This window comes from Janibacter melonis (genome assembly GCF_003721155.3).
In the GTDB taxonomy this organism is placed as follows: Bacteria; Actinomycetota; Actinomycetes; order Actinomycetales; family Dermatophilaceae; genus Marihabitans; species Marihabitans melonis.
Genome location: NZ_CP044548.2, coordinates 2,590,847 through 2,645,191 on the forward strand (window position 1 = coordinate 2,590,847; position 54,345 = coordinate 2,645,191).

Below are 54,345 nucleotides of genomic sequence, written 5' to 3' on the forward strand. Positions count from 1 at the left end.
CCGCTCGTGACCCGTCTCGTCGCCGGGGTCGACTCCTCGACCCAGTCCACGAAGGTCGTCGTCTGCGACGCCGCGACCGGTGAGGTCGTGCGGCAGGGCCGCGCCGCCCACCCCGACGGCACCGAGGTCGACCCGATACGCTGGTGGGACGCGTGGTGCGAGGCGACCCGCGGCGGGCTGCTCGACGGCGTCGAGGCCATCGCCGTCGGCGGCCAGCAGCACGGCATGGTCGCGACCGACGAGTCCGGCGAGGTCGTGCGCGACGCCCTGCTGTGGAACGACACCCGCTCCGCGCCCCAGGCCCGCGCCCTCGTCGAGGAGCTCGGCGGCCCGCAGGCCTGGGTGGACAGCGCCGGGTCGGTGCCGACGGCGAGCTTCACCGTGACGAAGCTGCGGTGGCTGGCCGAGCACGAGCCCGAGCACGCCGCGCGCACCGCCCGGGTCGAGCTGCCGCACGACTGGCTCACCGGCCGGATGCTCGACGGCGGCGAGCCGGTCGCCCCCGCGGTCACCGACCGCGGCGAGGCCTCCGGCACCGGCTACTACTCGCCCGCGAGCGGCGAGTACCTGCCCGACCTCCTGCGTCGTTCGCTTGGCCACGTGCCCGAGCTGCCGCGCGTGCTCGGCCCGGGCGAGGCCGCGGGCCGCACCCCCGACGGCCTCCTCGTCGGCGCAGGCACCGGCGACAACATGGCCGCCGGCCTCGGTCTTGGCCTCGAGCCCGGCGACGTCGTCGTCTCGCTCGGCACGAGCGGCACGGTCTTCGCCCGGCACGACCGCGCCGTCGCCGACCCGAGCGGCGACATCGCCGGCTTCGCCGACGCCGAAGGCGGCTTCCTGCCCCTCGTGTGCACCCTCAACGCCGCCCGCGTCCTCGTCGCGACGGCACAGCTGCTCGGCGTCGACCTCGCCGAGCTGGCCGAGCTGGCCGGCCGGGCCGAGCCGGGGTCGGGCGGGCTGACGCTCCTGCCCTTCCTCGACGGCGAGCGCACCCCGAACCTCCCGACCGCCACCGGCACGCTCGGTGGTCTGGCCCGGGCGGCGATGACCCGCGAGGGCATGGCCCGGGCCGCGCACGAGGGGATGCTGTGCAACCTCGCCGAGGGGGTCGACCGCATCCGTGAGGCGGGCATCGAGGCGCGACGCGTGCTGCTCATCGGCGGTGCCTCGGCCTCACCGCTCGTCCCGCAGATCACCGCCGACCTCATCGGCCTGCCCGTCGTCGTCCCGGTGGCGGGGGAGTACGTCGCCCTCGGGGCTGCGCGTCAGGCCGCGTGGGTCCTCGACGGGGGAGAGGCGCCGCCGACGTGGTCGGTGCGTCACGACGTGACCCGCGAGCCGATTGGCGCTGCCGCGCAGGCGCACGCCGAGGTCCGCGCGCGCTACACCGAGCTGCTCCGCACGCGGCACCCCGAGCTCGGCGAGGTCGCGGCGGGGGCCCAGGCCCTCTAGCCGCCTCAGCGGCTCAGACGGCCCGCGGCTCAGATGTGTCGGCGGCTCAGACGGCCCGCGGCTCAGACGTACCGGCGGGCGATCGACCGGGCCTGCTCGACGTAGCCCCCGCCGAAGAGGACGGCGTGGAGCATCACCGGGTGCAGCTGGTGCAGCGGGACGCGCTCCTGCCACCCGTCGGCGAGAGGTGCCGCCTCGTCGTACGCCGCGACGATGCGCGCGACGTGCGGCCCGCGGAAGAGCATGAGCATCGCGAGGTCGCCCTCGCGGTGGCCGCCGTGGGCGGCGGGGTCGACGAGCACCCCGCCGGAGCGGGTCCACATGACGTTGCCCGCCCACAGGTCGCCGTGCAGGCGCGCGGGTGCGTCGTCGGTGTCGTGCTCGCCGGTCGCCAGCCGCGCGGCGACCGCCTCGAAGAGCGTCCGGTCGCCGTCGGTGTCGAAGGTGCCCTGGTTGCGACCGAGCCGGTACGTGTGGAGCACCCGCTGCTCGCCGTAGAACTCGCCCCACGTCGCGGTCTCCTGCAGCGGCAGGGGCAGCGGTCGGATCGACGGTCCGAGGAACCCGTGGGTCGTCCATCGGGCGGGCGGAGAGCCGAAGGCCGGCGCCCCGGCCGCGTGCGTCGCGGCGAGCGCAGCGCCGAAGGCGTCGGCCTGGAAGTTCGTCGGCGGCACCGGCGAGAGCCGCTCGAGGTCGAGGTGGCCGGTCTGCACGTCGTGCACGCGCACCACCCGCGCGCCGCCGCCCTCCTCGGCCTCCTCGAGCCAGAGCAGGCCGCTGGCCTCCCAGGCCGTGTAGCCGGCGGGCGCCTCGCCGGCGTCCTTGCGGAAGATCTCTGGGTCCTCGGTGCTCACCGGACCAGCCTACGAAGGGGGAGCGCGCCCCCGGTCAGCTGTCGTGCCGGTGGTAGAGCGAGGTCATCTTGCCGTCGGGGTCGATCCGGCCGAGGATCGCGTCGGTGATCTCGCCGAGCTGGGTCATCTGCTCCTCGGTGAGGGCGTCGACGACGTACTCGCGCACGGCGCGGACGTGACCGGGCGCGGCGGCCTCGACCGCGCGCACGCCGTCGTCGGTGAGCGAGGCGTTCGTCGCCCGGCCGTCGCTGGGGCAGCGGCTGCGCTCGACGAGCCCGCGGTCCTCGAGACGCTTCACGACGTGGCTGAGGCGGGGCAGGGTCGAGTTCGTCTGCGCGGCCAGCGCGGTCATCCGCAACGTGCGGTCGGTCGCCTCCGAGAGCATCGCGAGGACCTGGTACTCGAAGCTCGTCATCGCGCTCTCGCGGCGCATCTGCGCGTCGAGCGCGGCGGGGAGCAGCTCCATGACCGCCACCGTGCGGACCCACGTGGCCAGCTGCGGGGTGCTGAGCCAGGGAGTCGTCATGCGTGCAGTCTACGCAAAAGTTGTCTTGTCAACAAATGACGCGGGCGACGGGGCGGTCGCTCGTGGTCACCCTGCCGGCAGACGCGCGCCCCGCCCTCGACCCGAGCGGGGCGCACGTCGTGCCCGGTCAGCGCGCCGGCGTCAGGCGCGGCGGACGGTCAGGCGGGTCAGGCGGTCGGCGTGGTGCCGACCTCCTCGATCGGGTCCACGGCCGGCCGCGTGACGGCCGGTCCGTCGCTGCCGCCGGCGCCCGACCCGGTCGTGGTCTTGCCGTCGCCCGCGATCGCCGTGGCGACCGCGTCGGTGACGTCGGCGTGGAAGACGCTGGGGATGATGTAGCTGCGGTTGAGCTCCTCGTCGGTGACGACGCCGGCGATGGCGTCGGCCGCGCGGATGAGCATCTCGATCGTCACGTCCTCGGCGCCCGCGTCGAGCAGACCGCGGAAGACGCCCGGGAAGGCGAGGACGTTGTTGATCTGGTTCGGGTAGTCCGAGCGGCCCGAGGCGACGACCGCGGCGTACTGCGCGGCCTCGGCGGGGTCGATCTCCGGGTCGGGGTTGGCCAGCGCGAAGACGATCGGGTCGCTCGCCATGTGGTCGCGGATCCACTCGGCCTTGAGGATGCCCGGGGCGCTCACGCCGATGAAGACGTCGGCGCCCTCGAGGCCGGCGGTGAGGTCGCCGCGGACCCGACGCGGGTTGGTCCGCTGCGCGAGCTCGAGCTTGGCCGGCGGCAGCGAGTCGTCGTCGGCGGACAGGCAGCCCTCGCGGTCGTACATGACGACGTCCTTGGCGCCCGCGGCCATGAGCAGGGTGACGATGGCGCTGCCCGCGGCCCCCGCGCCGGAGACGACGAGACGAGCGGTGTCGAGCTCCTTGCCGAGGACGCGCAGGGCGTTGCGCAGCGCGGCGAGCACGACGATCGCGGTGCCGTGCTGGTCGTCGTGGAAGACGGGGATGTCGAGGCTCTCGCGCAGCCGACGCTCGATCTCGAAGCACTGCGGAGCGGCGATGTCCTCGAGGTTGATGCCGCCGAAGCCGGGGGCGATCATCTCGACGGCGCGCACGATCTCGTCGGGGTCCTGGCTGGCCAGGCAGATCGGCCAGGCGTCGATGTCGGCGAAGCGCTTGAAGAGCGCGGCCTTGCCCTCCATGACCGGCATCGCGGCCTCAGGGCCGATGTTGCCCAGGCCGAGCACGGCCGAGCCGTCGGTGACGACGGCGACCGTGTTGCCCTTGATGGTGAGGCGTCGCGCGTCCTCGGGCTGCTTGGCGATCGCCATGCTCACCCGGCCGACACCGGGGGTGTAGGCCATCGAGAGGTCGTCACGGGTGCGAAGGGGGACCTTCGACTTGACCTCGATCTTGCCGCCGAGGTGGAGCAGGAAGGTGCGGTCGGAGACCTTGTGGACCTTGACCCCTTCGACCTCCTCGACGGCGGCGACGAGCTGGTCGGTGTGCGAGGCGTCGATGCCGGAGCACGTGACGTCGACGACCAGGCGGTCGTGCCGGGAGTCCGCGACGTCGATCGCGGTGACGATGCCGCCCTGCTGTGCGATGACGGTGGCGACCTGGCCGACGACGGCGTGGTCGGGCGCAGTGTGCAGGCGGACGGTGATCGAGTACGACGAGGGAGTAGCGGCGGCCATGTGAGTAGGGTCTCACCACCGGGGGCTCGGGGCGTAGTCGGTCTCATGTCTCACGCGGTCTCGTGGCCCTGTCGAGCCGACGGCCGAGCCCCCACCTCGCTCACCGGTCGGGCCCCTCGCGCGCGTCGTGCCTCGTGCCACCTCGCTGACGCCGCGGCTGGGTGACGATGGGGCGGTGATCCCCCTCTCGGCCCAGCGCGTGCGGACGCGCCACTTCACGCCCGACGACGCCGACTTCGTCCTCGCCGTGCACCAGCACCCCGGGCTGCGCCGCTTCATCCCGCGCCAGGTCATCGAGGACGCCGACGCGGCCGAGGCCGTGCCCGCACGGATCGAGCGCTTCCGCAGGTACGACGCGGATCCCGTGCTCGGCGTGGTCCTCGTCGAGACGATGCCCGCCGACGACGCACCGGCCGTGCCGGTCGCCCTCATCATGCTGCAGCCCATCCCGGCCTCGACGGGCGTCGCCCTGCAGGACGTCGAGATCGGCTGGCGCGCCCATCCCGAGCACACCGGTCACGGCTACGTCGCCGAGGCCGCCCGTGCCGTGCTCGACCACGTCCTCGCCTCCGGGCTCCCGCGCGTCGTCGCCGTCACCGACCCCGCGAACTCCGCCTCCCAGGCCGTCTGCGAGCGCATCGGCATGACCCGCGTCGGCCTCAGCCGCGACTACTACGACGAGGAGACGATGCTCTTCGTCGCCGACCGCCCGGGTGGCTGACCACCCGAGTCGATGACGCCGTCTCCACTCGTATGTCCTGACCGCTAGACGGCGTCATAAGGGCTCATCGACCGTCTCAGGTAGCCCGGCCTCCGCGGGTCAGCGTCGGACCGGGCTCATCGCGGCAACCCCTGGGTGAGGCGGGGGAGCGCTCGCTCCACCGGCCCGGGTAGCCCGTCCTCGTCGAAGACGACGACGTCGACCGTCGTGGCCTTGCCCTTGGGCCGGGTCCACGTGCCGAGCGCGCGCCCGGCCTGGACGACGGTGGGGCGGAAGACGCCGTTCTTGCCCGGGACGACGTGCACGCGCTCCTGCTCGTCGGTCATCACCGGCGAGCGGTCGCCGTAGCCGAGCACGACCTCGTCGAAGCCGGGCAGCAGCAGGGGTGCTGCGGTCGCCCGCTTGCGCGAGCCGTACGTCTCGAGCACCTCGGGGTCGACCCAGTGCCTCACCCCGTCGACCTCGATCGACGTCAGCGTGGTCGGCGGGTCGGCGACGACGGGGGAGAGGTCGCGGCGCAGGAACTTGCTCCACCACATGAAGTCGGCCTCGGCCACCGGGCCGTGCCCGAGCACGTACCGCGTGAACCACCGGGTCACGGCCTCCTCGCGCGTCAACCGCTCCGTCGCCGGCAGCCAGTCCTCGCTGAGCACGAAGAGCTGCTCGACCGCTCGCCCCTCCGCGCGACGGGTCGGGCCCAGGCAGATGACCTGGCTCAGGGCGAGGTGCGCGATCTGGTGGTACCCCCGGCCGCTGTCGACCGGCACCCCGGCCCGGGTCCATGCCTCGAGCAGCTCGGACCGGCTGAGCCCCTCGGCCGGGATCGACTCGCGGGCCACCTGCTCGGAGCGCTGGATGACCTCGTCCGGCAGCCCCAGCTCGAGACGACGGCGCTGCGTCGAGCGCAGCGTCGGCTCGCCCATGACGTCGAGCATCCAGCCGAGGTCCTCGGCCGCCACGGCGAAGAGGGTGCCGCGCATCGGCCACGACCGCACGATCTCGCCCGCGTCGTACGTGTCGTAGACCTCCGCCAGCGACCGTCCGGTCGTCCGCAGCGCGATCGACATGGTCGACCCGGGGAAGTCCTGCGCCTGCGTGCACGCCAGGTGCCGCACCACCTCCGTCGGCGACCCCATCGGGTCGACGACCCGCTGCGAGAGCAGCCTCATCCGGGCGACGTCCTCCACCGTCCAGCGCGTCATGGCACGAACCTAGGCCTCGTCGGGCCCGCCGTCACGACCTCGGTCATGCGGACCCCTCCTGTCTCGTCGCACGTGCCGGTGGACGGCCCGTCGGGGCTCGCCGCTTCGCTCCGCACCTCAGGGGCCACGGCTGGTCGAGGCTCGTCGCCCCGCTTCCACACTTCCTAGCACCTCGGGACCACGGCACGCCTCTACGTCCGTCGTCTCGCGAGCTCGACGACGACACGGCTGCCCTCACGCAGCACCCGATGCTCGAAGCCCCGGTCGAGCATGCGGTGGTGCCTGCCGCACAGGGGGATGCCGTTCTTCAGGTCGGTGCTCCCGCCGAGCTTCCACGGGTGCGCGTGATGGATCTCGGTCCACGCGAAGGGGATGTCGCACCCTCGCGCCGCGCACGTGTCGTAGATGGTCGCGAGCGCCACGCGCTGCGTCGATGAGTAGAAGCGGGTCTGCCGGCCGAGGTCGATCGGGACGGAGTCTCCGTCGAGGACCGCGGGGACGATGCCGGCCTGGCACGCGACCCGGCGGACCTCGCCCGGGCGAGGGTGTCGCCGGTGTCGGTGGACCCGACGCGCAGTGTCTCCCCGACGAGGTCGCTGAGCCGGGTGGTGACGACGACGGTGGCCGCCGTCTTCTCGTGGAGGTGGTCGGTGGGCAGGTGCCCGAGGAGCACGGCGAGGTCCTGGCCCTGGCGCTGCTGGCGGGCGACCTGCCGGTCGCGCGGGCTGAGCCCGGGGTCGCACCACGCCGGGAGCGGCACGCCGGCCCCCGACGCGCTCGCCCCTGGGGCGCCGGCCCCTGACGGGCTCGCCCCTGACGCGCCCGCCCCTGAGAGGCCCGAGCCGGGCGACGTCTCGTCACCCGCCCCGGTGCTGCCGTCAGGACCTGCGGCGCCGCGTCGTCGCGGCGAGGACATCGCGTCGAGGATCTTCTTCAGCGTCTGCCCGGCGAGGGTGGGCACGGTGAACTGCCCGTGCATCGTCCCGTCGCCGTTGTCGCGGATCCAGAAGGAGGCGCGCTCCCACGCGAGGTCCTCGGCGCTGCGCACCTGGTGCTCCTCGTGGGCGTCGACGACCTCGACCGGCTGCCCGACCTGCTCGAGCACCCGCGCTGCGAGGCGGCGGAGGTCTCGCGGTCCGTGCCCCTGCGCGAGCGCGATGAGCTCGCGCTCGCACCCGAGGACCGTCTCCGGCGCCAGCCCGTCGGGCAGCGCGGACAGGCTGGTCTGGATGACCTCGACCTGCTCGCGCGACAGGTCTCCGGCGAGCTGGGCGCGCCCCGTGAGGCTCACCTCGGGCCCGCGCGGCTCAGCCCCGTCCACCCCTTCGCCCGCCACCCCTTCGCCCGCCGTGCCGACCCCTGGCGCCCCGACCCCCGGCGCCCCGACCCCCAGCTCCCCGGACCCCTTCGACACGCTCCCGCCCGACGTCACGGCGGCCAGACCGGCGCCCTCGGCCCGCTGGGCCTGCCGGTAGCCCGCCCGCGGGTCGCTACTCGTCACCTGGGCCAGCCACTGCCCCGTCGACCGCGCCCCGGTCCGCCCGGCGACGTCGATCGACGCGGCGACGGCCGCGCCCTTGTCGGTGAGCGCCTGCATCCGGTTGAGCAGACGGGTCAGCTCACGCATCACCTCGCCCATCTCTCGGGCGGTGACCCCCGGCGCCCGCCCGAGCGCGTCGAGGTCGGCCTCGAGCCGGTCGAGGCCGGCGTGCACCTCACCGCACACCCCACCCGGACGCGGACCGTCCGGAGAGGGGTGAAGGGCTGGTGCAAGAGCCATAGGTAGAACATACGTTCGACCACTGACAACGTTGCCGCCCTGACGAGAGCCGGCCGTCACCCCTTCGCTGCGACTCGCTACCGAGATATCGGGACACAGCTAGACATCGGGATACCGTCCGATCTCATGGACCCGATCACCAACCCGTACGCGCCCGGCGCCGGCCAGCGACCGCCCGAGCTGGCGGGTCGCGAGGAGCAGCTGCAGACCTTCGACGTCGTCCTCGCGCGGGTCGCCGCCGGCCGTCCCGACCGCAGCCTCGTCCTCACCGGGCTGCGCGGCGTGGGCAAGACGGTGCTCCTCAACCAGCTCCGCAGCGCTGCCGTCCGTGCGCGGTGGGGGACCGGCAAGATCGAGGCCCGCCCGGACCAGCGGCTGCGCCGCCCCCTCGCCAGCGCCCTGCACCAGGCAGTCCGCGAGCTCGGCCACAGCCAGGCCGAGGAGGTCGAGCACGTCCTCGGCGTCATCAAGTCCTTCGGGCAGCGCGACTCCGCGCCGGGCACGAAGCTGCGCGAGATGTGGACCGGCGGCATCGACGCGCCCGCTATCAAGGGTCGCGCCGACTCCGGCGACATCGAGATCGACCTCGTCGAGCTGCTCACCGACGTCGGCGGGCTCGCGGCGGACCTCGGCCGCGGCGTCGCCGTCTTCATCGACGAGATGCAGGACCTCGGGCCCGACGACATCTCCGCGCTGTGCGCCGCCTGCCACGAGATCAGCCAGTCCGGTCTGCCCGTCATCGTCGTCGGCGCCGGGCTGCCGCACCTGCCGGCCGTGCTCTCGGCGAGCAAGTCCTACTCGGAGCGGCTCTTCCGCTACGTGCGCATCGACCGGCTGCCGCGCGAGGCCGCCGACCGGGCGCTCACCTCGCCCGCCGAGCTCGAGGGCGCAGCCTTCGAGCAGGAGGCCCTCGACCGTCTCTACGCGGCGACGGGTGGCTACCCCTACTTCATCCAGGCGTACGGGAAGTCCGTGTGGGACAAGGCCCCCCGCTCGCCGATCACCCCCGACGACGTCACCGTCGCGGCTCCCGACGCGGAGAGCGAGCTCGCCGTCGGCTTCTTCGGCTCGCGCTTCGAGCGCGCGACACCGGGGGAGCGCGAGTACCTGCGCGCGATGGCCGACCTGGCCGCCGACACCGCGGCGAAGGGGGAGGAGCTCGACGACATCGAGTCCGTCGCCACCGCGGAGGTCGCCTCGCACCTCGGCAAGAAGCCGCAGTCGCTCTCGCCGGCCCGCGACGCCCTGCTGAAGAAGGGCCTCATCTACTCGGGGGAGCGCGGCCGCATCGCCTTCACCGTGCCGCACTTCGGCCGGTACCTGCGCGAGCAGACCTGAGCGAAGGGGGACCGCCCAGTCCTCGCATCGTCACGAGCAGGTTGCCGGTCACGACGAGAGCGATCCCCACCCAGGCCTGCAGCCCGAGGCGCTCGTCGAGCAGCACCAGGCCCGCCAGTGCTGCGACGACCGGGTTGGCGCTCGTGAGGGCGGCGAAGCTGCCCGCGCTCACCCGGCGCAGGGCGAGCAGGTCGACGACGTAGGGCACGAGCGAGGCGAGCATCCCGCACGCCGCGGCCAGGAGGATCGCCTGCGTCGTCGGCGGGTGCACGACGAACCACACGAGCCCGACGGGCAGCCACAGCCCGGCCGACATCAGGCTGGCCAGCGCGGTCCCGGTCAGGCCGGGCATCGCTCGTCCCACGGCGCGGTTGAGCACGATGTAGGCCGCCCACGCGGCCGCCGCGGTGAGGGCCATCGCGATGCCGATCAGGTCCGACGTCGGACCTGGGTCGGTGAGGACGACGACCCCGACGCCCGCGAGGGCAGCGGCGAGCAGACCCCCGGAGCGGCGCGAGTCGACGACCGCGACGGCGAGGGGGCCGACGAACTCCAGCGTCACGGCCAGCCCGAGTCCGATCCGCTCGATCGCGCCGTACAGCCCGAGGTTCATCACGCCGAAGACCACGGCGAGACCGAGGACGGGCAGCCACTGGTCGCGCCGCAGGCCCCGCAGCGAGGGGCGGACCGCCGGCACGAGCACCGCCGCGACGACGAGCTGACGGACGGCGACGACCCCGACCGGACCGATCGCCGGGAAGGCGGTCGCCCCGACCGCTGCCCCCGTCTGGTTCGAGACCGCGCCGAGGAGCGCCAGCGCGACGCCCCCGGCGTGCTGCCGCTGGGCGGTGTCGGGGGTCGACGGTGCCGATGTCACCGTCGACGGCCCGCACCCCACTACTGTCCTCGTCGTCATGCACTCGACGCTAGGACCGCTCGTCCCATGACACCAGTGCATGTTGTGGCGCTGCCATACGCTGAGGTCATGGCATGGGACCTGCGCGCGCTGGAGTTCTTCGTGACCGCGGCTGACGCGGGCTCCTTCACCGAGGCGGCCGCCCGGCTCTACGTCTCGCAGGCCGCCGTCTCGCGCACGATCGCCGCGCTCGAGCACGACGTGGGCGACCGCCTCCTGCGCCGCGTCCCCCGCGGCTGCGAGCTGACGAGCGTCGGCCAGCAGGTCCTCCCGCAGGCCCGGCGGGTCCTGGCCGAGGCCGAGCGATTCACCGACTTCCTCGCGACCCGGCACGGCGTCCTGCGGCTCGGCTACGCGTGGGCCGCGCTCGGGGTCCACACGGCACCCCTGCAGCGGCAGTGGTCGACCGAGCGCACCGGGTCGACGCTGCAGCTCGTCCGCCACAACTCGCCCACCGGTGGTCTGGCCGAAGGTGTGTGCGACGTCGCGGTCGTCCGACGGGCGCCGGAGGACCCGCGGCTCGACTCGGTCGTCGTGGGGCTCGAGCGTCGTCTCGTCGCCTTCGCCTCCGACGACGACCGCTGGGCCCGGCGCCGCGTCATCACCATGGCCGAGATCGCGGAGCGCACCGTGCTCGTCGACCCCCGCTCGGGGACGACGAGCCGTGACCTGTGGCCCGAGGGAGGTGCCCCGCGCGACTACCTCGAGTCGACGGACGTCGACAGCTGGCTCGACGCGATCGCCGCGGGCCGGGGCGTCGGCACGACCGCCGAGGCGACCGCCCACCACCACTCGCGGCACGGCGTCACCTTCCGCCCCGTCAAGGACGGCCCGCGCGTCCCAGTGCGCCTGACGTGGTGGCGCGACAGCGTCCCCTCCGGCCTGGGCGACCTCGTCGACGCGGTGACCCGGCTCTACTCCGGCCGGTAGCGCACCGGGCCCTCGACGTCCGGTCCACCCCCCTCGCCCACGGTGCGGCGCACCCCCTGTGCCCCCCTTCGCTGACCGCGCAGCGCACCCCGCGGGCGCCCCCTTCGCCCTGCCCTCCCACCACCAGATCCGTCCCAGGGTCTTGCGCTCGAGACCCCCTCCTGGCATCGTCTCGTCATAGTTTGAACACTACGTTCACCATTTGAACATGTGCGAGAGGCCAACGATGTCCACTTCCACCGCCGCGAGCGACCAGACCGAGCTCGCGCGTCCCCCTCAGTCCACCGTCAAGGTCATCCGGGCCGCCGTGCTCGGCACCGTCGTCGAGTACTACGACTTCGGCATCTACGGCTACATGGCCGCGATCCTGGCGACCCACTTCTTCGTCGCGACCGACGACACGACCGCGCTGCTCAACACCTTCGCCGCGTTCGCCGTCGCCTTCTTCCTGCGCATCCCCGGCGGGATCTTCTTCGGCCACATCGGCGACAAGTACGGCCGCAAGAAGTCGCTCACCTACACGATCCTGCTCATGGCGGTCGCGACCGCCGGCATCGGCATGCTGCCCACCTACGCCACCCTCGGCGTGTGGGCGACCGCGGTCCTCGTCCTGTGCCGCTGCCTCCAGGGCTTCGCCGCCGGCGGCGAGCTGAGCGGGGCCAACGCCTTCGTCTCCGAGCACGCGCCGCCGCAGCACCGCGCCTTCCAGACGTCCTTCGTCAACACCGGCACCTACCTCGGCTCGCTCTTCGCCTCGCTCGTCGCCCTCAGCCTCACGGCGACCTTCAGCATGGAGACGATCGACGCGTGGGCGTGGCGCGTGCCCTTCCTCATCAGCCTCGTGATCGGCCTGGTCGGTCTCTACATCCGCAGCCAGCTGCACGAGACCGAGCAGTTCGAGGCGGTCCAGGAGTCCGACGAGATCGAGCAGGCGAAGTACCCCGTGACCGACGTCGTGCGGCACGCGTGGCGCCAGATCGTCCTCGTCGTCGGGCTCGGCGCGATGATCGTCGGCGGCTACTACATCTGCTCCGTCTACGCCGCGAGCTACCTGCAGACCGAGGGCGGCCACTCGCCGACCGTCGCGCTCACCTCGACGTGCATCGCGATGGTCGCGGCCGTCATCAGCCTGCCGATCGGCGGGCGGATGGGTGACCGCTTCGGCCGCAAGCCGGTCTTCTTCCTCTCCAGCGGTGTCGTCGCCCTGCTGACCATCCCCGCCTTCATCCTCATGCGAGACGGCGCGATGGTCCCGGCGATGGCGGCCCAGTCGGTCCTCGCCTTCTTCATCGGCCTCAACAACGGCGTCTCCTTCTCCACCTACGCCGAGCTCTTCCGCGCCCGCTACCGCTACACGGGCATCGCGCTGGCCAACAACTTCACCAACATGGTCATGGGCGGCACCGCCCCCTTCATCGCGACGCTGCTCATCAAGCTCACGGGCAACAACCTCGCCCCGGCCGGCTTCCTCCTCTTCACCGCGCTGCTCTCGCTCGTCGCGACCTTCTTCCTCACGGAGACGCGGGGCAAGGAGCTCGAGCTGTGACCCGGTCGCCCGACCTCGAGGGTCGCTCGGTCGTCGTCACGGGCGCCGCGGGCGGTCTCGGGCGCGCCGACTGCCTCGCGGTCGCGGCCCGCGGTGCCCACGTGTGGGTGGCCGACGTCGACGAGGACGGCGCCCACCGGGTGGCCGACGAGGTCGCCGCGGCGGGCGGGGAGGCGACGGCGGTCGTCCACGACGTCGCCGACCCGACGTCGTGGGCAGCCCTGGCGAAGGGGGTCGAGCAGGCCGGTCCGTTGCACGGCCTGGTCAACAACGCCGGCGTCAGCCTGCGCCTGGGCATCCTCGACACGACCGTCGAGCAGTGGGAGCAGGTGATGGCGGTCAACCTCTCGAGCGTCTTCTACGGCATGAAGACCCTCGCGCCCGCCCTCGCCAGGGCGAAGGGGGCCTCCGTCGTCAACATCAGCTCGATCGCCGGCATGGTCGGGTACTTCTCCGCGACGTACGGCACGAGCAAGTGGGGCGTGCGCGGCCTGTCGAAGGTCGGCGCCCTCGAGCTCGCCCCGCACGGCATCCGGGTCAACTCCCTGCACCCCGGGCTCACGGGCACGCCGCTGCTCCACCAGGCGGCCGACACCTCCTTCGTCGACGCGAGCCTGGCGTCCGTGCCCGACGGGCGTCTCGCCGACCCCGACGAGATCGCCTCCGTCGTGTGCTTCCTGCTCTCTGACGCGTCGTCCTACGTCAACGGCGCCGAGATCGTCGCCGACGGCGGGCTCACCTCCGGCGGTCTTTACCACCGCATCCTCGCCGACCTCATGAGCACGCCATGACGCCCGAGACGCTCGCGCTCCTCGAGGTGCAGCACCTCTACGCCCGCCAGAGCCTGGCGATCGACGGCGGCGACGCCGCCGGCTGGGCCGCGACCTTCACCGACGACGGGGTCTTCGAGTCGCCGACCTACGAGCAGCCCGTGACCGGGGCTGCCGCGCTCGAGGACTTCGCGCGGCGGCTGCACGAGTCGGCCCCGCACCTGCACCACGTCGTGACGAACGTCTGCGTCGACGAGGTCGGCCACGACCACCTCGACGTGCGGGCCACCCTCCTCATCGTCACGACGCAGGACCTCGCGACCGGTGCCGCGCGCATCGAGCGCATCACGACCATCCACGACCGTCTCCGCCGTCACCCGTCGCTGCGCCTCGAGTGCCGCCGGGTGGTCCGCGACGGCGACGGCCCCACGAAGCAAGGAGCAGCACATGACTGACGCCACCACCTCCAACCCCGGCCGCGTCGACACCTCGCCCCTGCCCGCGCTCTACCCCGAGCTCGCCGGCCGGACCGTCGTCGTCACCGGGGCCGGCCGGGGGATGGGCGCGCTCTTCGTCGAGGAGCTCGCCCGTCAGGGCGTGAACGCCGTCGGCGGCGACCTCGACGGCGACGCGATGGCCGCGGTCGCCGAGCAGATCACCGCCCGTCTGGCCGACGTCGAGGGCGCGGGCCGCGTCATCGGTGTCGGCGCCGACGTCACCGACCCGGCCGCCCACGACGCCCTCGCAGCCACGGCCCTCGAGGCCTTCGGCCGGCTCGACATGTGGGTCAACAACGCCGGCGTCTTCCCCCAGGCGGACTTCACCGACATCTCCCCGCAGCAGCTCGCGACGACCTACTCCGTCAACGTCAACGGCGTCGTCTACGGCGGGCAGACCGCCGCCCGCCACTTCCGTACCGTCGGCGGCGGGGTCATCGTCAACATGGCCTCGGTCGCGGCCGTCCGGGCGCGCGTCACCCGGGCCGCGTACAACTCCTCCAAGGCCGCGGTGAAGCACCTCACGACGTGCATGGCCGTCGAGCTCGGGCCGGACGACATCCGGGTGAACTCCATCGCCCCGGGCTTCATCGACACCGAGATGACCCGCTGGGTCCAGGAGGACGCCGCCGCCCTCGACCGGGCGCTGAGCACGGTCCCCCTTCGCCGCCTCGGTGCGCCGGTGGAGGTCTTCGGCGCCCTGGCCTTCCTCCTCTCCGACAGCGCGCGGTACGTGACCGGCGCGAGCATCCCGGTCGACGGGGGGTCCCAGCATGTCTGAGACCTACGACTACGACCTCGTCGTCGTCGGCGCCGGCGGGGCGGGGCTCGCGGCGGCCATCTCTGCCGGCCAGGAGGGTGCCCGCGTGCTCCTCGTCGAGTCCGAGGACGAGGTGGGCGGCTCCACCCAGCTCTCCGCCGGTCTGCTCACCGCCGCCGGAACCCACGTGCAGGCCGCGGTCGGCGTCGAGGACTCCCCGGCCCGCATGTTCCAGCACTACATGGACCTCAACCAGTGGCGCGTGCTGCCCGGGCCGGTTCGGATGTTCTGCGAGGAGTCGAGCTCGATCATCGAGTGGGTCACCGACCTCGGCGTCGAGATCCCCGCGCAGATCTCGCACAACGCGCACATGCCCGGTCTCTCCCGTGCCGGCGTCGAGGACGTGTGGCGCGGCCACGTGCCCAAGGACCAGGGCTACGGGCTCGTCCAGGCGCTCGACCGCGCGCGGGCGCGGCTCGGCGTCGACCTCGCGCTCGGCAGCCGGGTCGAGGACGTCGTCGTCGAGGACGGCGAGATCGCAGGGGTCGTCATCGAGGGCACCCGGATCAGCGCGCCGTCGGTCGTCATCGCCTCCGGTGGCCTCGCCGCGAACCCCGAGCTCGTCGCGAGGTACTTCCCCGAGACCGAGGTCGCCGGGGATGCGCTCTTCGTCGTCGCCGCACCGGGCTCGCGCGGTGACCACATCGGCATCGCGGAGCGTCATGGGCTCTCCCTCTTCGGGCAGGGCTGGGGGCTGCTCCTCGTCACGGCGGAGCACCAGCAGCAGCACCACTGGCAGAGCGGCTTCCCGCCGCCGTCGCGGATCCACGTGAGCACCGACGGGCGTCGCTGCATGGACGAGGACGCCCCGTACGCGGTGAGCCCGGGGATCCTCAAGGACCACGGCGGCTGGGTCTGGGCGGTCTTCGACGAGCGCGCCCGTCTCGCGCTGCCCGAGGGGTACGCGGACTGGACGGCCGACCGGGTCGCCGACGAGGTGGCGAAGGGGGTGATCCGCCGCGCCGAGTCCCTCGAGGACCTCGCGGGCGCCATCGGCGTGCCGGCCGGCACCCTCTGCGCGAGCGTCGAGCGCTTCAACGAGCTCTTCGCGACCGGGGTGGACGAGGACTTCCTGCGTCACGAGACGCTCGCGGCGAAGGGGGTCGACGCCCACCTCGACCCCATCGCGTCCGGTCCGTACTACGCGGTGCGGATGCTCCCCGCCGAGCTCGTGTGCACCCACACCGGGCTGCAGGTGGACTCGCGCACCAGGGTCGTCGACACCGACGGCCGGGCGGTCCCCGGCCTGTACGCCGCCGGTGAGGCTGCCGGCGGCGTCCTCGGCGAGCGTTACGTCGGTGGGGGCAACTCCATCGCGCACGCGCTCGTCCTCGGCCGGGTCGCCGGCCGCGAGGCCGCCCACCGGGCTGCCGCCCTCACCCCCACCCCGACGGAGGCCACGCACGCATGAGCAGGGCAGACGACAGGTTCGAGATCCAGGACGTGCTGAGCCGGTACGCGCGGGCGGTCGACCGGCTCGACTACGACGCGATCGCGCAGTGCTACTTCGAGGACGCCGTCGACGTGCACGGGGCGTACACCGGTGACGCAGCCGGGCTCGTCGAGGACATCCGCCGTCGCCATCAGACCATCGACTCCTCGCAGCACTTCGTGACGAACGTGCTCGTGGACTTCGAGGGCACGGACGCGGCGCGTGTCGAGTCGTACTGCCTGTGCTTCTTGCGCCAGCGGGCGGCCGACGACGCGAGCGAGCAGGACTGCGCGATCATCCGGTGCCGCTACGTCGATCGCTTCGAGCGGCGTGAGGGCCGCTGGGGCATCGCCGGCCGGGTCGTCGTCTTCGACGAGTCGCGGACCGTCCCGGTCGTCGACCTGCTCGACCCGTCGTGGGTCTCCTCGAGGCGAGACGAGAGCGACCCCGTCTACGCGTGAGGGGTCGCCCCTGGTGCGGGCTCGGCACGTCGCTGCGACCATCTGACGCATGGTGCTCCCCGTGCGGATCCCGGACTGGATCATCGAGGGCGACGGCTGGCACGTGGCCAGGGGTGCGGTGCTGCAGATGTGGCTGACCTTCAGCGAGGAGAGCAGGTACCACCTGCCCCCGCCGGGGGTCGTCGGGCTGCGGGCGACAGCCACCCCGCTGAGCCCGTGGCCCGGCGCCGAGCTCGGTCGTCACCCGACCCGGCTCGACGCCGACGGGGCGTGCATCTACTGGGACGCCCCGAGCCCGGTCGCCGGGGTCGTCAGCGTGCGGGGCGGCCTCGAGGGCCACGCCATGGACGCGCCCGAGGGCTTCCCGATGGCCGCCGGTGTCGTACGGCGGGTCAGGGACCTCTGGGGCGGGTGGAGCGAGGGCGAGGTCGCGAGGGCCGTGGTCGTCGGTGAGGACGTCGACGTCTCGCGTCCGCCGCCGACGCACGTCGTGACGCCGGGCGTCATCCCTGGACGGGACGACCGGGGGTCGTGGTCGGGCGCACTCGTGGACCTGGAGGTCATGCGACGCCCTCCCGGACGACCGCACGCTGCGTAAGTGAGCCGGTCCGCCTACCCTTCGTGCCGTGACCGACGCCACCGACCAGCTCGTCCGTACGCCCCCGACGCTCGAGGACTACCTCCACCTGCGAGCCGCGTCGGGCCTCACCCCGAAGACGGCCGTGCAGGGGGAGGGCGCGCTGGCCGGCAGCTGGTGCTGGAGCGTGGTCCGGCACGAGGAGCGGGCCGTGGCCATGGGCCGTGTCATCGGCGACGGCGGCTGGTACTTCCACATCGCCGACATGGCGACCCTGCCCGAGCACCAGGGCCGCGGCCTGGGGCGACGGGTGCTGACGGACCTCCTCGCGCAGATCGAGGAGGTTGCGCCGGACGGTCCGTACGTGACCCTCATGGCCGACGCCCCGGGACGCCCTCTGTACGCGTCCACGGGGTTCGTCGAGACGGCCCCCACCTCTTTGGGCATGCGCCTCGAGCGCTGAGCGGGCTCGACGGGCTATGTCTTCGACGGCCTCGGTGATTGAGATGCTCGCCCCCGTGAAGATCACAGGTGCTGTCGTCGTCGGCGGTGTGCTCGCGCTGGCTGGGTGCTCCACCCCGGCGATCGAGGGCACCGGGCGTGACGTCTCGTTGTCGACGGTCGGCGACGACGCGAGCCTGGCCGTCTTCTGCGAGGACGCCTTCGGTGATGCTGCGGACATCGCGACCGAGGTCCTGCTGCTCGACGACGGCGACTACCGGTGGGCGCCCGATCTCGACACGGACGAGATGGTCCAGATCCGGGTGTTCTACGCCTACTGCAACATCACCAAGGACGGTGCCGCTTCTCCGGAGCTCGGTCTGAGCATCTCTCCCTTCGGCGCGGGCGTCCTGCCGGGACCTTCTGCCGAGACGGCCGCGACCGGGCTGAACCTCGGGTACATGAGCTACGAGATGGGCGGCGAGCTCGACCTCGACGAGCAGCAGGAACGCAACCTCCAGCAACTCCTCGACAACGTCGCTCCCCACGTCATGGACTGACCCGGACGGCTTCGCCTCCAAAGAGAGATTCCTCCCGGCCGGGACCACCGGCCTGCTCGAAAACCATGTTTTTCGAGCTGGCGGTTCAGGCCTTCTAACGACAACGCCCATGTCTGGCGGGCGGGGTGAGTTCGGGTGCAGGATGGTGCGGGTCGGTGGCTCGGCCGGGCTGCTGGACTGGAGTCGAGCGGGGGATCTGAAACAATGGCCGCACGCGCGCGCACTATGGCTTCAGCTGCCCTGCTGGGGCTGTTCTTGCCAGCTGCATGCTCGCCGGGCCGGGTTCCCCCAAGTGCGACAGCCCAGGCTTTCCGATCAGCGATCAGCGATCATGATGTGGCTGGCGTTGCCGCGGTCTTGCAGGGGACGACCGATCAAGCCGCCACGGTCATCGACGCCACGCGAGGGTTCACACCGATGGGTCCGCCGCTGATCGGGGGCCATGGTGACTCTTCTCTGATCACCTGCGTGTGGGTGCGTGGGGTCGCCGGGCGAAACGAGAGCTTTATATCGGGGCAGATGTTGTGGGAGCAAGAGGAGAGACGCTGGGTGGTCCTGCCTGGGTCCCTGCCGGGGCTGTCGAGGTCGAACAGCTCGGTGTGCTCGAGCCCGCCGGAGGAAGTCGTCGATCTGCACGCTTACCCAGGTGAGTAGCCGCCGCGGCGCGGCGGTGGTGACCGTGCCCTCTCGTCGCCCAGCGCGTGGGGCGCGTCGTCGGGTTCAACGCGAGTGGTTCTATCCAGAAGGAGTTGCACCGTGACGCGTTCGCCGCGCTGGCTCATCGCCGTAGTCGCGCTGATCGCTGCGCCGGCGTGCACCTCCAGCACCCCCGACCCGCCGGGGCGAGAAGTGGCTGCGTCAGAGCGCACGTCGACGGGCCTGTGGACGCCGACCTCCTCCACCGACGGTGACCTGACACGCCTGGGTCTCTACGGCGGCCCTGTCAAGGGAGGCGGTTCGGCGTCGATCGCCGCGATCTCGTCTTCCGGCAGGTTCGTCACCAGTATCCGGCCGGACACAGGAACGTCTGGTCCTCTCTTGACCGGCACGACGCAGATGGGGTGGTGGCTCCCCGGTGAAGAGCCCACCATGATGATCAATGCACCGAAGCCGCCCGGCCCGAGTCAGCTCGTCTCCGCCGATGCACACGACGACACCCTCATCTGGCGTGAGACTCGCTCGACGAACCTCGAGGCGGAGGACTGGCGCATCCTGGCTCATTCTCCAGTAGGCGGCCCTGCCGCGCAGGTGATCGCCAGCTACGACGACTACTACGGCGCCGACGTCGTGCCGATGTTCAACGACGACTGGCATCCCCTAGCCCTGGTCGAGGACCGCGCGTACTGGTCCATCCGGGACTGGCCGACCGACGCCCCGAACGCACCGGAGCAGCGAGGTGGGCTGTACCCCGACCGTCCCACCTACCGAATTCTCACAGCCCCCGTGGACGGGTCCAAGAAGACAAGCCAGGTCGCTCTGGGGGCCTACGGTCCCGCAAGAGCAGGTGACCGGCTGATCTACATCGCCGATGACCGCCTCACCAGCGGGCGCACCTCTGGCACCCCGCGGATCGTCGAGTCCAACGGCTCGAGATCACGCACGCTCTACCGCTTCGACGCCCCGACCGCGAGCACGAGGATCACCATGACGTGCGGCACCAGCACCTACATCGCATGGGCGGCGACGAAGAACGGGAGGGATGAGATCAACGTCCTCCCGCGCGATGAGATGCACCCGCGACGGATCCCTCTTCGCAGCGCCGGCGGCTCGACCGAGATCAGCTGCGGTGATCGCTTCATCGCCTGGGGCCGAGGGTCTGGACGCGGAGATGCCACCTTGTACCTCTACGACATCGCCTCCCAGAAGAAGACGGAGCTCGGGGCCACCCGCGGCTACGGTCGAGTACGCGCGCAGGGCGACACACTGGCCTACCCGGAGAAGACGGATGGCTCTCGCCCCGCCCGGTGGGTGGTCGCCACGTGGCGCCCGTAGGGCTGCACTAGGCCCCGACTGGGCAGCAACCCCTTCGCTCCATTGGCCGCTGCCCACTGACGATCCTTTTCGAGCAGCCATCACCCACCCTCCTGGGCCGGCCTCGGGAGCGTTCGAAATCCCTGCTCACTGAGGGCCCTGCTCGAAAGTGCGACGCACGGTGACTTTCGGACGCGCCCGTCACCAGGATCCGGGGGGGGGGGGGAGCAATCACGGCATTCCCCAGCGACGAGCCGTCCGCCCTGGCAGAGTTCGCGACGAGCACAGCACCCGGCCCGCGAACCGCTCCGTCCAGGGCCCGAATCGGGAGGACCCCACGATGAGCCGCAACGGTCTGCGAGCGTCACCCTCCGCGCAGTACATGCACGGGGTGGTGAAGGTCCTCCGGCGTGACCCGAGGTTCTGGGAGGTCGTCGCCGACGACGAGCGCGACCACGTCACGCGCACGCTCAACCGGCTCGAGGGTGAGCTGCGCGGGTCCGGCCTCCTCGCGCTCACCACCCGTGAGCAGCGCGCCGCCTTCCGCAGCCTGCGCATCGGCCCGGGCGAGCGCTGACGGGGTCGGGTCGGACCGGGGTGAGGGCTGATGGACGACTTCCGCTGGACCGAGTCGCCGGACGGCCGCCTCGCCCTGGATGCACCGCGGTTCGTGGTCCGCGTGGCGGTCGAGCATCCGGAGACTCTCGACACCTGCGTCGACTACTACGACTGGGCGGGTGCGCCCGACGTCACGAGCGTCCTCAGCGCCGCGCGGGAGCGGTGGCCGAGTGCGGATCTGGCGGTCTTCGTCTCGGCTGACGACGAGGCCGAGCTGCTCCTGGTGCACGGCACGCAGGACGTCGGCAGGTACACCTCCCACACCATCGCCTTCGAGCGATGAGCCGTACCGCCTGACCCTCACCCGGGCGAGCCCGAGGGAGGGGCGAAGGGGTCAGCGACCCCCTTCGTGCGCGTAGAGCAGCGAGCTGAGCTCGCGGGCTGCCTCGACGACGAGCGGGGCGGCGCGACCGGCGGCGTTGCGGTCCACGAGCGAGATCCCGATGCAGGCCTCGGGCATGGGCGTCGGGGTCGACAGCGGCACGGAGACCCCGGCGACGCCCGGGATGATCTGCTCGAAGGACAGCGCGTACCCGAGCCGCCGCGCCTCGCGGACCTCCTCGGAGTCTTCGTCGCGCGGAGGGCGCGCGGCGAGGATCGCGACCCCTCCCGACCCCCGGTCGATGGGGTGGCGGTGGCCGGTGCGGAAGGCGAGGTGCACCGCGGCGTTGCGCGGCTCGACGACGCTGATCGCCTGCACCTCGACCTCGCTCGTCGGCACCATGATGTGCGCCGTGCCGCCCGTGGCATCGGCCAGCTGCGCCATGACCGGGTAGGCCAGGCGGTGCAGGTCGTTGTCGACGTGCGACGCGAGCTGCACGAGCCCGTACGACAGGTGGAAGCGCTTGTTCTCGTCGCGCCGCACGATGTCGTGCGCCCGGAAGGTCTCCATGAGCCGGTGCAGCGCCGTACGGTTCATGTCGAGGTCACGGCTCAGCGTGGCCAGGCTCGCCCCGCCCGGCTGCTCGGCGAGGTGCCACAGCACCCGCAGGCCACGGTCGATCGTCTGAGCACCGGTCGGCGCTGCCGGGTCGGCCATCTCGTCAGTCCTTCGTTCCAGGTGTGCGGAATGTGAACACGATAGTTCAGCGAAGGAAGGGCCGCCTGCCGCTGCAGCCAGGCCCTCCCAGGACCGTGGATAGCCTCGCCCCATGTCGTCCAGGTCAGACCGGCGTCGCCGGCGCCGCCACCACCTGGCCCTCGCCCTCACCGCCGCGATCGCGCTCGCCGGCTGTGCCGACGCCGTTCGCTCCACCCCTTCGCCCTCCGGTCGGTCGTCCGATTCGATGTCTGCGGTCGCGCTGCCGCCGGCCGGGGGTCGCCTCGACTACCAGCTCGGCGGGGCCTACCCGCCGGCGGGACCGGTCCAGACCGTCGTGCGCGACCGGGCCGCCCGACCCGATCCCGGCCGGTACTCGGTCTGCTACGTCAACGCCTTCCAGACCCAGCCGGGCGATCGCGAGCTGTGGCCGGACGACACGCTGCTGCGGCGCGACGGCCGGGTGGTCACCGACCCGGACTGGCCCGACGAGGTGCTGCTCGACACCTCGAGCGAGGCCCGGCGCGAGCGGATCGCTGCCGTGCTCGTCCCGTGGGTCGAGCGGTGCGCGGACGACGGGTACGACGCGGTCGAGCTCGACAACCTCGACAGCTACACCCGCTCGGGCGGGGCCCTGGAGCGGCAGGACAACGTCGCGCTCGCGAGGCGGCTCGTCGACGCAGCGCACGCGAAGGGGCTGGCGGCGGGCCAGAAGAACGCCGCCGAGGACTCCGAGGTGCTGCGCGAGGGCGCGGGCTTCGACTTCGCCGTCGTCGAGGAGTGCGCGGCCTACCGCGAGTGCCCGACGTACGAGCAGGTCTACGGCGACCGTGTGCTCGACATCGAGTACACCGACAACCTGCCCCGCACCTTCGCCGCCATGTGCGCGGACGAGGCCTCGCCGCGCTCCATGGTGCTGCGCGACCGCGACCTCGAGCCCGCCGGGTCACCCGGCCACGTCGCGCGGGTCTGCCCGTAGGTCGGTCGAAGGGGGATCAGCTCGCCGGGTCGTAGCCGAACTCTCGCAGCTCCTGGCTGCACCGGCACGAGGTCGCCACCTTTGCGGCCCACTCCTCGGCCTCGCGGCGGGACGCCACCTCGAGCACGAGATATCCCCCTTCGATCTGGCTGGTCTGCGGGTAGGTCCCCGGCGTGACCACCCCGCCCGCGTCGACGAGGACCGGGGCCACGCTCTCGTCGATGCCGCCGCCGAAGACGTACACGCCCGCCGCCTTGGCCTCCTCGATCACCGCGTGGGAGTCCTCCGACACCGCCCGCAGCTCCTCGGCGCTGACGCGCATCGCCGAGCTCGGGAAGGAGATGAGGTACTTCGTCATGGCCGGACCCCTTCGTCCGTGGTGGTTGCGATCTGCAATCACCACGGTAGCGAAGGGGGGCCCGCCCGGGAACAGGTCGACGGGGGTGACGGCGATACCTCCACCTGGCACGGGGTATGTCGCGTGCCAGGCGCAGACACCGCCGTCAGGCTGCGGACGAAGGGGAGGGGATGCACCCGCTCACGGGGCGAAGCGGGACGCCTCCGCGGAGTCGATGTACTCGTCCAGACGGGTGACCCGGCCGTCCTCGACGGCGATGACGACGCATGCGTGCAGGGCCACCTCCTCGCCGGTGGAGCGGCGGGTGCCGCGCAGCACGTGCTGCTGGACGGCGCCGCCGGGGAAGGTCGAGATGCGGCGCTCGGTGTAGCGGCGGTCGGCGACCCAGCGGTCCATCGCCGCGAGCAGGCGGGCGTTCTGCTCGACGCTCGACTCCTTGAGGTCGTGGTTGTGCCAGATGACGGCGTCGGGCGCGTAGATCTCGTAGATGTCCGCCGGGTCGCCGGCCTCGGCGGCGGCGACGATGCGGTCGAGCAGGCTCACGGCCACGTCGTGGTCGGTCATGTCAGATCTCCTGGTGGGGTCGGGCGGGGCGCACGAGCGCCTCCTGGGTGATGCGGCACGTCTGCGTGCCGTCGGGGGCGAAGACCGCGGCGTCGACGAGCGCCCGGGAGCCGCCGGCGGCGCTCGTCGAGTGCTCGAAGAGCAGCCAGTCGCCGGCGTCGGCGTCACGGTGGAACCACACGGCGTGGTCGAGCGAGACCGCCCACCACCGCCGCGCGAGGCTCGTCTCGTGCCCGGTCGTGTGCCCGTGCGGCGTCACGGCGGTGGACATGAGCATGAGGTCGCTCGCGTACGCGATGGCCGCGCGGTGCGAGAGCGGGTCGTCGGGCAAGTCCTGGGTGCAGCGCATCCACACGTTCTGCGGTGCCGACGCCCAGTGGTCGGCCGGGACGAGCGGTGGCTCGACCCGGATCTCGAAGGCGCTGAAGTCGTCCCAGAACTCTCCGAGACCTCCGTCCGGCTCGGCGAGGACGTGCAGGTCGACGGCCGCCTCGAGCCCCTCGGTGGCCGGGGCCGGTCGCGAGTGCGCGAGCCCGCCCATGAGCGAGGTCGACGAGACGGTGGAGCGGCACACGAGCCGCTCGCCCTGCCACGCGCTCACCTCACGGGTCGCCGTCTGCCGGCCGTCGCGAAGCACCTCGACCCGGTAGTCGACGGGCTCGTCGGGCAGCCCGCCGCGCAAGAAGCTCGTGTGGATCGAGTGCGGCAGCACGTGCTCGTCCACGGAGCGCCCCGCGGCGACGAGCGACTGGGCGACGAGCTGCCCGCCGAAGAGCTGGGGCAGCGGGACCCCGTCGGTCATCCCGCGCCACGTGCGGTCGTCGACCTGCTCGAGCGCGAGGAGGTCGGCCAGGGTCGGCAGCGCGGCCCTCGCCGTCACGCCGACGTCCGGGCCGCGCGCCGCTTCGGCGGCATCGGGAAGAAGCCGCTCGTGCGCGCGATGTAGTCCTCGTAGGCGGCCCCGCGCTTGCGCCGCATGCCCTTCTCGAGCAGCTTCTTGCCCGAGTAGGAGACGAGCAGCTTCGTCATGACGAAGGGGGCGATGACGGTGAGCAGACCCGCCCAGTGACCGAGGGCGAGGACCCACAGACCCACCCAGACGCACGAGTCGCCGAAGTAGTTCGGGTGGCGCGTCCAGGCCCACAGCCCGCGGTCCATGATCCGGCCCTCGTTCGCAGGGTCGGCCTTGAAGCGCGAGAGCTGCCAGTCGCCGACGGCCTCGAAGGTGAAGCCGACCACCCAGATCGCGATGCCGACGGCCCCCACGACCCCGAGCGGGGCGCTCTCGTACATGGCGAGCTGCACGGGCAGCGAGACGAGGACGATGAGCAGGCCCTGCAGCCCGTAGACCTGGCGGACGAGGAAGACGACGAGGCTGCCGCCCTCGCGCGACGCGAGCAGCCGGGTGTACCGGGGGTCCTGCCCGTGCCCGAGGTTGCGGCGCCCGATGTGGAGGCCGAGCCGCAGCCCCCACACCGCGGTGAGCAGCAGCACGACGAGGCGCCGGGTGTCGTCACCGCCGCTGCCGGCCGACAGCAGGTAGGAGACGACGGCGACGACGACGAAGCCCGGCCCCCAGAAGATGTCGATGATCGAGTGGTTCTTGATGGCGACGGCGGTCGCCATGATCACGCCGATGAAGACGGCGGTGGCCAGGACGCTGACGCCCAGGTTGAGGGCCACGTCGCCCCAGGGGAGTGCGGAGGTCATGGGGGTCCTTCGAGTCGGAGGTGGTCAGGCGAGATCGGCGGCGAGGCTCTGGAAGGCGGCCTGCGCGTCGGAGTAGGTGTGGCGCTCGCCCGCCCGGCTGCGGTCGAGGAGGTCGGAGAGCACGAAGGGGTCGAGCCGGGCCGCGTCGGGGAGGCGCACCGTGCCCCCTTCGACCGACTCGGCCAGACGGATGCCCGAGCCGGCCGCGACGACGACCTGCCCGTTGAGGGTGCAGCGGGGGTCGGCGAGGGCGCCGACCACCGGTGCGACGAGCTCGGAGCGCATCCGGTCGGCGTGCCGGGGATCCATGCCCTGCTCGGTCATCTGGGTGGTGGCGTAGGGGAGCAGGACGTTGGTGAGCACGCCCTTGGGCGCGCCCTCCGCGGCGGCGGTGCGGCCGAGCGCGATGACCGCGCCCTTGCTCGCGGCGTAGGCGGAGACGGTCGGCTCGCCGTGCAGGCCGGCGGTCGACGCGACGAGCACCAGCCGGCCGTGGCCGGCGGCGCGCATGTGGGCCAGCGCCGGCGCGATGACGAGCGCCGTGCCGGTGACGTTGACCTCCATGACCGTGCGGAAGTGCTCGGCCGAGGTCTTGTGCAGCATCTGCGGCATGCTCACCGCGGCGCTCGTCACGCAGATGTCGAGCCGCCCGAAGTGCTCGAGCGCGAGCTGGACGAGCGACGTCCCCGTCTCGGGATCGGCGACGTCGCCGTGGTGGGCCACCGCCCTGCCGCCCGCGGCGAGGATCTCGCTCGTCACGTGGTCGGCGGGCCCCCGGCCCTGCGCGTCGACCTGCCGGTTGCGGTTGTTGACGACGACAGCCGCGCCGAGGTCGGCCAGGTGCCGGGCGAAGGCCCGGCCGAGGCCCTTGCCCCCGCCGGTGACCACGGCCACCTGCCCCTCGAGCGGGCGCTCCGCGGCGCTCATCCCGCGAGCCGCTCGACGAGGACCGCCACCCCGAGGCCGGCGGCGCCGCTCACGGCAGCGACGCCGTAGCGCCCGTCCCGCCGCTCGAGCTCCTCGACGCACGAGCCGACGAGGATCGCCCCGGTCGCCCCGAAGGCGTGACCCATCGCCATCGTCCCGCCGTTGGGGTTCATCCGCTCCGGTCCGACACCCAGGTCGCGCCGGAAGCGCAGGCACAGGGCGGCGAAGGCCTCGGCGAACTCGAAGACGTCGATGTCGTCCGGCGTGAGCCCGGCGCGGGCGATGACCTGCTCGACCGCGCTCTGCCCGGCGGTGAGCATGACGACCGGGTTGACCGACGTCGACGCGGCCGCGAGGACGCGGGCGCGAGGGCGCAGCCCGGTCCGGGCCGCAGCGGCCTCGTCGCCGAGGAGCAGCAGGGCCGCGGCGTCGGCCATCTGCGGAGACGTGCCGACCGTGTGCAGGTGGTCGATGTGGTCGACGCCGTCGTAGGCGCCGAGAGCGATCGCGTCCTGCCCGTCCGCCCCGAGCTGGGCGAAGGCGGGCGGCAGCGCGGCCAGGGCGTCGAGGGAGGTGCCTGGTCGCACGAGCTCGTCATGGGCGGCTCCCGGCGAGCCGTCCGCGTGCGGCACCGGCACGAGCGAGCGGGCGAAGGCCCCGTCCTGGGTCGCCCGGGCTGCCTTCGCGTGCGTCTCGACGGCGTACGCGTCGAGCTCCTCGCGGGTGAAGCCGTCGAGGGTGGCGTTGAGGTCGGCCGCGATCCCCATGTGCACCGAGCCGATCTGGCGGATCGTCGCCGGGTCGCTCCACAGCGGCCCGCGGTCGGTGAACATCGGCACGCGCGAGACGCTCTCGACACCGCCCGCGACCGCGAGGCCGAGGTCGCCTCCGCGCACCCGCGCCGCGGTCTGGCCGACGGCGTCGACGCCGGAGGCGCAGAAGCGGTTGAGGGTGACGCCGGGCACGTCGTCGCCCCAGCCGGCGAGGAGGGTCGCCGTCCGGGCGAGGTTCGCGCCCTGCTCGTCGACCTGTCCGGCGCAGCCGATCGCGACGTCGTCGACGAGGGCGGGGTCGAGGCCGGTGCGCTCGACGAGCGCGCGCTGCAGGTGCAGGACGAGATCGACGGGTGTGTGCTCGTGCAGCGAGCCCCGTGGCGAGGCCTTGCCGCGCGGTGTCCTGACGTAGTCGAGCACGAGAGCGTCGCTCATGAGGTCCTCTTCAGCCGATGGAGTTACTCTGGTAGTTGTAGTACGGTGCGACGGAGATGACAAGTCCTGCGGCCGATGTCGGCTGCACGAAGGGAGTGCGATGAGCGCCACGACCATCTGGGTCCTCGGGGGGTATCAGAGCGACTTCTCGCGCAACCTCACCCGCGAGGGGCACGACTTCGCCGACCTCACCAAGGAGGTCGTCGACCACACGCTCGAGGCGGCGAAGGTCGACGGGGGCGACATCGACGTCGTGCACGTCGGCAACGCCTTCGGGCAGCTCTTCGCCCACCAGGGCCAGCTCGGCGCGATGCCGGCGAGCGTGCGCCCCGACCTGTGGGGCCTGCCCTCCTCACGCCACGAGGCGGCATGCGCCTCGGGCAGCATCGCCGTCCTCGCCGCCGTCGCGGACCTGCGCACCGGCGACCACGACGCCGCCCTCGTCATCGGGGTCGAGCTCGAGAAGACCGTGCCCGGCGACACTGCGGCCGGGCACCTCGGCGCCGCGGCCTGGACCGGCCACGAGGGCCAGGACGCCCGCTTCATGTGGCCGCACATGTTCAGCCGGGTCGCCGACGAGTACGACGCGCGCTACGGCATCGACGAGGTGCACCTGCGGGCGATCGCCCAGACGAACTTCGCCAACGCCCGGCTCAACCCGCTCGCGCAGACGCGCGGCTGGGAGGTGCCCGACCTCGTCGAGGGTGCGGGGTCCGACGACGAGACGAACCCCGTCGTCGACGGCCGCATCCGCCGCTTCGACTGCAGCCAGGTCACCGACGGCGGGGCCGGCGTCGTCCTCGTCACCGACCGCTGGCTCGAGCGCCACCCGAGCGCCCGGCCGATCGCCCAGCTCACCGGCTGGGGTCACCGCACCGTCGGCCTGGGACTGCAGGACAAGATCGACCGCGCCGCCGACAGCCCCTACCTCCTCCCGCACCTGCGCGAGACGGTCCACGCCGCCTTCGACCGCGCCCGCATCGGGCTCGACGACCTCGACGGCCTGGAGACCCACGACTGCTTCACCCCCAGCGAGTACGTCGCCATCGACCACATCGGGCTCACCGGTCCGGGCGAGTCGTGGAAGGCGATCGAGAACGGCGAGATCGAGATCGGCGGGCGCCTGCCGATCAACCCCTCGGGCGGTCTCATCGGCGGCGGTCACCCGGTCGGCGCGAGCGGCGTGCGGATGCTGCTCGACGCGGGCAAGCAGGTCTCCGGCACCGCCGGCGCCTACCAGGTCGAGGGCGCGCGCACCTTCGCCACGCTGAACTTCGGCGGCAGCACCGCCACCACCGTCAGCCTCGTCGTCGCCACCACCGAGCGCTGAGCACACCAGAGCAGGAAGAAGGGACCCCCATGGACGTCGACGTCGTCGGCCGCATCCTGTCGACCCTCCCCGAGGACGACGACCACCCCTACCGGACCGGCCCGTGGCGGCCGCAGACCTCCGAGTGGGTGGCCGACGACCTCGAGGTCGTCGAGGGCGAGATCCCCGCCGACCTCGACGGCGTCTACCTGCGCAACACCGAGAACCCCGTCCACCCGTCGATGAAAAACTACCACCCCTTCGACGGCGACGGCATGATCCACGTCGTCGGCTTCCGCGACGGCAAGGCCTTCTACCGCAACCGCTTCATCCGCACCGACGGCTTCGTCGCCGAGCAGGAGGCCGGTCAGGCCCTGTGGGCCGGTCTCGCCGAGCCCCCGCGGATCGCCCTGCGCGAGGACGGCTGGGGCGCGCGGACCCGGATGAAGGACGCGTCGAGCACCGACGTCGTCGTCCACCGCGGTACGGCCCTCACGAGCTTCTACCAGTGCGGCGACCTCTACCGGGTCGACCCCTTCTCCGCGCAGACCCGCGGCAAGGAGGACTTCAACGGTGACTTCCCCGTCCAGTGGGGCGTCTCCGCGCACCCGAAGATCGACGACCGCACCGGCGAGATGCTCTTCTTCAACTACAGCAAGGACGCGCCGTACATGCACTACGGCGTCGTCGACGAGAAGAACGACCTCGCCCACTACGTCGACATCCCGCTGCCGGGCCCGCGCCTGCCGCACGACATGGCCTTCACCGAGAACTACGCGATCCTCAACGACTTCCCGCTCTTCTGGGACCCCGAGGCGCTGAAGAAGGACGCGCACATCGCGAGGTGGCACCGCGACATGCCCTCGCGCTTCGCCGTCATCCCGCGCCGCGGCCAGACCTCGGACATCCGGTGGTTCGAGGCCGAGTCCACCTACGTCCTGCACTTCGTCAACGCCTACGAGGAGGGCGACGAGATCGTCCTCGACGGCTTCTTCCAGGGCGACCCCGAGCCGGCCGACAACGGCATGGGCGACAAGTGGCAGCGCGCCTTCCGCTTCCTCGCCCTCGACCGCATGCAGTCGCGCCTGCACCGGTGGCGGCTCAACCTCGTCACCGGGGCGGTGCGCGAGGAGCACCTGAGCGACAGCATCACCGAGTTCGGGATGATGAACGGCAGCTACACGGGCGGGGCCTACCGGTACGCGTACGCGGCCACCGGCAAGCCCTCCTGGTTCCTCTTCGACGGCCTCGTCAAGCACGACCTGCACACCGGGGGCGAGGAGCGGATCTCCTTCGGCGACGGCGTCTACGGCAGCGAGACCGCCATGGCCCCGCGCGTCGGCGCGACCGCCGAGGACGACGGCTACCTCATCACCCTGCTCACCGACATGAACGCCGACGCCTCCTACGCGCTCGTCCTCGACGCCGCGCGCGTGGGAGACGGCCCGGTCTGCAAGCTCAAGCTCCCCGAGCGCATCTCCTCGGGCACCCACTCGACGTGGGCCGCGGGCTCGGAGCTGCGCCGCTGGCACACGGCCGACACCGCCGCGGACGCGGTGCACCTGTGAGCGCCCCGGTCGCGGAGAGGCCGTAGCGGCAGATGACGAAGACCCAGGAGCCGGCGGTCCTGCCGGACCAGCCGACGCGCCTCGAGACCGACGGCCCGAACGCCGTCGGGCGGATGCTCGGCCTGCTCGGCGACGAGTGGACCCTCCTCATCGTCCAGCAGTCGCTGCGCGGGATCCGGCGCTACGGCCAGCTCATGGACGCGCTGCCGATCTCGAACTCGACCCTCACCTCGCGCCTGGCGATGCTCACGCGCGAGGGGATGCTCGAGCGGCACGTCTACCAGGACAAGCCGGTCCGGGCGGAGTACCGGCCGACGCCGCGGACCCGGTCGTTGTGGCCCGTGCTCCTCGCGATCTGGGAGTGGGAGCGGCACTGGGTGCCCGACCACGCCGAGCGCCTGCCGAGCATGCACCACGACACGTGCGACGCGGACTTCGCGCCGGTGCTCGGCTGCCGCTCCTGCGGCCGGCCGGTCGCGGCCCGCGAGATCGAGGCCGAGTGGGGCCCGAGCGGCAGCTGGCCGCGATCGGTGCCCGAGGCCGCCACCCGTCGGCGCTCGGACGCCGAGGCCGTCGGCGGCCAGTCGGGTCTCTTCCCCGACACGATGACGATCTTCGGCAACCGCTGGTCCTCCGCGCTCCTCGGTGCCGCCTTCCGCGGGCTGTCGCGCTTCCACGAGTTCGAGAGCGCCCTCGGCGCCCCGCCGACCCTCGTCGCCGAGCGGCTCAAGGCCTTCGTCGCCATCGGCGTCCTCGAGCCGGTCGAGAGCCTCGGCCGCGCCGACTGGGTGCAGTACCGGCTCACCGAGAAGGGCCGCGCCTTCTTCCCCGTGGTCGCCACGAGCCTGCACTGGGCCGAGCAGTGGTTCCACGCCCCCGAGGGCCCGGCGCTGCTCCAGACCCACCGCACGTGCGGGCAGGACTACGTCCCCTTCTTCGCGTGCGACCGCTGCGGCGAGCCGCTCGCCGCGGCCGACATCTCGATCGTCCCCGCCGGCACCGCAGCCACCACGCCCGACGAGGAGAGCCGATGACCGAGCGTCCCTACCGCGTCGTGCAGTGGGCCACCGGCGCGATGGGCAAGGCCGCCCTGCGCACGATGCTCGACCACCCGAGCACCGAGGTGGTCGGCGCCTACGTCTACGGCTCCTCGAAGGTTGGCCGCGACCTGGGCGACATCGCGGGTCGCCCGGCCACGGGCGTCCTGGCCACGGACGACGTCGAGGAGATCCTCGCCCTTCGCCCCGACGTCGTCGTGCACGCCGCCCGGATCGGCGCCTACGGCAGCCACGACGACGACGTCGTGCGCCTCCTCGAGTCCGGCGCGAACGTCCTGAGCATCAACGGCTACACCGACCCGCACGCCCATCCCGGCCACCGGCTCGAGCGCCTCCAGCGCGCGGGCGAGGCCGGGGGAGCGAGCGTCATGGGCGTCGGGCTCAACCCGGGCTTCGTCGCCGAGCAGGTCGCCGTCATGGCGACCGCCGTGTGCGCCTCGCTCGAGCACGTCGAGGTCGTCGAGTCCGCCAACGCCCGCGAGCTGCGCGACCCCCGCTACCTCTTCGACACCCTCGGCTTCGGCGCCGAGATCGACGCCGTCGACCCGAACGACCCCTCGTGGGGCCCCGCCGGGGCGCTCAACGGGATGTACGAGGAGGTCCTCGCCGCGATGGCGCACCACCTCGGCCTCGAGCTCGAGCGGGTCGAGACCGACCACGCCTGCCACCCCGCGCTCACCGACCTCGACCTCCACGCCGGCACCGTGCGGGCCGGCACCGTCGGTCACACGAGGTGGCGGTGGCACGGGGTCGTCGACGGCCGCCGCCGGCTGACGATGTCGATCCACTGGTTCGTCGAGACGGCGCACCTCGAGGACGCCGAGCCCCCGCTGTGGCGTGTGCACGTCACCGGCCACCCGGGGCTGCGGATGTCGATCGACCTCGAGAAGCACCCCGACGACCGCAGCCGGATGGGTGCTGAGCAGTACGCCGTCGCGGGGCAGGTCATCAACGCCATCCCGCACGTCGTCGCCGCGGCGCCCGGCGTCACCGTCCGTCCCGCCCTCACCCCGGCGCGCGGCGCCGGCGCGATCGACCTGTCCGCCCGCTAGACCACCCGAAGGACTCGCCATGGCAGCACGCACCGTCGCGGACCTGCTCCGCCGCAGCAGCACGGCCCACCCCGACCGTCCCGCGATCGTCGGCGAAGGGCGACCGGTCACCTACGGCGAGCTCGCGGAGCGCACCGACCGCCTGGCCTCGGGCCTCGTCGCCCACGGCCTGGGCAGCGGCGACCGGGTCGCTTACCTCGCCCGCAACGCGACCGAGTTCTGGGAGCTCTTCTTCGGGGCCACGAAGGCCGGCGCCGCGATCGTCCCGATGAACTTCCGCCTCGCCGGCGAGGAGATCGCCGGGATCCTCGCCGACTCCGAGCCGGCGGCCCTCCTCGTCGAGGCGCACCTGTGCGAGCTCGTGCCGGACGACTACGCCGGTCACCGGCTCGTCTTCGCCCAGGGTGACGCCGAGCTCGTCGTGCCCCCGGGCTGGACGGCCTACGAGGAGTGGCTCGCCGAGCAGCCCGCGCAGGACCCGTGCCGCGACGCACGCGGCGACGACCTGCTCTCGCTCATGTACTCCAGCGGCACGACGGGACGGCCGAAGGGGGTGACGACGACGGTCGACGGGATGCTCTGGGCGGTCGGCGCCTTCAGCGCGCAGTTCGACGTCTCGCAGGACAGCGTCTCGCTCGTGCCGACGCCGTACTACCACATCGCCGCCGGCGGCTGGTCGCTCATCGCGCTCGCCGCGGGCGGGCGGATCATCCAGCTCACCGAGGTCACCCCGCAGAACATGCTCGGCCTCATGGTCGGCCACCGCGCCACCCACGTCATCATGGTCCCGACCGTCATGCAGCTCTTCATCACCAGCCCCGAGGCGTCGCAGGCCGACTACTCCAGCGTCGAGCACCTCGTCTACGGAGGCTCGCCGATCTCGGAGACGGTGATGATCGGCGCGCAGGAGACCTTCGGCGCCCAGCTCTCGCAGAGCTACGGGCTCACGGAGACGATCGGCGTCACGACGATCCTGCGGCCCGACGACCACCGCGTGGGACCCGAGAGCAAGCTGCGCTCGGCGGGTCGGGCCGTCCCGGGCCTCGAGGTCGCGGTCGTCGACCCGGCGACCGGCGAGGACTGCCCCGTCGGCGAGGTCGGCGAGGTCGTCACCCGCGGCCCCGGCGTCACGAGGTCGTACTGGCGCAACCCGACCGCCACCGCTGACGCCTTCTGGCCCGGCGGCTGGTTCCGCACCGGTGACGCGGGCTACCTCGACGACGAGGGCTACCTCTTCCTCAAGGACCGGATCAAGGACCTGCTGATGTCCGGCGGCGAGAACATCTACCCGGCCGAGGTCGAGAACGCGATCATGGCGCACCCCGACGTGCAGGAGGTCGCCGTCATCGGCGTCCCCAGCGAGCGGTGGGGCGAGACCCCCGTCGCCGTCGTCGTCGCCAAGCCGGGCACCTCCATCGACGAGGCCGGTCTCATCGGCTTCACGCGCGAGCGGCTCGCGCACTACAAGTGCCCGACCGCCGTGAGCGTCGTCGACGCCCTTCCCCGCAACCCCTCCGGGAAGGTGCTCAAGCGCGAGCTGCGCAAGCCCTACTGGGCCGGACACGACAGGAGCATCGGATGACCACGCAGGACCAGGGCTGGGCCACGATCCGTCAGGTGGTGATCGGGGCGGAGGACCTCGAGAGCACCTCGACCCAGCTGCGTGAGGCCCTCGGGCTCCCCGCCGGCTTCGCCGACCCGCTGCTCGAGGACATCGGGCTGGCCGACGAGACGCTGCGGGTCGGCCCCGAGGCGCACCTCGAGGTCGTCGCGCCGCTCACCCCGACGGCGTCGATCAACGGCTGGATCACCAAGGGCGGGGGAGGCGGCGGGTACGCGCTGTCGATCCAGGTGCCCGACGCCGGCGTCCTCGTCGCGAACGCCGAGCGACTCGGCGTGCGCGTCGTCGCCGACCTCGTCGCCTACGAGCGGCGCATCGTCCAGCTGCACCCGGGCGACATGGGTCTGCTCGTCGAGCTCGACGAGATCCCGCAGCCGGAGCAGTGGTTCTGGGACGACATCGAGACCGCCGAGCCCGAGGCGCCCGTCGTCGACGACGTCCTCGCCGTCGAGGTGCAGTCCGGCGACCCCAAGGCCCAGGCGCGGCTGTGGGCCGGGGTGCTCGGGTGCGAGGTGGTCGAGGGCGAGGTGCCGAGCATCGAGCTGGGCTCGCGCACGGTGCGCTTCGTGCGCGGCGAGCGCCGGATGCTCAGCGCGGTCGACCTGAGGTGCGTCGACGCCGTGACACCGCCCGAGCGCACCCTCGTCGTCAGCGGGGTCGAGCTGCGCCTCGTCTGACCGTGCGCACGACGTGAGCGGGCCCCCCTTCGCCGAGACGAAGGGGGGCCCGCCGTCGCGTCGTCAGGCGAAGCGGGAGCGCAGCTCGGTCTTGAGCAGCTTGCCGCTCGCGTTGAGCGGGAGGGCGTCGACGAAGGCCACGGAGACCGGGCACTTGAAGTGCGCCATGCGCTCGCGGGCCCAGGTGACGAGACCGGTCTCGGTGAGCGCCTCGCCCTCGGCGCCCGCAGCGCGCACGACGACCGCCATCGGCGACTCGCCCCACCGCTGCGACGGCACGCCGATGACGGCGACCTGCGCCACCCCGGGGTGCCCGGTGAGGACGCTCTCGACCTCGGCCGGGTACACGTTCTCCCCGCCTGAGACGATCATGTCCTTGAGCCGGTCGTGCAGGTAGAGGTAGCCGTCGGCATCCATGGACCCGCCGTCGCCGGTGCGCAGCCAGCCGTCGGGCATGACCGCGGCGGCGGTCGCCTCCGGTGCCTCCCAGTAGCCCTTCATGACATGCCCGCCGCCGATGAGGACCTCGCCGCGCTCGCCGAAGGGGAGGTCCTCCAGGGTCACGGGGTCGACGACGCGGACCGGCACGTTCGGCATCGGGCGGCCGACGGAGCGCAGGCGGTGGGCCGTCTCCGGGGTCGGCCGGTGGTCTTCTGGCGACAGCATCGTCACGCCGCCCGTCGACTCGGTGAGCCCGTAGGACTGGAGGAACTTGCACCCGAAGACCTCGGTCGCGTCCCGCAGCACCGGCTCGGGCATCGGCGAGGCGCCGTAGACGAGGTAGCGCAACGTCGACCAGTCGGCCTCGCGCACCTCCGGCACCTGCAGGAGCATCTGGATGACGGTCGGCACCGCCACCGCGTGGGTGACGTCGTGCTCCTGGAGGATACGGAAGAGGTCCATCGGCGAGGTCGGGTTGCGCAGCAGCAGGGCCGCGCCGTTGACGTTGGCGACGATGGCCAGCCCGAAGCCCGAGACGTGGAAGAAGGGCACCGGCGCCAGCGCGACGCAGTCGGTGTCGAGCTCCATGACGTAGTGCATCGCGGCGATCGCCTGGCCGAGGTTGGCCCCGGTGAGCTCGATCCCCTTCGGCCGGCCGGTCGTGCCGGAGGAGTAGAACATCAGCGCGGTGTCCTGCGGGTCCCGCGCGTACCCGGGGTCGTCGCTCGGCGCGTCCCACGTCCACTCGTCGTACCCCGTGGAGCACTCCGTCGCCTCGGGGGTGACGACACGGCGCACGGACGGCTGCGCGGCGGCGACCTGCGCGAGGCGCTCCTGGTCGCGACCGAGCACGACGACCGCCGGGCTGCTGTGCGCCAGCACGTACTCGACCTCTGGGACCGCGAGGCGGAAGTTGAGCGCCGTCGGGATCGCCCCCATCTTCGAGGCGCCGTAGAGCACCGCGAGGAAGGACGGCGCGTTCTCGCCGACGTAGGTGACCCGGTCGCCCGGGCGCACGCCGTCGGCGATGAGGCTCTGCGCGACCCGGCTCGCCATGGCGTCGAGCTCGGCGAAGGTCGTCGTGCGGCCCGGCTCGAGGACGGCGGGCAGGTCCGGGGTGGCGGCAGCGCGCCGCCGCAGGATGTCCTCGACCCGCTCGACCCGCGTGCCGTCGGCGTGGAGGGCGTAGTGGGGGTCGCGGTAGGAGTCCGGTGTCGGCGCCATGTACGGGGCGACGTGCTCGACGCTCATCGTCAGGCCTTCGTGCTCAGCGACTCGACGAAGAGCAGCTTGCCCAGGCCCCGCTCGTAGCGCACGGGGTCGAGCGCGAGACGTGCGCGCGACTCGACGGCCATGCGGTCGGTGTCGGCCGTCCACACCCCGCGCTGCATCGCGTCGAGACCGGCGGCCGCGATGTCGCGAGGGTCCTCCTTGTGACCGTCGACGTGCGCCGCCATCCGGGTGTCGACCGAGCCGACGACGAGGGAGGTCACGGTGATGCCGTCCGGCTCGAGCTCGGCGCGGGCGATGCCCCCCAGGTACAGGGCGGCAGCCTTCGAGGGGGAGTAGCCGCCCATGAAGGCGGTCGGCGCGATGGCCGCGACCGACAGGACGTTGACGATCGACCCGCCGCCGTTGGCGGCGATGACCGGCGCGAAGGCCCGGGTCGCGGCGAGCGGCGCGAAGTAGTTGACCTCCATCTCTCGGCGTGCGGCGTCGGGGTCGGCGCACTTGACGAGACGGTCCTGGGCGTGGAGCCCGGCGTTGTTGACGAGCACCGTGGCGTCGCCGCACCGGGCGGCGGCCGCGGCCACGTGCTCTGGGTCGGTGACCTCGAAGGGGATGACCTCGGCCGCCGTGGCGGCGAGCTCGGGCGTGACGTCCTGGGGGTCCCGCACGCCGGCGTAGACCTTCCGCGCACCGCGCTCCAGGGCCTCGGTGACGAAGGCCAGCCCGATGCCTCTGTTGGCGCCGGTCACGACGACCGTCGCGTCCTCGACGCGGGCTCCTCGCAAGGTGCTCATGCGTGTCCTCTCCACAGCTGTCCGGTCGGTCCGTGCCGCCATCGTGATGGTTGACGTCTCACTCTGGTTACTGTAGTAATCACTATCACACTGATAAATGAAGTGTCACGAGGAAGGCAGTCATGGCACTGAGCGAGAACCCCCCGGCAACGGCGCCGGGGACGATGCCCGACAGGGTGTCCGGGTCTGGTCTGTCGTTGCGCGGGGTCTCGATCCAGTTCGGCGGCATCCGTGCCCTGGACGACGTGAGCTTCGACGTCCAGCCCGGTCAGATCGTCGGACTCATCGGTCCGAACGGCGCCGGCAAGACCACGCTCTTCAACTGCATCACCCGCATCTACGAGCCGACCGACGGTGCCATCACCTGGAAGGGCGAGGACCTCCTCGCCCGCCGGGCGCACCGGCTGGCCCAGGGCGGGATCGCCCGGACCTTCCAGAACCTCGCGCTCTTCGACGCGATGACGGTCTTCGACAACGCGATGGTCGGCGGCACGAGCGTGCGCCGCAGCCGCAGCGAGCTGCGGGAGCGGGCCTGGCACCTCGTCGAGCGGCTCGAGCTCCTCGAGGTCGCCTCCCGACCGGCGCACGGGCTCCCCTTCGGCACCCTCAAGCGGGTCGAGCTGGCCCGGGCCCTCATGTCGGAGCCGGAGCTGCTGCTCCTCGACGAGCCCGCGGGCGGGCTGACCCACAGCGAGGTCAAGGAGCTCGGCGAGCTCGTCGTCGCGCTGCGCGACGAGCTCGGCTTCGCCGCCCTGCTCGTCGAGCACCACATGGGGCTCGTCCTCGGCATCAGCGACCACGTCGTCGCGCTCGACTTCGGCAAGACGATCTTCGAGGGCAGCCCGGCCGAGGTGCGGGACAACCCCGCGGTCGTCGAGGCCTACCTGGGACGGCCCGCCGCATGAGCCTGCTGACAGTCACAGACCTCTACGCCGGCTACGGGCCGAGCGAGGTGCTGCACGGGATCTCGCTCGAGGTCGACGCCGGAGAGGTCGTCGTCATGCTCGGCGCCAACGGCGCGGGCAAGACGACGACGATGCACGCGATCAGCGGGCTCATCGCCCGCCGGGGCACCGTCGAGCTCGACGGCCGGCCGCTCGGGCGACGCCCCGAGCAGGTCGTCGGCAGCGGCATCAGCCTCGTGCCCCAGGGTCGCGGCACCCTCGGCCAGCTCTCGGTCGTCGACAACCTGCGGGTCGGAGCGGCGCTGCGCAAGGACTCCGCCGAGGTCGCGAGCGACATCCGCCGGTGGTGCGAGGTCTTCCCGGTCCTCGGGCGGCGTTCCCACCAGCTCGCGGGCTCGCTGTCGGGCGGGGAGCAGCAGATGCTCGCCGTCGCCCGCGCGCTCATGAGCCGCCCGCGGCTGCTGCTGTGCGACGAGCCGAGCCTCGGGCTGGCGCCCATCGTCGTCCAGGAGCTCTTCGCGACCCTCGCCGAGATCAACCGCACCGACGGCACGGCGCTGCTCGTCGTCGAGCAGAACGCCGAGCTGGCGATGGACCTCGCCGACCGCGTCTACCTGCTCGACGTCGGCACCATCGCGGCGACCGGCACCCCCGAGACCTTCCGAGCCGACGACGCCGTGCGCAGCGTCTACCTCGGGTACTAGGAGCCCCGCATGGAACTCTTCCTCGAACGCCTCATCTCCGGACTGACGAACGGCTCGATCTACGCGCTGCTCGCGCTGGCGCTGGTCGTCGTCTTCCGCGGCACCGGCACCCTGAACTTCGCCCAGGGCGAGCTGGCGCTCTTCACCACCTTCGTCGCCTGGTGGCTCACCACCGAGGGCGTCGGCATCTGGGTCGCCATCGCGGCCTCGCTCGCCCTCGGCTTCGTCATCGGCGCGGCGGTCGAGCGCTTCCTCATCCGGCCGGTCCAGCGGCGCAACGACATGGCCGTCCTCATCGTCGCGCTCGGGCTCTTCACCGGCTTCAACTCCCTCGCCGGCCTGCTGTGGGGCAGCGAGACGAAGGTCATGCCGAGCCCCTTCCCCAACGGTCTCGACGACTACGTCTCCGTCGGCGGGGCGCGGCTGTACTTCGACGCGCTCGGCGTGTGGGGCGCGCTGCTCCTCCTCATGCTCCTCATGACGCTGCTCTTCCGCTTCACCAAGCTCGGGCTGCACATGCGGGCGGTCGCCGACAACGCCACCTCGGCCACCCTCGCGGGCGTGCGGACCAGCCGCATCCTCGCCATCGGGTGGGGCCTGTCCGGGGCGATCGGCGCCCTGGCCGGTGTGCTCGTGACACCGCTGGCACCGCAGCAGCTGAGCCTGACGACGATGTTCACGATCTTCATCGCCGCCTCGGCCGCCGCCCTCTTCGGCGGGCTCGACAGCCTCGGCGGGGCGGTCGTCGGTGGGCTCGTCATCGGCGTCCTCGAGGCGATGCTCACCGGCTACGTCTCCTTCATCGGGGGCTCCCTGCAGCAGACCTCGGCGCTGCTCGTCATCGTCGCGATCCTTTTCGTCAAGCCGAACGGCCTGTTCGGGACCAAGAAGCTGGTGAGGGTATGACCGTCCTGCAGGAGTCCGCACCCACTCGTCAGGCACCCCCTGCGGCCCGACGCGGCATCGTCGTCGTCCACGGCTCGCGGCAGCACTGGCTCATGCGCGCGGTGCTCGTCGTGCTCGCCGTCCTCTTCCTCGTGTGGGCGGCCAACCTCGCGCCCTTCCGGGTCGGGCAGATGACGAACGTCTTCGTCATCGCCATCGCCATCGCCGGTCTCAACCTCGTCACCGGGTACACGGGCCTGCTCTCCATCGGGCACTCGGCCTTCTTCGGTCTCGGGGCCTACACGACGGGCATCCTCGTCACCCGCTACGAGCTCGCGCCGCTGGCCACCGTGCCGGTCGCAATCGTGCTCGGCTTCGCCGTCGGGCTCGCGGTCGGCCTGCCGTCCCTGCGGATCAAGGGTCTCTACCTGGCCCTCGTCACCCTCGCGGTCGGCGTGTCCTTCCCCGAGATCGTGCGCCGCGCCGAGGACCTCACCGGCGGCGCGGCCGGGCTCGTCATCCGCTCGCGCTTCCTCGCGCCGCCGGAGTGGACGGGCCTCGTTCGCGCCGAGCGCGGGCTGTGGATGTTCTGGCTCTCCGCCCTCGTCCTCGTCGTCGTCATGGTGCTCGCACGCTCGATCGTGCGCAGCCGCTTCGGGCTGGCCATGCAGGCCGTGCGCGACAACGAGATCGCGGCGGCGGCCAACGGCGTCGACGTCGCCCGCACGAAGATCCTCGTCTTCGGGGTCTCCGGGGCGATCACCGCGCTCGCCGGCGCGCTCTTCGCGCAGTACGTCGGCGCGCTGTCGCCGGACGGGTCCTTCACCCTGCTCAAGTCCATCGAGCTCATCACCGGCCTCGTCCTCGGCGGGGTCGCGACGACCGCCGGCCCGCTCGTCGGAGCCTTCGCCGTCGTCTTCCTGCCCCAGCTCACCGGGTCCTTCTCCACCGGCCCGCTGTCGGGCGTCGTCTTCGGCGTCGTGCTCATCGCGATCGTCTTCCTCATGCCCGAGGGCATCGTCGGCCGCGCCACGATCTGGCTGCGCCGGGTCCTCACGATCCTGCCCGCCGACCACCCCGACGTGACGAGGAGGTCCTCGCCACCCTCCTGACCTCGCCCGCCCCCTTCGCACCGATCACCTCGAGCAGCCCTGTGTCTGGACATCGACACCCTCTGAAGAAGGAACAACCCATGAAGCGACTCATCCCTGTCGTGTCGGCCATGGCGGTCCCCGTCCTGGCACTGGCTGCCTGCGGCGCCGACACCGAGACATCGGGCTCCGACGGCGGCAGCGCGTCCGGCGTCATCAGCGCCGACGACTGCGCCGACCCCGAGGCCGTGACGGCCGAGATCACCGGCGAGCTCAAGGTCGGCTGGACGGCGGCCACCTCGGGGCCGCTCGCCGACGCGGTCGGCAACGTCATCGAGGGCATGGAGGCCCGGTTCGCGGTCGAGAACGAGGCCGGCGGCATCGGCGGCGTCCAGCTCAAGGTCGTCGTCAAGGACGACGCCTTCAACCCCGAGCGGGCCAAGGCCAACGTCGGCGAGCTCATCCAGAAGGAGAAGGTGCACGTCATCGACACCTTCGGCTCCGGGCAGCTCGACGCGATCGCCGACGACCAGAACGACCAGTGCGTCCCGGTCCTCTTCGCCCAGGCGAGCGTCCCGGCCTACCGGGACATCGAGAACTTCCCGTGGACGACCGAGTACCTGCCGTCGGCCGACGTCGAGATGAAGACGGTCGTCGAGGGCCTGAAGAAGGAGTACCCGGACGGCGCCGAGGTGGCGCTCGCCGCCAACCAGACCGAGTCCGGCAAGGGCTACGCCGACGGCTTCAAGAACGCGATCGAGGGCACGGACTTCACGATCGCCGCCGAGGAGCCGCTCACGGACCCGCGCACGGCGGCCTCGGCGCTCAAGGCCACGGACGCGCCGATCCTCGTCGACGCCGGCGTGACGACCGACTGCCTCTCGCTGACCCAGGCGGTCGGGCGTGTCGGCTGGAAGCCCAAGACCTTCATCCAGCCCTCGAACTGCGCCGACGGCGCGACGCTCTACGCACCCGCCGGTGACGCCGCCGACGGCCAGCAGATCCTGCGCTGGCTCAAGGACCCGGCGAGCGACGAGTTCGCCGCCGACGACGCCGTCACCGAGTACCGCGAGCAGGCGGAGGCCAACGGCGCGGACTCGCCCGACAACAGCTACACCGTCAACGGCTGGGCCATCGCCGACCTGATGATCGACAACTTCAAGCGCGCGGCCGAGTCCGACGAGGGTCTCTCGCGCCTGTCGATCATGCAGGCCGCCCGCACCCAGGACTACCAGCCGCCGATGTTCATCGACGGCATCACGTTCCAGATGTCCCCGACCCAGTCCTACGGGATCCTCGCCTTCAAGCCCTACACCTGGGACGCCAAGGCGAAGTCCTTCGAGCCCGCCGGCGAGGTCATCGACATCTCCGACGAGTACGACAAGTAAGAGGGGGACCCGATGGCGATCGCGCGAGGACTGCACCCGGCCGAGAAGGTCGCGGAGTACCAGGCGAAGGGGTGGTGGTCCGACGAGACCGTCGACCAGCTCTTCGCCCGTCAGGTCGCCGATCGGGGCCCCGAGCCCGCGGTCGTCGACCCGGCCAACCGAGAAGGACTGGTCGGGTCGGCGCCGCGGCGCCTCACCTGGGCCGAGCTGGAGGACGAGGTGGTCGCGCTCGCGGCGCGCCTCGACGAGCTCGGCCTGCAGCGCGGTGACGTCCTCGGCGTCCAGCTGCCGAACACCATCGAGCTCGTCGAGGTCTACCTCGCGGCGTGGTCCATCGGCGTCGTGATGTCGCCGCTGCCGATGCAGTACCGCGAGAACGAGATCGTCGGCATGGCCAACCAGGCGCGCTTCGCCGCGGTCGTCACGTGCGCCCGCTTCGGCGGACGGGCGCCCGCAGCGGAGATCCTCGACCTGCGCGACCAGGTGCCCGGGCTCGGCGCGGTCGTCGCCCTCGGCGACGCCTGCGAGCACGCGGACCTGCCGCCGCAGGCCCTCGCCTGGACCCCCGGTCCGGCGACTGCTGAGCAGCGGGCGCGGGTCGAGGCGCGCCGCGCTGCCGACCCCAACGACGCGAACGACTGCCTCACCGTGTGCTGGACCTCCGGCACCGAGAGCGAGCCGAAGGGGGTGCCCCGCGCCCACCTCGAGTGGCTGGCGATCAGCTGGGCCACCGTCGACGCGCCGCGGGTCGTCGCCGAGGACGTGCTCCTCAACCCCTTCCCGATGGTCAACATGGCCGGGATCAACGGCATGTTCCTGCCGTGGCTGCGCACGGGCTGCCTCCTCGTCCAGCACCACCCCTTCGACCTGCCGACCTTCCTGGCGCAGATCGCGACGGAGCGGGTGACCTACACCGTCGCCCCGCCGGCGCTGCTGTGGATGCTCCTGACGAACGAGGAGCTGCTCGCCCGCGCCGACCTCTCGAGCCTCACCCGGCTCGGCTCGGGCTCGGTGCCCCTCCAGCCGGCGATGGTGCGGGGCTGGCAGGAGCGCTTCGGCATCGGGGTCATCAACTTCTTCGGGTCGAACGAGGGGATCGGCCTGCTCTCGAGCGTCGAGGACTTCCCCGACCCCGACGAGCGGGCGCAGTACTTCCCGCGGTACGGCGCCCCGGGCGTCACGTGGTCCTCGCGCGTCTCGCAGTGGGTGCAGGTCCGGCTCGTCGACGCGGCGGGCGAGGAGATCACCGAGCCCGGCGTCCCCGGTGAGCTGCGGATCGGCGGCCCGACGGTCTTCGCCGGGTATCTCGACCCGGAGGGCCGGGCCGACCCCTTCGACGAGCACGGCTACCTGCGCACCGGTGACCTCTTCGAGATCGCGGGCGACCAGGGCCAGTTCCTGCACTACCTCGACCGGGCGAAGGACCTCGTCATCCGCGGTGGGATGAACATCGCGCCCGCCGAGCTCGAGGGCCTCATCGGCGACCACCCGGACGTCGTCGACGTCGCGGTCATCGGCGACCCCGACGAGCTGCTCGGCGAGCGGGTCGCCGCCGTCGTCACCCTGCGCCCCGGTGCGCAGATGACCCTCGACGACCTCGTCACCTATCTCAAGGGCCGCCGCATCGCGTCCTACAAGCTGCCGGAGCGTCTCGTCGTCATGGACGAGCTGCCCCGCAACCCCGTCGGCAAGATCCTCAAGCGCGAGCTGCGGAAGGTGCAGTCATGACCACGAAGACGATGACGGACGACGACAAGATCGCCCTGGCGAAGGAGATGTTCGCCGCCTGGGAGCAGATGGACTGGGCGCGGGTGGTCGACCTCTTCGCCGAGGACGGCGTGCTCCACAGCGTCATGCAGGAGCCGGTCGTCGGCCGGGAGGCGCTCACCGAGCGCATGGCGGTGCTCGGCAGCCGGTGCGAGCGCCTCGAGCTGCGGGTGCGCGCGCTCGGCGTCATCGACGGCCGGGTCTTCGCCGAGCGGGTCGACGACTTCGACTTCGGCGGGCACCACGGCGAGGTGCCGGTCGTCGGGGTCCTCGCGATGGAGGACGGCCGGGTCACGCAGTGGCTCGAGTACTACGACCGCCCGACCCTGCTCGCGGGCATGGGGATGGCGGCCGACTTTGCCCACTGAGCCGACGAAGGTACCCACCTGGGCGTCACCCGTCCTCGCGTCGATGGCGCGCTCCGCAGACCGCGCGGCCTTCCGCACCGCCGACGCGGTGCGCACGCACTCCGAGTCGGTGGCCCGGGTCTCGCGCCTCGCGCACGCGATGGCGGGCTCGGGGATCGGCGATGGGGACAGGGTCGCCCTCGTCGTGGACGCCGGCGCGGACGCCGTCGAGGCCTACCTCGCGGTGGGGCTCACGGGCGCCACCGCGGTGCAGGTCAACGACCGCCTCCAGGTCGCCGAGGTCGGCGAGGTCCTCGACCAGGCGCGACCTCGAGCCGTCGTGTGCACGCCGGAGCAGGCCGACCGCCTGCGTGACGTCGTCACCGGGGGCGGCGCGCAGCTCCTCGGCTGGGGCGGCGGTCACGACCTTGACCTCGAGGAGGCGGCGCGCGTGCCGTCGACCGCCCGGGCGCCGCAGGTCCTCGTCGACCCGTCGAGCGCGGGGGTCGTCGGCTTCACGAGCGGCACGACCGGCCGGCCGAAGGGGGTCGTCCACACCCACCAGGGGCTCGCCCGGATCATCCGGCACATGCCGGCGCACGACGGGCTGCGCTGGGGGAGCCGCTGCGGCTTCACCGGGACCCTCGCCTTCGCCGCCGGCATCTGGGGGGTCGTCCTGCCCCACCTCTACGTCGGCGGGCAGATCTCGTGGATGGCCGGTCTGGCCCCCGACGCGTGGGTCGAGCGGATGGTGCGCGAGCGCACCGGATTCACCTACGTGCCGACCCCGCTCATGGGCGCCTTCGCCGACGAGGTCCGGCGCCGGCCCGAGGTCCTCGAGCACCTCGACGGCGTCCTCCACTCGGGCTCGCTCGCGGCCCGTGAGGCGACGGCCGACCTCGTCGACGCCATCGGCCACCGGTACGTCGAGACGTACGGCATGACCGAGACCGGCGCACCCGTCACCGCGACGGTGCCCGACGACTGGCGCCCCGGGACGGCGGCCGACGACCCCTTCGCCTCTGCCGGTCGTCCCGTGCCGATCGCCGAGGTCTGCGTCCTCGGGCCCGACGGCACCGAGCTCGGGCCGGGCGAGGTGGGCGAGGTCGTCGTGAGCAGCGAGACGCTCTTCGCCGGGTACCTCGACGACCCCGAGCAGACGGCCGAGGCGATGCCCGACGGGCGGCTGCGCACCGGTGATCTCGGCAGCCTCGACGAGGCCGGCTACCTCTACGTCCGGGGCCGGGCGAAGGACATGATCGTCACGGGCGGGATGAACGTCTACCCCGCCGAGGTCGAGCGGGTGCTCGCCCAGGCCGACGGCGTCGTGGACGTCGCGGTGCTCGGGATGCCGGACGAGCGGTGGGGCGAGACCGTCGTCGCCGCGGTCGTCGCGGCGCCAGGGGCCGAGGTCGACCTGCAGGCTCTCGACGTCTTCGTCCGAGCCCGCCTGGCGGGCTACAAGAAGCCCACGCGGGTCGAGGTCGTCGACGCCCTGCCTCGAAACGCGAGCCTCAAGGTGCGCAAGGACGTCCTGCGCCAGCAGCTCGAGGGCGCCCGGTGACCGCCTGGCTGGACCGGCTGCGCGTGCCCGTCGTGGCCGCGCCGATGTTCCTCGTGTCCGGGCCCGAGCTCGTCGTCGCGACGAGCCGGGCCGGCGCGCTCGGCGCCTTCCCCGCCCCGAACTGCCGCACCCTCGACGAGCTGGACCGCTGGATGGGCACGATCGGCGACGCTCTCGACGACCAGCCGTGGGCGCTCAACCTCGTCACCCATCGCACCAACGCCCGGCTGCCCGACGACCTGCGCCTCGTGGCGCAGCACCGGCCGCCCGTCGTCATCACCGCTCTCGGCTCGCCCGCCCCGGTCGTCGATACGGTGCACGCCTACGGCGGCACGGTCGTCGCCGACGTCGTCTCGATGGGCCTGGCGCGCAAGGCCGTCGCGGCCGGGGTCGACGGGCTGGCGTGCGTCTCGGCCGGTGCGGGCGGGCACACGGGCTCGCTGTCCCCCTTCGCCTTCGTCTCGGCGGTGCGCCAATCCTTCGACGGCCTCGTCGTCGTCGGCGGGGGCATCGCCGACGGCGCGGGCGTGGCCGGGGCGGTCGCCGCGGGGGCCGATCTCGTCTCGATGGGCACCCGCTTCCTCGCGACCCGCGAGAGCATGGCCGTGCCCGACTACAAGCAGATGGTCGTCGACCACGGTCTCGACGACCTCGTCGTCAGCGACGGGGTGACCGGCACGCCGGCGTCGTGGCTGCGCCCGAGCCTCGTCGCGCACGGTCTCGACCCGGACCACCTCGTGCACGATGGCGGGCGACGCTACGACGCGACCCAGGCCCCGGCGTCGCGGTGGAAGGACATCTGGGCCGCGGGCCAGGGCATCGGCGCCGTCACCGACGTCGAGCCGGCCGCGCAGGTCGTCGCCCAGCTCGAGCGGGAGTACCGCCAGGCGGTCGCCCGGCTCGCCGCCCGGGTCTGAGCGGCCGCAGCGGCGGCCTGACGTCGATCCGTGCACCTGGCACGCGACATGCCCCGTGCCAGGTGCAGACATCGCCGTCAGGTCTGCCGACGGGGGGGAGAGCCCCCAGGTCCGCTGTCAGCCCGGTCGACGGCCCATTACGGCGAACATCGTCACGGCGACGAAGGCGTCGCCCCGCTGCGCGCTCGCCTCAACCCCGGAGACGAGGCGGGCGGCCTCGTCGGCGGTGATCACCCCGTCGTCCTGCGCGCTCTCGACGGTGCGACCGAGCGGACCGCCGCCGAGGAGCGCCTCCGGCGGCAGCACGAGGGCCGAGGAGCCGATGTCGTCGTCGACCTCAAGCCCTGCGGTGCGCAGCTGCGCACGGAGGTGACGACCGGCGAAGGGGTTCGGCCACTGCGTGCGCCACCCCCACTCCTGCACCCGGCGCATGATCTCGGGCTCGTCGGTGACCGTGACGAAGGTGCCCCAGTCGGAGTCGACGACCACGGCGCGGCCACCCGGCCGCAGGACACGCGCGATCTCGTCGGCCGCCGCCTGCGGGTCCTCCAGGTGCTGGAAGACCCGCTCGCAGCGCACGGCGTCGACGCTGCCGTCGGCGAAGGGGAGGTCGCTCGCCGACGCAAGCGACCACCGCGCGCTCGAGTGCGACGGCGTGCGGTCGGCGGCCACCTCGAGCAGGCGCGGGTTGGTGTCGACACCGGTCGCCCGTCCGCTGTCGCCGACCCGCAGCGCCATCCGGCGCACCTCGCTGCCGGTGCCGCAGCCGACGTCGACCGCGCTCTCGCCGTCGGCGAGCTCGAGCCGGTCGAGGGTCCAGTCGCGCAGCCGCTGGACGGCGGGGGAGAGCTCCTGGAGGTCGAGCACCCGCACGAGGGCGGCGACGTCGTCCTCGCTGAGGTCGCCCGCCCGGGACTCCTTGAAGGCCCCGCGGGTCGTGCGCGGGTAGCCCGCGTCGCTCGTCATGCGTCGACGATCCTCCGCGGGCCCCGGCGTCGTCAACGGACGTGGCCAGCGGGACCAGAGGTCGTCAGTCGCCCCGCAGGGTGCGCAGCACGAGAGGTAGCTCGGAGGGGATCTCGCCGGCCAGGTAGCCCACCCGGCCCAGCCGCATGGCGAGGGTGTCGCCGGCCGCGGCGTGGACCGACTTCGCCCAGACGAGCGCCTGCACGAGGCCGGCGCCTCGGCTGAGCAGCCCGAGCGCGGCACCCGCGCAGACGTCGCCGCTGCCGGAGGTCGCCAGACCGGTGTCGCCGGTCGTCATCCGCCACAGAGAGCCGTCTGCGGAGGCGACCCAGTCACCGCAGCCGACGACGGCGTCGTAGCGCCGGGCCGCCTCGACGGTCGCCTCGGCCACGTCGTCGTCCTCGACCTCGTCGCGGTCGAGGAGGTGGGCGAGCTCGCCGGGGTTGGGGGTCGCGACGAGACGCCCACGAAGGGAGCCCCGGACGTCGTCGTCGAGGTCGGGCAGGACCGTGAGCCCGAAGGCGTCGAGGAGCACGGGGGCGTCCGGGGCGAGGGTCGGCACGACCTCGGCGACGAGCCGGGCCGATCCCTCGGGGTCGTCGAGACCGGGCCCGACGAGCACGGCGTCGGCCCGGCCGGTCTCGCGCTCGAGAGCCGCCCCGGCGCCGGTGCCGGTCACCGCGCCCGACGCGGACTGCGCGAGCGCGGTGACGCCGGACTCCGGCACGGCTACGGCCAGGTGAGGGGCCACCCCTTCGGCCACCCCGAGGTGCAGCTTGCCGGCACCCATCCGCAGCGCCGAGACCCCGGCGAGGAGGACCGCCCCGGGGGTCGAGCAGGAGCCGCCGACGACCACCGCCTGGCCGCGGCCGTACTTCGAGCCGGTGGGCTCGGGCAGCGGCCACCGCCGCAGGACGTCGGGTGTCACGAGTCGGGGGTCGGCGAGGGTCCCGCCGCTGACCTCGTCGGGGATCTGCTCAGGCATCAACGTCCTCGCTCTGCTCGTCGCGGGAGCCGCCGCCGACCTCGTCGGACGCACCGGGCTGGTCGGTGACCTCGACCCCTTCGCGCCGGAGGTGGTCGTCGAGGTTGTAGTCGGTGACCGCCCACCCGGTGGGGGAGGAGGGGTCGCGCACGAGGCGGCAGATGGCGGCGTTGCGAAGGGGGTTCGAGCGCGACCGCTCGAGGACGGCCTCCTCGTCGAGCCCCTCGGCGACGTAGCAGAAGAGCAGCACGACGACGTCGTGCGCCGTCACGAGGGCGACCTCGTGCCCCTCGACCGCGGCGAGCTCGGCGAGCACCGCGCGGACCCGTCCGGCGACGTCCGCCCAGGACTCGCCACCTGGCGGTCGGTAGTAGAACTTGCCGATCCAGGCCCGGCGCTCGGCCTCCTCCGGGTACTTCTTGGTGATCCCGTCGGCGGTGAGCATGTCGGTGATGCCCATGTCGCGGTCGCGCAGCCGCTCGTCGACCCGCAGGTGGAGGTCGACGTCCGCCTCGCGAAGGGCGATCTCGCCGGTCTGGCGTGCCCGGCGGTAGGGGCTGGACCACACGACCCCCGGCTGGTCGGCCTCGGCGAGCTCGCCGAGCCACCGACCGACCGCAGCGGCCTGCTCACGGCCCGTCGCGGAGAGCTCGACGTCGGGGTCGCGGGCCGGGACGTCGATGCGCTCGAGGCCGTCGCGCTGGGCGAGCTCGGCGGCGACGTTGCCCTCGGACTGGCCGTGGCGGACGAGGATGACCTGCTGCAGTGGCATCCGTCCACCCTAGGGACCGGGGCAGGGGCGGGGACTCACCCCGATGAGGGGTACGCGAGGTCAGCGGCGGCGCAGCTCGGCGACGAGCTGACGCTCGCGGCGGCGCAGGGTGGCCCGACGGCGGTGATCTGCGGGATCGGTGGACCGCGGCTGCACCGTGCGCTCGGCCTCCTCAACCTGCCCCAGCTCGAAGAGCAGCTCGCGGACGGTGCGGTCCGCGTCCGGCTTCATCGGGATCTCGATCGTGCTCATGGTCGCTCCTCAGGTCGGGGTGCAGCCACAGTGTCGCTGCTGGCTGCGCGTCGGCTGTCGATAGGAGGTGGGCTGTCTGTGAGCGGTGGCAGCATGGCCGCATGGATGGTGCGAGAGAGCGGCTCGACGCCGAGCAGGCCGAGGCCCGGCGCCGGCTGGCGGCGCTGACCGGCGACTTCGACATGGTCGTCGACGCCTCGCGCGACTCGAACGCCGACGACGAGCACGACCCCGAGGGGGCGACCATCGCCTTCGAGCGGGCGCAGGTCTCCTCGCTCATCCGGCAGACGCAGGAGCACCTCGACGAGATCGACGCAGCCCTGCGTCGTCTCGACGGCGGTGGCTACGGCACGTGCGAGCGGTGCGGCGAGCCGATCGGCGAGGCTCGGCTCGAGGCCAAGCCGACCGCGCGGCTGTGCATCCGGTGCGCCTCGGCCCGCCGCTGACGGGAGCTCGGTCCCCCTTCGCCCTGCGGCCTGGCAGCTCGCCGGGTCAGCGGGAGCGGGCCACCCGCCCCTCGTCCCACACCGGCTCGTCCGACTCGTAGACCCGGCCGTCCGCGCCGAAGACGAGGAAGCGGTCGAAGCGGCGCGCGAACCACCGGTCGTGGGTCACCGCGAGCACCGTCCCCTCGAAGCGGTCGAGCCCCTCCTCGAGCGCCTCGGCCGAGTGCAGGTCGAGGTTGTCGGTGGGCTCGTCGAGCAGGAGCATCGTCGCGCCGCTCAGCTCGAGCAGGAGGATCTGCATCCGCGCCTGCTGCCCGCCGGACAACGACGCGAAGGTCTGCTCGGACGCCCGCGCCAGCCCGTAGCGGTCGAGGGCGCGTGCCGCCTGCTCTCGGCCCATGCCCGCCCGGTGCTCGTCGCCGCGGTGCAGGATCTCCAGCAGCGTGCGACTGAGCAGCTCGGGGTGCTGGTGGGTCTGGGCGAACCACCCCGGCCGCACCCGCGACCCGAGCCGCACGACCCCGCTGTGCGCGACGGGCTCAGGGCGCACGTCACCGACCGGCTGGTGCTCGACGTCGGGATCGGACCCGCCCGAGGCGAGCAGCCGCAGGAAGTGGCTCTTGCCCGAGCCGTTCGACCCGAGCACCGCCACCCGCTCGCCGTACCAGAGCTCGAGGTCGAAGGGCCGCATGAGACCGGTGAGCTCGAGCCCCTCGGCGACGACGGCACGCTTCGCGGTCCGGCCGCCCGTCAGCCGCATCTTCACGTCCTGGACGTACGGCGTCGCCTCGGGCGGGCCCTCGTCCTCGAAGCGGCGCAGCCTCGTGCGCGCCGCCTGGTAGCGCGCAGCCATGTCGGAGTTGTACGCAGCCTTCTGCTTGTACATCTGCACGAGGGCCTTGAGCTTCGCGTGCTCCTCGTCCCATCGCAGCCGCAGCTCCTCGAGCCGCGCCATCCGCTCGGCGCGCGCCTGGTGATAGGTCGCGAAGCGGCCGGCGTGCACCCACGCGACGCTGCCCGCCGCGGTCGGCTCGAGGGTGGCGACCCGCGTCGCGACCTGCCCGAGCAGCTCGCGGTCGTGGGTGACGATGAGCACCGTCTTCGGCGAGGTCTGCAGCTGCTCCTCGAGCCAGCGCTTCGCGGGCACGTCGAGGTAGTTGTCGGGCTCGTCGAGCAGGAGCACCTCGTCGGGCCCGCGCAGGAGCGCCTCGAGGACGAGCCTCTTCTGCTCGCCGCCGGACAGGGTCGACACGTCGCGCCACTGCGCCCGCTCGAAGGGCATCCCGAGCGCCCCCGTCGTGCAGACGTCCCAGAGCACCTCCCACTCGTAGCCCTCGGCGTCGGCCCAGTCGACGAGCGCCTGCGCGTAGGCCATCTGGGCGGGCTCGTCGTCGCGCTCCATCATCGCCAGCTCGGACTCGTCGATCGCCCGCGCGGCCTCACGAACGGCGGGCGGCGCGACGCTGACGAGCAGGTCGCGCACGCTCGTCTGTTCGTCGTCGCCGCGCCCGACGACGCCGACGTGCTGCGCCATGACGCCGAGCCCGCCGGTGCGGGTGATCGCCCCGTCGTGGGCGTCGAGCTCGCCGGAGATGATCCGTAGCAGGGTGGTCTTGCCGGTGCCGTTCGGCCCGACGAGCGCGACCTTCGCCCCTTCGCCCACCCGCAGGCTCACGTCGCCGAGGAGCGGTCTGCCGTCGGGCAGGGAGTACCGGATGCTGCTGACGTCGACGTGGCCCACGGGCAGGAGTCTGGTCGAGCCGGCCGGCGGAGTCACCCGGGTTTCGGGCGACGGTTGAGTCGCCCCCCTTCGGCGTCCCCCGTCGCGACCCCGATCTGACAAAACCCTGCTGGCAGCCCTTCGACGAGCCAGCAGGGTCTCGAAGGGGTCCTGGCACATCAAGACCCAGCCAGCAGGGTTTTGGACCAGGGGGGGCGAAGGGGGAGTCAGCGGCGCGAGAGCTCGGTCTCGGCCCGCTCGACGTCCTGCTGCGAGCGGTCGTCGTCGACGTCGAGGACACCGGTGAGGAGCAGGACGACGACGACGAGGGCGCCGAGCAGGCCGATGCCACGCATCGCCCACGCGAAGGCGCGGGCCGTCGGGGCGTGCTGGTCATGGGCGACGAAGGTCGTCATGGGCCTCCTGCCGAGGTGTCCGGAGAGGTCACCGCAGCGATTCCCTTCCGCGAAGGGCCCCCTGGTGCGAGGCTGCGGCCATGACGACGACGTCCTTGGTGGTCCGTGACGGTCTCGACTTCGGAGAGGGTCCGCGCTGGCGGGGTGGTCTGCTGTGGTTCAGCGACTTCTACCGGCACGCGGTGTACACCTTCGACCCGGAGACGGGTGACGAGACGAAGGTGGTCGACGTGCCCGGGCAGCCCTCCGGGCTGGGCTGGTTGCCCGACGGGCGGATGCTCGTCGTGTCGATGACCGACCACCGGGTGCTGCGTCTCGAGCCCGACGGCAGCCTTGTCGAGCACGCCGACATCTCGCAGCACTGCGGCTTCCACGCCAACGACATGGTCGTCGACGACCAGGGCCGCGCCTACGTGGGCAACTTCGGCTACGACCTGCACGCCGACATGGACGAGCGCGACGTCGAGACGATCCTCGCCGACGAGCAGGCCGGGCTGACGAACCTCGTCCGGGTTGACCCCGACGGCACGGTGAGCGTCGCCGCGCCGGATGTGCGCTTCCCCAACGGCATGGTGCTGCTCGACGGCGGCCGGACCCTCGTCCTCGCCGAGACCCTGCGCCTGCAGCTCACGGCCTTCACCGTCCAGCCCGACGGCTCGCTCACGAACCGCCGCGTCTGGGCCTCGACCGCCCCCCAGATGGTCGCCCCCGACGGCATCGCGGCCGACCCCGACGGCGGGATCTGGGTGGCGGCGGCGCTCGGCGCGGCCGTCGTGCGCTATGCCGAGGGCGGCGAGGTCACCGGCACCGTCCAGACCACGCAGAACGCCTTCGCCTGCGCCGTCGGCGGCCCCGACGGCCGCACCCTCTACGCGATGACCGCTCCCGGCAGCGAGCCCGTGCACGTCGACGGCCGCAGCGTCGGCAAGATCGAGGCGGCGACGCTCTGAGCGAAGGGGGAGAGAGCCCGGCACCCGGCCCGGCGGACCTCGAGGTCCGCCGGGCGGGTCCCTCCGACGCGGGCACCGTCGGGCTGCTCCTCTTCGACTTCAACACCGAGTTTGTCACGCCGACGCCGGCCGCCGCGGTCCTCGCGGCACGCTTCGAGCGGCTGCTCGAGCGCGAGGACGTCGTCGTGCTGCTCGCGCGGGAGGGCGGCGAGGACATCGGCTTCGCCTACCTCACCTACCGGCCGACCCCGTACGGCGACGGCCCGCTCGTCCAGCTCGAGGAGCTCTACGTCCGGCCGGCGCTGCGCGACGAAGGGGTGGGTGCGGCCCTCCTGGGTCGCGCCCTCGACGACGCCGTCGCCGTCGGGGCCGTCGAGCTCGACATCAACGTCGACGCCGTCGACATCGACACCCGCCGCTTCTACGAGCGGTGGGGCTTCTCCTGCGTCGACCCCGGCACCGGCGACCTCATGCTCTGCTACATCCGCGAGCTGTAGAGGGGAAGTGGTCTCGAGGCTCGGGCGCCGAGCGCCAGCGAGCCCCGACAGGGAGCCGGCGGGGTCGAGTGAGCGCAACTCGCCGCTACGTCGCGGGCGTAGCGGCGTTTCGCGCTCACTCGGTCGCGAAGGCGGGAGCGGCGACCAGGTGACCGCGACCAACGACCTCGGTGTTGA

The 54,345-nt window shown here is 72.6% G+C and carries 58 protein-coding genes (1 of these 58 running past the window's edge); 36 read left to right on the plus strand and 22 right to left on the minus strand.

Annotated elements, in window-relative coordinates; translation table 11 throughout:
* Both EEW87_RS12370 and xylB read left to right on the plus strand, forming a co-directional pair.
* Positions 1–10 carry the 3' end of an NAD(P)-dependent alcohol dehydrogenase gene (locus tag EEW87_RS12370; RefSeq protein WP_318825916.1) on the plus strand. Its footprint begins 1,226 nt before the window's first position, so only the last 10 of its 1,236 coding nucleotides appear in the window; the start codon falls outside the window, past its left edge; it ends in the stop codon at positions 8–10.
* Positions 7–1,452 carry a xylulokinase gene (gene xylB, locus EEW87_RS12375; RefSeq protein ID WP_123093149.1) on the plus strand — a complete coding sequence of 482 codons (1,446 nt, stop codon included), beginning with the start codon at positions 7–9 and terminating at the stop codon, positions 1,450–1,452. Before EEW87_RS12370 ends, xylB begins: the two co-directional genes overlap by 4 nt.
* 62 nt (positions 1,453–1,514) lie before the next feature.
* Here xylB and EEW87_RS12380 read toward each other — a convergent pair whose 3' ends face one another.
* The 3 genes from EEW87_RS12380 to EEW87_RS12390 form a co-directional block, all read right to left on the minus strand.
* Positions 1,515–2,306 (minus strand): fructosamine kinase family protein, encoded by a 792-nt coding sequence (locus tag EEW87_RS12380; protein ID WP_240341597.1) that lies wholly within the window; start codon positions 2,304–2,306, stop codon positions 1,515–1,517.
* A 34-nt stretch (positions 2,307–2,340) separates the two neighbouring features.
* The gene (locus EEW87_RS12385; protein ID WP_068271185.1) at positions 2,341–2,832 is read right to left on the minus strand and encodes a MarR family winged helix-turn-helix transcriptional regulator; all 492 of its coding nucleotides are present in this window, start codon (positions 2,830–2,832) and stop codon (positions 2,341–2,343) included.
* A 167-nt stretch (positions 2,833–2,999) separates the two neighbouring features.
* Positions 3,000–4,481 carry an NAD-dependent malic enzyme gene (locus tag EEW87_RS12390; protein WP_068271188.1) on the minus strand — a complete coding sequence of 494 codons (1,482 nt, stop codon included), beginning with the start codon at positions 4,479–4,481 and terminating at the stop codon, positions 3,000–3,002.
* Between the two features lie 175 nt (positions 4,482–4,656).
* On the opposite strand from EEW87_RS12390, the gene EEW87_RS12395 reads away from it, so the two are divergent.
* On the plus strand, positions 4,657–5,202 hold the full coding sequence (locus EEW87_RS12395) for a GNAT family N-acetyltransferase (protein WP_163562449.1): 546 nt from the start codon (positions 4,657–4,659) through the stop codon (positions 5,200–5,202).
* A 116-nt stretch (positions 5,203–5,318) separates the two neighbouring features.
* Here the strand turns inward: EEW87_RS12395 and EEW87_RS12400 are convergent, their stop codons facing one another.
* The 3 genes from EEW87_RS12400 to EEW87_RS12410 form a co-directional block, all read right to left on the minus strand.
* Positions 5,319–6,404, minus strand: coding sequence for a winged helix DNA-binding domain-containing protein (locus tag EEW87_RS12400; RefSeq protein WP_123093147.1), 1,086 nt, complete (start codon positions 6,402–6,404; stop codon positions 5,319–5,321).
* Positions 6,405–6,595: 191 nt separating this feature from the next.
* Positions 6,596–6,811, minus strand: coding sequence for an HNH endonuclease signature motif containing protein (locus EEW87_RS17275; RefSeq protein WP_404812389.1), 216 nt, complete (start codon positions 6,809–6,811; stop codon positions 6,596–6,598).
* The gene (locus EEW87_RS12410; RefSeq protein WP_163562451.1) at positions 6,712–8,118 is read right to left on the minus strand and encodes a DUF222 domain-containing protein; all 1,407 of its coding nucleotides are present in this window, start codon (positions 8,116–8,118) and stop codon (positions 6,712–6,714) included. The genes EEW87_RS17275 and EEW87_RS12410 overlap by 100 nt, the downstream gene beginning before the upstream one ends.
* A gap of 192 nt (positions 8,119–8,310) precedes the next feature.
* On the opposite strand from EEW87_RS12410, the gene EEW87_RS12415 reads away from it, so the two are divergent.
* Entirely contained in the window at positions 8,311–9,522 is a 1,212-nt protein-coding gene (locus EEW87_RS12415; RefSeq protein ID WP_123093145.1) for an ATP-binding protein, read from the plus strand.
* On the opposite strand, the gene EEW87_RS12420 is transcribed toward EEW87_RS12415, so the two are convergent.
* Entirely contained in the window at positions 9,479–10,438 is a 960-nt protein-coding gene (locus EEW87_RS12420; RefSeq protein WP_123093144.1) for an EamA family transporter, read from the minus strand. The two genes, EEW87_RS12415 and EEW87_RS12420, sit on opposite strands and share 44 nt — an antisense overlap.
* Positions 10,439–10,507: 69 nt before the next feature.
* On the opposite strand from EEW87_RS12420, the gene EEW87_RS12425 reads away from it, so the two are divergent.
* The 13 genes from EEW87_RS12425 to EEW87_RS12485 all read left to right on the plus strand — a co-directional run bounded on the left by EEW87_RS12425 (position 10,508) and on the right by EEW87_RS12485 (position 21,344).
* Positions 10,508–11,368, plus strand: a complete 861-nt coding sequence (locus EEW87_RS12425; protein WP_123093143.1) for a LysR family transcriptional regulator — start codon at positions 10,508–10,510, stop codon at positions 11,366–11,368.
* A gap of 226 nt (positions 11,369–11,594) precedes the next feature.
* Positions 11,595–12,914: an MFS transporter gene (locus EEW87_RS12430; protein ID WP_201464620.1), complete on the plus strand. Its 1,320-nt coding sequence runs from the start codon at positions 11,595–11,597 to the stop codon at positions 12,912–12,914.
* Positions 12,911–13,705: an SDR family NAD(P)-dependent oxidoreductase gene (locus tag EEW87_RS12435; protein WP_123093141.1), complete on the plus strand. Its 795-nt coding sequence runs from the start codon at positions 12,911–12,913 to the stop codon at positions 13,703–13,705. Before EEW87_RS12430 ends, EEW87_RS12435 begins: the two co-directional genes overlap by 4 nt.
* Complete coding sequence (locus EEW87_RS12440; RefSeq protein ID WP_123093140.1) at positions 13,702–14,139, plus strand: nuclear transport factor 2 family protein; 438 nt, start codon at positions 13,702–13,704, stop codon at positions 14,137–14,139. The genes EEW87_RS12435 and EEW87_RS12440 overlap by 4 nt, the downstream gene beginning before the upstream one ends.
* Positions 14,132–14,962, plus strand: coding sequence for an SDR family NAD(P)-dependent oxidoreductase (locus EEW87_RS12445; RefSeq protein ID WP_123093139.1), 831 nt, complete (start codon positions 14,132–14,134; stop codon positions 14,960–14,962). The genes EEW87_RS12440 and EEW87_RS12445 overlap by 8 nt, the downstream gene beginning before the upstream one ends.
* Positions 14,955–16,412, plus strand: coding sequence for an FAD-dependent oxidoreductase (locus tag EEW87_RS12450; RefSeq protein ID WP_123093138.1), 1,458 nt, complete (start codon positions 14,955–14,957; stop codon positions 16,410–16,412). Before EEW87_RS12445 ends, EEW87_RS12450 begins: the two co-directional genes overlap by 8 nt.
* Positions 16,409–16,894 (plus strand): nuclear transport factor 2 family protein, encoded by a 486-nt coding sequence (locus EEW87_RS12455; protein WP_123093137.1) that lies wholly within the window; start codon positions 16,409–16,411, stop codon positions 16,892–16,894. Before EEW87_RS12450 ends, EEW87_RS12455 begins: the two co-directional genes overlap by 4 nt.
* A gap of 49 nt (positions 16,895–16,943) precedes the next feature.
* A complete protein-coding gene (locus EEW87_RS12460) occupies positions 16,944–17,492 on the plus strand; it encodes a hypothetical protein (RefSeq protein ID WP_123093136.1) in 549 nt (182 codons plus the stop codon).
* 28 nt (positions 17,493–17,520) lie between these two features.
* Complete coding sequence (locus tag EEW87_RS12465) at positions 17,521–17,934, plus strand: GNAT family N-acetyltransferase (RefSeq protein WP_123093135.1); 414 nt, start codon at positions 17,521–17,523, stop codon at positions 17,932–17,934.
* Positions 17,935–17,989: 55 nt separating this feature from the next.
* Entirely contained in the window at positions 17,990–18,472 is a 483-nt protein-coding gene (locus EEW87_RS12470) for a hypothetical protein (protein ID WP_148041611.1), read from the plus strand.
* Positions 18,473–19,228: 756 nt separating this feature from the next.
* A complete protein-coding gene (locus EEW87_RS12475; protein ID WP_163562452.1) occupies positions 19,229–20,464 on the plus strand; it encodes a hypothetical protein in 1,236 nt (411 codons plus the stop codon).
* Positions 20,465–20,783: 319 nt separating this feature from the next.
* Positions 20,784–21,020 (plus strand): hypothetical protein, encoded by a 237-nt coding sequence (locus tag EEW87_RS12480; RefSeq protein WP_123092736.1) that lies wholly within the window; start codon positions 20,784–20,786, stop codon positions 21,018–21,020.
* A gap of 30 nt (positions 21,021–21,050) precedes the next feature.
* Positions 21,051–21,344: a hypothetical protein gene (locus EEW87_RS12485; protein ID WP_123092735.1), complete on the plus strand. Its 294-nt coding sequence runs from the start codon at positions 21,051–21,053 to the stop codon at positions 21,342–21,344.
* A 51-nt stretch (positions 21,345–21,395) separates the two neighbouring features.
* On the opposite strand, the gene EEW87_RS12490 is transcribed toward EEW87_RS12485, so the two are convergent.
* Positions 21,396–22,100, minus strand: a complete 705-nt coding sequence (locus tag EEW87_RS12490) for an IclR family transcriptional regulator (RefSeq protein ID WP_163562453.1) — start codon at positions 22,098–22,100, stop codon at positions 21,396–21,398.
* A gap of 112 nt (positions 22,101–22,212) precedes the next feature.
* Between EEW87_RS12490 and EEW87_RS12495 the strand changes: the two genes are divergently transcribed.
* Positions 22,213–23,079: an endo alpha-1,4 polygalactosaminidase gene (locus tag EEW87_RS12495; RefSeq protein WP_123092733.1), complete on the plus strand. Its 867-nt coding sequence runs from the start codon at positions 22,213–22,215 to the stop codon at positions 23,077–23,079.
* 16 nt (positions 23,080–23,095) lie between these two features.
* Here EEW87_RS12495 and EEW87_RS12500 read toward each other — a convergent pair whose 3' ends face one another.
* The 6 genes from EEW87_RS12500 to EEW87_RS12525 all read right to left on the minus strand — a co-directional run bounded on the left by EEW87_RS12500 (position 23,096) and on the right by EEW87_RS12525 (position 27,846).
* Positions 23,096–23,437 (minus strand): YciI family protein, encoded by a 342-nt coding sequence (locus EEW87_RS12500; RefSeq protein WP_123092732.1) that lies wholly within the window; start codon positions 23,435–23,437, stop codon positions 23,096–23,098.
* A gap of 180 nt (positions 23,438–23,617) precedes the next feature.
* On the minus strand, positions 23,618–24,001 hold the full coding sequence (locus EEW87_RS12505) for a nuclear transport factor 2 family protein (protein WP_123092731.1): 384 nt from the start codon (positions 23,999–24,001) through the stop codon (positions 23,618–23,620).
* Position 24,002: 1 nt separating this feature from the next.
* Complete coding sequence (locus EEW87_RS12510; RefSeq protein ID WP_205473724.1) at positions 24,003–24,881, minus strand: acyl-CoA thioesterase; 879 nt, start codon at positions 24,879–24,881, stop codon at positions 24,003–24,005.
* Positions 24,878–25,711 carry a DUF1295 domain-containing protein gene (locus EEW87_RS12515; protein WP_123092730.1) on the minus strand — a complete coding sequence of 278 codons (834 nt, stop codon included), beginning with the start codon at positions 25,709–25,711 and terminating at the stop codon, positions 24,878–24,880. The genes EEW87_RS12510 and EEW87_RS12515 overlap by 4 nt, the downstream gene beginning before the upstream one ends.
* A 24-nt stretch (positions 25,712–25,735) precedes the next feature.
* The gene (locus EEW87_RS12520) at positions 25,736–26,638 is read right to left on the minus strand and encodes an SDR family NAD(P)-dependent oxidoreductase (RefSeq protein WP_123092729.1); all 903 of its coding nucleotides are present in this window, start codon (positions 26,636–26,638) and stop codon (positions 25,736–25,738) included.
* Positions 26,635–27,846, minus strand: coding sequence for an acetyl-CoA C-acyltransferase (locus EEW87_RS12525; protein WP_123092728.1), 1,212 nt, complete (start codon positions 27,844–27,846; stop codon positions 26,635–26,637). Before EEW87_RS12525 ends, EEW87_RS12520 begins: the two co-directional genes overlap by 4 nt.
* A 100-nt stretch (positions 27,847–27,946) precedes the next feature.
* Between EEW87_RS12525 and EEW87_RS12530 the strand changes: the two genes are divergently transcribed.
* Genes EEW87_RS12530 through EEW87_RS12555 form a run of 6 tightly spaced genes read left to right on the plus strand, consistent with a single transcriptional unit; the run spans position 27,947 to position 35,131 of the window.
* The gene (locus EEW87_RS12530) at positions 27,947–29,176 is read left to right on the plus strand and encodes an acetyl-CoA acetyltransferase (RefSeq protein ID WP_123092727.1); all 1,230 of its coding nucleotides are present in this window, start codon (positions 27,947–27,949) and stop codon (positions 29,174–29,176) included.
* Positions 29,177–29,205: 29 nt separating this feature from the next.
* Entirely contained in the window at positions 29,206–30,723 is a 1,518-nt protein-coding gene (locus EEW87_RS12535; protein ID WP_123092726.1) for a carotenoid oxygenase family protein, read from the plus strand.
* A gap of 32 nt (positions 30,724–30,755) precedes the next feature.
* A complete protein-coding gene (locus EEW87_RS12540) occupies positions 30,756–31,757 on the plus strand; it encodes a winged helix-turn-helix transcriptional regulator (protein WP_123092725.1) in 1,002 nt (333 codons plus the stop codon).
* A complete protein-coding gene (locus EEW87_RS12545) occupies positions 31,754–32,833 on the plus strand; it encodes an NAD(P)H-dependent amine dehydrogenase family protein (protein WP_123092724.1) in 1,080 nt (359 codons plus the stop codon). The genes EEW87_RS12540 and EEW87_RS12545 overlap by 4 nt, the downstream gene beginning before the upstream one ends.
* Before the next feature lie 19 nt (positions 32,834–32,852).
* Positions 32,853–34,415: a long-chain-fatty-acid--CoA ligase gene (locus tag EEW87_RS12550; protein ID WP_123092723.1), complete on the plus strand. Its 1,563-nt coding sequence runs from the start codon at positions 32,853–32,855 to the stop codon at positions 34,413–34,415.
* Entirely contained in the window at positions 34,412–35,131 is a 720-nt protein-coding gene (locus EEW87_RS12555; RefSeq protein ID WP_123092722.1) for a VOC family protein, read from the plus strand. Before EEW87_RS12550 ends, EEW87_RS12555 begins: the two co-directional genes overlap by 4 nt.
* A 63-nt stretch (positions 35,132–35,194) precedes the next feature.
* Here the strand turns inward: EEW87_RS12555 and EEW87_RS12560 are convergent, their stop codons facing one another.
* Both EEW87_RS12560 and EEW87_RS12565 read right to left on the minus strand, forming a co-directional pair.
* Positions 35,195–36,823 carry a long-chain-fatty-acid--CoA ligase gene (locus EEW87_RS12560; RefSeq protein WP_205473725.1) on the minus strand — a complete coding sequence of 543 codons (1,629 nt, stop codon included), beginning with the start codon at positions 36,821–36,823 and terminating at the stop codon, positions 35,195–35,197.
* A gap of 2 nt (positions 36,824–36,825) precedes the next feature.
* On the minus strand, positions 36,826–37,596 hold the full coding sequence (locus EEW87_RS12565) for an SDR family oxidoreductase (protein WP_123092721.1): 771 nt from the start codon (positions 37,594–37,596) through the stop codon (positions 36,826–36,828).
* 122 nt (positions 37,597–37,718) lie between these two features.
* On the opposite strand from EEW87_RS12565, the gene EEW87_RS12570 reads away from it, so the two are divergent.
* The 9 genes from EEW87_RS12570 (at position 37,719) to EEW87_RS12610 (ending at position 47,164) form a co-directional block, all read left to right on the plus strand.
* A complete protein-coding gene (locus tag EEW87_RS12570; RefSeq protein ID WP_205473838.1) occupies positions 37,719–38,501 on the plus strand; it encodes an ABC transporter ATP-binding protein in 783 nt (260 codons plus the stop codon).
* Positions 38,498–39,205 (plus strand): ABC transporter ATP-binding protein, encoded by a 708-nt coding sequence (locus EEW87_RS12575; protein ID WP_123092719.1) that lies wholly within the window; start codon positions 38,498–38,500, stop codon positions 39,203–39,205. Before EEW87_RS12570 ends, EEW87_RS12575 begins: the two co-directional genes overlap by 4 nt.
* A 9-nt stretch (positions 39,206–39,214) precedes the next feature.
* Positions 39,215–40,111, plus strand: coding sequence for a branched-chain amino acid ABC transporter permease (locus tag EEW87_RS12580; RefSeq protein WP_123092718.1), 897 nt, complete (start codon positions 39,215–39,217; stop codon positions 40,109–40,111).
* Entirely contained in the window at positions 40,108–41,202 is a 1,095-nt protein-coding gene (locus EEW87_RS12585; protein WP_123092717.1) for a branched-chain amino acid ABC transporter permease, read from the plus strand. The genes EEW87_RS12580 and EEW87_RS12585 overlap by 4 nt, the downstream gene beginning before the upstream one ends.
* An 80-nt stretch (positions 41,203–41,282) precedes the next feature.
* Entirely contained in the window at positions 41,283–42,569 is a 1,287-nt protein-coding gene (locus EEW87_RS12590; RefSeq protein ID WP_123092716.1) for an ABC transporter substrate-binding protein, read from the plus strand.
* Between the two features lie 12 nt (positions 42,570–42,581).
* A complete protein-coding gene (locus EEW87_RS12595; protein WP_123092715.1) occupies positions 42,582–44,297 on the plus strand; it encodes a class I adenylate-forming enzyme family protein in 1,716 nt (571 codons plus the stop codon).
* The gene (locus EEW87_RS12600; protein WP_201464652.1) at positions 44,294–44,704 is read left to right on the plus strand and encodes a nuclear transport factor 2 family protein; all 411 of its coding nucleotides are present in this window, start codon (positions 44,294–44,296) and stop codon (positions 44,702–44,704) included. Before EEW87_RS12595 ends, EEW87_RS12600 begins: the two co-directional genes overlap by 4 nt.
* A gap of 43 nt (positions 44,705–44,747) precedes the next feature.
* Positions 44,748–46,247, plus strand: coding sequence for a class I adenylate-forming enzyme family protein (locus tag EEW87_RS12605; protein ID WP_123092714.1), 1,500 nt, complete (start codon positions 44,748–44,750; stop codon positions 46,245–46,247).
* Positions 46,244–47,164, plus strand: a complete 921-nt coding sequence (locus tag EEW87_RS12610; RefSeq protein ID WP_240341598.1) for an NAD(P)H-dependent flavin oxidoreductase — start codon at positions 46,244–46,246, stop codon at positions 47,162–47,164. Before EEW87_RS12605 ends, EEW87_RS12610 begins: the two co-directional genes overlap by 4 nt.
* A 117-nt stretch (positions 47,165–47,281) precedes the next feature.
* Here EEW87_RS12610 and EEW87_RS12615 read toward each other — a convergent pair whose 3' ends face one another.
* The 4 genes from EEW87_RS12615 to EEW87_RS12630 form a co-directional block, all read right to left on the minus strand.
* The gene (locus EEW87_RS12615; RefSeq protein WP_123092713.1) at positions 47,282–48,130 is read right to left on the minus strand and encodes a methyltransferase domain-containing protein; all 849 of its coding nucleotides are present in this window, start codon (positions 48,128–48,130) and stop codon (positions 47,282–47,284) included.
* A 64-nt stretch (positions 48,131–48,194) separates the two neighbouring features.
* On the minus strand, positions 48,195–49,115 hold the full coding sequence (locus EEW87_RS12620) for an NAD(P)H-hydrate dehydratase (protein WP_123092712.1): 921 nt from the start codon (positions 49,113–49,115) through the stop codon (positions 48,195–48,197).
* A complete protein-coding gene (locus tag EEW87_RS12625) occupies positions 49,108–49,887 on the minus strand; it encodes a histidine phosphatase family protein (protein ID WP_123092711.1) in 780 nt (259 codons plus the stop codon). The genes EEW87_RS12620 and EEW87_RS12625 overlap by 8 nt, the downstream gene beginning before the upstream one ends.
* 60 nt (positions 49,888–49,947) lie before the next feature.
* On the minus strand, positions 49,948–50,139 hold the full coding sequence (locus EEW87_RS12630) for a hypothetical protein (RefSeq protein ID WP_123092710.1): 192 nt from the start codon (positions 50,137–50,139) through the stop codon (positions 49,948–49,950).
* A 101-nt stretch (positions 50,140–50,240) separates the two neighbouring features.
* Between EEW87_RS12630 and EEW87_RS12635 the strand changes: the two genes are divergently transcribed.
* Positions 50,241–50,585 carry a TraR/DksA family transcriptional regulator gene (locus EEW87_RS12635; protein WP_123092709.1) on the plus strand — a complete coding sequence of 115 codons (345 nt, stop codon included), beginning with the start codon at positions 50,241–50,243 and terminating at the stop codon, positions 50,583–50,585.
* 46 nt (positions 50,586–50,631) lie between these two features.
* Here EEW87_RS12635 and EEW87_RS12640 read toward each other — a convergent pair whose 3' ends face one another.
* On the minus strand, positions 50,632–52,326 hold the full coding sequence (locus EEW87_RS12640) for an ABC-F family ATP-binding cassette domain-containing protein (protein ID WP_123092708.1): 1,695 nt from the start codon (positions 52,324–52,326) through the stop codon (positions 50,632–50,634).
* Between the two features lie 206 nt (positions 52,327–52,532).
* Entirely contained in the window at positions 52,533–52,721 is a 189-nt protein-coding gene (locus tag EEW87_RS12645; protein WP_123092707.1) for a hypothetical protein, read from the minus strand.
* Between the two features lie 80 nt (positions 52,722–52,801).
* Between EEW87_RS12645 and EEW87_RS12650 the strand changes: the two genes are divergently transcribed.
* A complete protein-coding gene (locus EEW87_RS12650; RefSeq protein ID WP_123092706.1) occupies positions 52,802–53,671 on the plus strand; it encodes an SMP-30/gluconolactonase/LRE family protein in 870 nt (289 codons plus the stop codon).
* Between the two features lie 83 nt (positions 53,672–53,754).
* On the plus strand, positions 53,755–54,168 hold the full coding sequence (locus EEW87_RS12655; protein ID WP_372456519.1) for a GNAT family N-acetyltransferase: 414 nt from the start codon (positions 53,755–53,757) through the stop codon (positions 54,166–54,168).
* Positions 54,169–54,345 lie beyond the last annotated feature (177 nt).

Excerpts from the sequence above, each read along its gene's own strand:
- EEW87_RS12515 (WP_123092730.1), bottom strand. The coding sequence starts at position 25,711 with ATGACCTCCGCACTCCCCTGGGGCGACGTGGCCCTCAACCTGGGCGTC.
- EEW87_RS12530 (WP_123092727.1), top strand. The coding sequence starts at position 27,947 with ATGAGCGCCACGACCATCTGGGTCCTCGGGGGGTATCAGAGCGACTTC.
- EEW87_RS12500 (WP_123092732.1), bottom strand. The coding sequence starts at position 23,437 with ATGACGAAGTACCTCATCTCCTTCCCGAGCTCGGCGATGCGCGTCAGC.
- EEW87_RS12400 (WP_123093147.1), bottom strand. The coding sequence starts at position 6,404 with ATGACGCGCTGGACGGTGGAGGACGTCGCCCGGATGAGGCTGCTCTCG.
- EEW87_RS12455 (WP_123093137.1), top strand. The coding sequence starts at position 16,409 with ATGAGCAGGGCAGACGACAGGTTCGAGATCCAGGACGTGCTGAGCCGG.
- EEW87_RS12425 (WP_123093143.1), top strand. The coding sequence starts at position 10,508 with ATGGCATGGGACCTGCGCGCGCTGGAGTTCTTCGTGACCGCGGCTGAC.
- EEW87_RS12555 (WP_123092722.1), top strand. The coding sequence starts at position 34,412 with ATGACCACGCAGGACCAGGGCTGGGCCACGATCCGTCAGGTGGTGATC.
- EEW87_RS12430 (WP_201464620.1), top strand. The coding sequence starts at position 11,595 with ATGTCCACTTCCACCGCCGCGAGCGACCAGACCGAGCTCGCGCGTCCC.
- EEW87_RS12505 (WP_123092731.1), bottom strand. The coding sequence starts at position 24,001 with ATGACCGACCACGACGTGGCCGTGAGCCTGCTCGACCGCATCGTCGCC.
- EEW87_RS12545 (WP_123092724.1), top strand. The coding sequence starts at position 31,754 with ATGACCGAGCGTCCCTACCGCGTCGTGCAGTGGGCCACCGGCGCGATG.
- EEW87_RS12605 (WP_123092714.1), top strand. The coding sequence starts at position 44,748 with ATGGCGCGCTCCGCAGACCGCGCGGCCTTCCGCACCGCCGACGCGGTG.
- EEW87_RS12625 (WP_123092711.1), bottom strand. The coding sequence starts at position 49,887 with ATGCCACTGCAGCAGGTCATCCTCGTCCGCCACGGCCAGTCCGAGGGC.
- EEW87_RS12490 (WP_163562453.1), bottom strand. The coding sequence starts at position 22,100 with ATGGCCGACCCGGCAGCGCCGACCGGTGCTCAGACGATCGACCGTGGC.
- EEW87_RS12450 (WP_123093138.1), top strand. The coding sequence starts at position 14,955 with ATGTCTGAGACCTACGACTACGACCTCGTCGTCGTCGGCGCCGGCGGG.
- EEW87_RS12650 (WP_123092706.1), top strand. The coding sequence starts at position 52,802 with ATGACGACGACGTCCTTGGTGGTCCGTGACGGTCTCGACTTCGGAGAG.
- EEW87_RS12570 (WP_205473838.1), top strand. The coding sequence starts at position 37,719 with ATGGCACTGAGCGAGAACCCCCCGGCAACGGCGCCGGGGACGATGCCC.
- EEW87_RS12520 (WP_123092729.1), bottom strand. The coding sequence starts at position 26,638 with ATGAGCGCCGCGGAGCGCCCGCTCGAGGGGCAGGTGGCCGTGGTCACC.
- EEW87_RS12550 (WP_123092723.1), top strand. The coding sequence starts at position 32,853 with ATGGCAGCACGCACCGTCGCGGACCTGCTCCGCCGCAGCAGCACGGCC.
- EEW87_RS12560 (WP_205473725.1), bottom strand. The coding sequence starts at position 36,823 with ATGAGCGTCGAGCACGTCGCCCCGTACATGGCGCCGACACCGGACTCC.
- EEW87_RS12585 (WP_123092717.1), top strand. The coding sequence starts at position 40,108 with ATGACCGTCCTGCAGGAGTCCGCACCCACTCGTCAGGCACCCCCTGCG.
- EEW87_RS12540 (WP_123092725.1), top strand. The coding sequence starts at position 30,756 with ATGACGAAGACCCAGGAGCCGGCGGTCCTGCCGGACCAGCCGACGCGC.
- EEW87_RS12535 (WP_123092726.1), top strand. The coding sequence starts at position 29,206 with ATGGACGTCGACGTCGTCGGCCGCATCCTGTCGACCCTCCCCGAGGAC.
- EEW87_RS12390 (WP_068271188.1), bottom strand. The coding sequence starts at position 4,481 with ATGGCCGCCGCTACTCCCTCGTCGTACTCGATCACCGTCCGCCTGCAC.
- EEW87_RS12630 (WP_123092710.1), bottom strand. The coding sequence starts at position 50,139 with ATGAGCACGATCGAGATCCCGATGAAGCCGGACGCGGACCGCACCGTC.
- EEW87_RS12580 (WP_123092718.1), top strand. The coding sequence starts at position 39,215 with ATGGAACTCTTCCTCGAACGCCTCATCTCCGGACTGACGAACGGCTCG.
- EEW87_RS12485 (WP_123092735.1), top strand. The coding sequence starts at position 21,051 with ATGGACGACTTCCGCTGGACCGAGTCGCCGGACGGCCGCCTCGCCCTG.
- EEW87_RS12565 (WP_123092721.1), bottom strand. The coding sequence starts at position 37,596 with ATGAGCACCTTGCGAGGAGCCCGCGTCGAGGACGCGACGGTCGTCGTG.
- EEW87_RS12415 (WP_123093145.1), top strand. The coding sequence starts at position 8,311 with ATGGACCCGATCACCAACCCGTACGCGCCCGGCGCCGGCCAGCGACCG.
- EEW87_RS12460 (WP_123093136.1), top strand. The coding sequence starts at position 16,944 with ATGGTGCTCCCCGTGCGGATCCCGGACTGGATCATCGAGGGCGACGGC.
- EEW87_RS12445 (WP_123093139.1), top strand. The coding sequence starts at position 14,132 with ATGACTGACGCCACCACCTCCAACCCCGGCCGCGTCGACACCTCGCCC.
- EEW87_RS12590 (WP_123092716.1), top strand. The coding sequence starts at position 41,283 with ATGAAGCGACTCATCCCTGTCGTGTCGGCCATGGCGGTCCCCGTCCTG.
- EEW87_RS12615 (WP_123092713.1), bottom strand. The coding sequence starts at position 48,130 with ATGACGAGCGACGCGGGCTACCCGCGCACGACCCGCGGGGCCTTCAAG.
- EEW87_RS12575 (WP_123092719.1), top strand. The coding sequence starts at position 38,498 with ATGAGCCTGCTGACAGTCACAGACCTCTACGCCGGCTACGGGCCGAGC.
- EEW87_RS12495 (WP_123092733.1), top strand. The coding sequence starts at position 22,213 with ATGTCGTCCAGGTCAGACCGGCGTCGCCGGCGCCGCCACCACCTGGCC.
- EEW87_RS12595 (WP_123092715.1), top strand. The coding sequence starts at position 42,582 with ATGGCGATCGCGCGAGGACTGCACCCGGCCGAGAAGGTCGCGGAGTAC.
- EEW87_RS12645 (WP_123092707.1), bottom strand. The coding sequence starts at position 52,721 with ATGACGACCTTCGTCGCCCATGACCAGCACGCCCCGACGGCCCGCGCC.
- EEW87_RS12440 (WP_123093140.1), top strand. The coding sequence starts at position 13,702 with ATGACGCCCGAGACGCTCGCGCTCCTCGAGGTGCAGCACCTCTACGCC.
- EEW87_RS12620 (WP_123092712.1), bottom strand. The coding sequence starts at position 49,115 with ATGCCTGAGCAGATCCCCGACGAGGTCAGCGGCGGGACCCTCGCCGAC.
- EEW87_RS12635 (WP_123092709.1), top strand. The coding sequence starts at position 50,241 with ATGGATGGTGCGAGAGAGCGGCTCGACGCCGAGCAGGCCGAGGCCCGG.
- EEW87_RS12480 (WP_123092736.1), top strand. The coding sequence starts at position 20,784 with ATGAGCCGCAACGGTCTGCGAGCGTCACCCTCCGCGCAGTACATGCAC.
- EEW87_RS12385 (WP_068271185.1), bottom strand. The coding sequence starts at position 2,832 with ATGACGACTCCCTGGCTCAGCACCCCGCAGCTGGCCACGTGGGTCCGC.
- EEW87_RS12600 (WP_201464652.1), top strand. The coding sequence starts at position 44,294 with ATGACCACGAAGACGATGACGGACGACGACAAGATCGCCCTGGCGAAG.
- EEW87_RS12420 (WP_123093144.1), bottom strand. The coding sequence starts at position 10,438 with ATGACGACGAGGACAGTAGTGGGGTGCGGGCCGTCGACGGTGACATCG.
- EEW87_RS12525 (WP_123092728.1), bottom strand. The coding sequence starts at position 27,846 with ATGAGCGACGCTCTCGTGCTCGACTACGTCAGGACACCGCGCGGCAAG.